Below are 55,770 nucleotides of genomic sequence, written 5' to 3'. Positions count from 1 at the left end.
CGTATCCCCAGCGGAGTCGTACGTTCGCGATGCCCAGCCGCGCTCATCCCACAGATTGCGAATCGCATCGCCGAAACCTGGAATGCTCGAGGCGTCAGAAGACGTGAGGAAGTACGTCACCCCGTAGTCCACGGACGTGTCCTTCGACAGATTGCTGTCGTTGCACGGGACGGTGCTGCCCGGGCTGAGGGTGACCTTTTGGTTCAGCTCGGAATACCGCGTCAGGTAGGCGCCCTGCGGCAGTATCGCGATCGTTTCGGTCAGGTACTCGATCACCTTGGCTTGTGCCTGCGCGCGAGTCAGATTCACGTCAGCTTCCGTCACTTTTGCGTTCTCCGTCGTCGTACACGCCGACAGCAGCACTGCCACCGCGATACCGCTCGAACCGAATGCCCTACGGCGTCGAGTTGAGTTGGTCATGGCGCTCCTAGTCCCGCGATAACGTGGCCCATACCGGCAAGAGCCGGATTGTTGATTTCCCAGTACTCACTGTGTGCGGCCGGGTTGGGGAGCTCACCCAACAGTCCGGCGTCGATCCCGGTCCCGGGTGCGGACTCGATGACAGTGGCGCCGAATCCGATCAACGGAAGATCGTTCGCGGGGTTCGCGCCGTGCGAGAGACCACCGAACACGTCTCCGATCATCGGAACCGGATCATTGGCCGCGGCTGTGGCGTATACGTGGCCGCCGACGTGTTCGGGGCTGATGCCCTCGAGCGAAAGTCCCTCGACCCGGTCCATTCCCACTCCAGGGCTTCCCACGAAGAACAGATCGTCCGCGTCGATGGACCGTCCGTCCGAGGCCGCAGCGCCGATCACGGTCGATCCGTAACTGTGCCCGATAACCGTGTTGTGCGAAGGCACACCATCGTGGGACGCGCGAAGTCCGTCTTGGAACCGGCCGAGCGATCCGGCGCCGCCGTCGGCATACCCGTCGAGCCCTGCTTGCGGGATCGTTTGCGGCGCATCGTATCCGTACCAGGTCGTTACCGAAGTCGACCCTGAAATCCCGGCCCTTTCCAACGCCTTTTGTCCCGAATCCAACATGGCCTGTGAGCGATCGATGTCGCCGCCGATGGTTCCCAGGTGGCTGCCGGTGCCAGGTACGAACGTTGCGACGTTGGTCGCGGTATCCGGATTGTTCAGTGCCACGATGGCACGACCTTTGCCGTCGACGCCGAGCAGGTACTTCTCCGAATCACCCTCCTGAGCGAGAGCGGGGTCGATCTGGTCGGCGAGGACACCGTATCCGTCGAGACGCTGCCGCAGGTCCACGCGTTGCTGCTCCCACCGCTCGTAGTCGCGGCGCGCCTGCTGGTCCGCCTCGTCCACACCGCCCGCGTCTGACGGAATGTTGCGCCCCTGGGCCCAATCGGGGTGCTCACCATCGAGATCGGAGAGTTCGGTCGACGTCGACGATTGCAGATTGCCGAGGTTGATCCGGTTGAAATGATCGCGATCTGCGGCCGGCATCCCGTCCCTGTTTCCGATTCCCGGATCGAACGCCGCGAGAGCATCTTTGTCGCTCGGGGACAGTGATTCCCAGAATTCGTTGAGCTCCCTTGCGCCGTCCGGAGGGAACGCGTTGCCGTCCAGGATCGCGGCCACCTCCGCGCTCATGGTCGGCCGGGCGCCTGGGTGCTGTGCGAGATCGGTGAGGTCTCCTGCTGCCTTCGACAAGGCCGCGGCAGCATCCTCGTCGAGGCTTCCCGCCGTGTGCAGGGCAGGAATCAGTCGCGCCTCGAACTTACGTGCCTGCTCGTCGAACGCAGCCTGCCCCAAGATGTCGAGTGCGGTGTTGCCGCTTCCGTACCGAGGTGCGCTCACCCGGCCGTCGTCGGCGACAGCCATCCCCTCCGCGATCGCACCGTCGGCGATCTCGATCACCGCCGCTCGCGCCGGCCCCAATGCGGAAGCGGCTTCACTCAGCGCGTCGGCTTCGGCAAATACTCCCGAGGTGAGATGCGTCGCGGCGATACTGTCAGCTAGCGCTCGCGCCGATGCTGCAGCCGAGGCTTCGCCTTTCCAGTGATCGAGTGCGGAGTCGACCGAGCGGTGTGCCGATTCCACAGCACGCATGAAATAGCGGTTCTTCTGCTCCAATGCCTTTGCAGCGGTAGCGAAACCAGCCGGATTCCACGCGCGGACCTGAGAGATCGTCGCCATCTACACAACCGCCTGGTAGGCGGCCAGCCGGTTCCGGAAAGCAACCTCGACAGCCTCGTAGTCATTCGCGCTGAATTGGGCGGCGTCGGCCATCGACGTCAACATCTCCGAAGTAGCGCGGTATCCGGCGGTAATCGGGTCACCGGCCCGCGCGGCGGCGGGGCCGCTTGCCGAATCCGGCATCGCTGCAGCCGCGTCAGCGAGAATTCCGGACACGTCGATGCCGGCGATCACGGCACTTTGGTCTCGCACGGCGTCGGCCAACACCCGTAGCGACTCGACATCTGCTTGCAGTACTTCGTTCCCCACCCAAGCCCCCCGGCTTCGAATCGACGTGCGAAAAAGCAGAGTAACAGCGCATCGACTGCTTTAGAACCACGCAATTTCGTTTGACAGACTCACAAACCCGAAGACACACTTTCCGTCCAACCCAAAGATCGGGAGTACGCGTGATTGCCGGCCAGACCAATCTGCTCGCAGATTGCAGCAGTTGCTTCGGCCTGTGCTGCGTCGCGCTCCCCTTTTCCAAGTCTTCCGACTTCGCGACCAACAAGAATGCCGGCGACCCCTGCACGAACCTGCAGGAGGATTTCGGTTGTGGCATTCACACTGGATTGCGAAAGAAGGGCTTCACCGGTTGCACCGTCTACGACTGTTTCGGTGCGGGACAGAAGGTTTCACAGCAGACCTACCACGGCGTCAGCTGGCGTGACGCCCCGGAGACCGGGTCGGACATGTTCGAAACCTTCCCTGTCGTACGCCAATTGCACGAACTGCTCTGGTATCTCGCCGAAGCCCGCTCGCTGAAGCAGACCCACTCGATTCGGAAGGAACTCGACGCTGCACTCGCAGAGACCGAAACCCTGACCAACGGCACACCTTCGCAGATTCAAGCCGTTGACGTCTCAGCACACCGAGCGGTAGTCAACACCCTGCTCTTGCAGACGGGTGACCTTGTGCGATCACCGATTTCAAGCAAGAAGAGTCGCAAACTCGACCACCGCGGCGCAGACCTCATCGGCGCCAAACTTCGTGGTTCCGATCTACGCGGGGCCAACTTTCGCGGGACCTATCTGATCGGGGCAGACCTCCGCGGCTGCGATCTCGATCGAGCCGACCTGATCGGTGCAGACTTACGCGGCACCGACATTCGCGGTGCAAAACTCCGCGGCAGCATCTTTCTCACTCAGTTCCAGATCAACGCGGCGATCGGCGATTCGGCTACCACGCTTCCCGATTCGTTGACCCGCCCCAGCCACTGGGCCTGAGCCAGACGACTGTTGGCGACTGTCAACTCCGTCGACGGAGCACAACCTTGTTGGCTTCCGGATCGACGGACACCCACGGCGGGTCACCGTCTGTTCCGTCCTCACGATGCATCAACGCACTCTGCCGTTGCTCGAATTCATGGTGCTTGGATCCCTGAAACAAGGCAGCAACCTCTTCGAAGCCCGCGGCCGATACCGGACGAGTCGTGCGTCCCCGAGTCCACGGCAGTGCCCGGCCGCCGGTGAGCCGGTTCCAGAGAGTCTCGGCGAATGCGAACAGGACCAGAAGCACGAGCAAGCCTGGCAGCGTCAACGCAAACAGAGTGCCCATGAGAGAAGTCTAGCGACTGACGACCCCAATTCCGCGACTTCCGATTGGCCTACTTTGCCTGGCTCCTCGGTCCATGATCTGCAACAATGCAAGCTGTTACGACTAGTAACACCTTCGGGGGGAGGATTTTCACGTGAGTTTGATACTTGCAGCTACTGATCGTGCGGAGCTTGTCCAGACGCTCGGAACCGAATTAGTATATTTCGGGCACCAGGTACAGCTCGCCCGCACCGGGCGTCGACTACTCGACGACCTGGACACCGACAGTTTCGACATCGCCGTGATCGACCTACTGTTGCCGGACATCGACGGCTACGAGATCGCACGACAGATCCGCTTGCGCAGTTCGATGCCGATCATCATGTTGGTGGACACCCTCGAGGACATCGACGAAGCACCTCATCGCGCTGTCTCGGACTTCGTGCTGAATCCGATCGATTCTCACGCGCTCGATCTTCGAGTCACCGCAATTCTTCGTGAAACCACACACCCCACTGCCGGCAAACACCTACGTCACGGTGACCTACTCCTCGATCGACGTGCGATGACGGCGACGATGGGCGGAAAGCTGCTGGTCCTCAGCCGGACCGAATGGCGAGTGCTCCTGGAACTGTCAACCGAGCCGGGGCGTGTGTACTCGCGTGATCACCTGATCCGAAACGTCTGGGGTTCCGCCCACGAAAAGACGCGTGTAGTCGACGCGACCATTCTCAGCCTGCGGTCCAAACTCGAATCCGATCCCGCGAAACCGAAATACATCAAAACGATTCGGGGGTTCGGATACCGCTTCGGCCCGGTCGACTGAACTCACCTTCGTGTCGGTGCCGCTCGATAAGCTTTTGCCATGGGTTGGTACACACCACAATCGGTCGCCCCGGATCTCTCCGACATCCTGGTGTGCGGCTGGACGGCGTGTGCAGAAGGCGAGCACCTCCTCGTGCCCGATGCGTGCATTGACGTGCTGTGGATACGTGGCGTCGGCATTCGCGTCTGCGGCCCGGAAACCGCTGCGTGGTCCTTCACTCTTCCGCCAGGAACACGCTCCGTGGGTGTTCGATTCCGCCCTGGATCTGCCTCGCCCATGCTGCGAACTTCGGCGTCCGAGCTTCGGGATTCTCGCGCCGACCTCGGCGATGTAACCGACGCACGTACAGAACGAATACTGTTGAACCGCTTGGAAAATTCCGAAGACCACAAACAGGTCTCCATCCTCGAAGATGCTGTCCGAAGTTGGGCAAGTTCGAGTTTCCGTCACGATCCGGTGATCAACCATGTTCGTACCGCACTGTCCGAACATTCGTGGAATGTCAGCTCTCTCGCCGACGCGGCGGCCCTGACGTCGCGCCAACTCCAGCGTCGTTGCAACGACGCCTTCGGATACGGCCCTGCAACGCTGCGCTCGATCCTGCGCCTCCAGCGCTTCATGGCACTCGCTCGCAGTCGACCCGCGTTGGGACTCGCTGAATCCGCTGCCCACTGCGGGTTCAGCGATCAGGCCCACTTGACGCGTGAATGCCGCCGAATCTCGTCGCTGACCCCGGCGGCTCTACTCCGAACCCAAGCCCCCGACTGGCATGGGTCGGATACCGTCGTCGCTCTGACCGAGGGCGACGCGGTCGCATAGGCGAGCTACTTGCCGATGTCCGAAATAATCAATCATGAAGCGCTGTGGCGGTGAAGGATTGTTGTCATGACTTCAACAGAGATCTCCCCCGCCCAACGCTATCGGGATCTGGCCGCCGAATTCACGGCGCGGATCGACGCCGTACCCGCCGATCGATGGGACAACGATTCCCCCTGCGAGGGCTGGACCGCCCGCGACGTGGTGAGGCACGTGCTCGACAGCGAACGAGACATGGTCAAGGTAGTCGGCCTCGAATTGGCACCCGGTCCGTCGGTTGACGACGACCCGTCCGCGGCCTGGGCGGCCGTGCGCGATTCGATGCAGGCAATTCTGGACGACCCGGCAAAGTCCACCCTCGAATACGACGGGCACTTCGGCAGGACCAACCTCGGAGCCACGGTCGAAGGGTTTTTGTGTTTCGATCTGGTCATCCACGGTTGGGACCTCGCGGCCGCAACCGGCACCGATACGGCGATGCGAGACGCGGACGTGGACTGGGTGTCGGAGATCGCCGCGGGCCTGGGCGACTCGATCCGCATGAGCGGCGTGTGCGGCCCGGAAGTACAGGTTCCGGACAACGCTGACAAAGCGACGAAACTCCTTGCCTTCCTCGGCCGGAAGGCGTGAAAAAGCACCCCTGACGTGGGCATTACTTCCATACACATGTAATGTCGCGGTATGCCAGAGCGTCGAAAATCCTCCACGAGTCCAGACCTGCTTGCGGCGGCATTGTTCGACGTCGCTGCAGAATCCGGACTGGAAAATGCCAGCGTCCGCGAGGTCGCAAAACGGGCGGGCGTCTCGATCGGCGCAGTGCAACATCATTTCTCGACCAAGGACGAGATGTTCGCATTTGCACTGCGAACACTCGTCGATCGATTGTTGACAAGACTGGCCGAGTCGTCCGCCGACGCGGACCCGCACGCCTCTCTGTTCCAGGCGCTTTCGCAACTGCTGCCCCTCGACGAACAACGCACGCGCGAAGCTCATGTGCTCGCCGCCTTTGCCGTGCGTGCCGCAACCAGTGAGTCACTCTCCGAAATCCGCCGGACAACTCTGTTCACAATCCGCACCGGCATCTCGACGGTATTGATCGGGATCGGAACTCCAGAAGCGGAAACCAGAGCGGCACTTCTGCTTTCAACCGTCAACGGATTGGCACTCGACGCACTCGGAAGTCCCGCCATGTATCCGCCGCAGTACCTCGATCACGCTTTGGAAACCGCGATCCGCCTCACCCTGCACGACGCCGAGAACCCGCTCGCTTCCGTCGGGCTCGCCAGCTGACGTGGCAGGAGCAGGGCGCTTCGCGCCGAGCCCGTCCGGCGATCTCCATCTGGGAAACCTCCGGACTGCCCTCCTGGCCTGGCTGTTCGCCCGCACCAGCGGGCGCGACTTCCTCATTCGGGTAGAGGATCTCGATCGTGTCCGACCCGGAGCGATGGAACGGCAACTCGACGATCTGCGTAGGCTCGGCCTCACCTGGGACGGCCCAGTCGTCTTACAGTCACACCGTCTTCCCTTGTACCACAAGGCTATCGAACTATTACGCGAGCGTGACCTGACCTATCCTTGCTTCTGCACACGCAAGGAAATCCTGCAGGCACCGTCCGCTCCCCATGCTCCCGACGGCGCCTACCCCGGCACGTGTCGGAACCTTTCGGAGGCCGAACGCGCCGAGAAATCGGCAAGTGGCCGATCCCCCGCGCTGAGGCTTCGGGCCGGCATCGACTCGTTCACCGTCCATGACGAACTGTTCGGCGAGGTGACGGGACAAGTCGACGACGTCGTCCTGCTCCGCGGTGACGGCGTACCTGCCTACAACCTCGCCGTTGTCGTCGACGACGGTGCGCAGAGTATCGACCAAGTGGTCCGCGGCGACGACCTCCTGACCTCGGCTCCACGCCAGGCCTACCTCGCTCGACTGCTCGACATCGAACGACCGTCGTACGCCCACGTTCCTCTCGCTTTGAACAGTGAAGGCAAACGCCTCGCGAAGCGCGACGGCGCAGTGACTCTTGCAGATCAACTCGAGGCCGGACGCAGTGCTGCACAGGTTCTGACGATGATCGCGTCGAGCATCGGCCTCGCCGAACCCGGCGAAGTTGTCACACCACCACTATTGGCGGATCGATTCGATTCTCGGAAGATCCCCCGGACCCCGTGGATTTTCCCGGCGAAGTAAGTGAAGGATCGATTGGCACCTCGTCGGGACAAAAGCTCGATTGTCCGATATACCAAAGCCGTCCGCAATAGCTATTCGTTGGCAATTCTCGAATAGTGAAGTACGGTCAAGACTGGCGAAGGCAGTTCAGGGCGAGTGATCCCTGCAAAACTACGCCCGGGATCTGAACCTGGAATCCGACCGCAGTACCCACTTGCAGCATCCACGCTGACACGCACGTGCGGCACGGGCGACTCAGGACGAAAAGGAATACGGCATGGTCCGCGAGCTTCGCGAGGCACTCGACGACCATCAATTCGAGGTGTTGTATCAACCCCAGGTCAATCTGAACTCGTCAGCAATTATCAGCTATGAAGCCCTTCTGCGGTGGCGCCATCCACTTCGAGGGTTGATCGAGCCTCAAGATTTCATGCGCTCCGCCGAGTCTTCCGGACTCATCATTCCCATCGGATTACAAGCTCTGGACATGATTTGCGCCCAGACAGCGTCGTGGCCCGAGCACATGATGGTCGCGGTCAACTTTTCGCCTCGCCAACTCGCTACCCCGCACGCCGCTCACGAAATCCTCGGAGCGCTCGACAGTTCACAAACCCCACTGAGCAGAATCATCGTGGAAGTCACCGAACTCGGCGTCGTCGGTCGGCATGCCGCCGAGACTCTTCACATTCTGCACAACGAAGGAATTCGAATTGCCCTCGATGATTTCGGGGCGGGCTTCGCGTCGTTCTCCGCGTTGTCGGAATTGCCGCTCGACATTCTCAAGATCGACCAATCGTTGACCTGGGCGGTCAGCGCAGCGGGTCGTGCTGGAGAGCGCGCCTTCATGGTCATGGAGTCCATCGCCGACATCGCTAGGAAGCTCGGGCTCGATTCGATAGCCGAGGGCGTCGAAACCGCCGAACACGCAGCCAACGTCTTGCGCGCCGGCTGCGACATGGGCCAGGGCTATTACTTCGGGAAGCCACTTCCTGCGTCGTCCACCGTCACTCCGGTGTGAGCGCGATTGCGATGGTCAGTATCGATAGGAACCGAAGATCCCAAACCCAAGTATCACCAAGAAGAACGCAAGGAAAACTGCTCCGATCGCAATACCGGCGATAGCAAGTCCGCGGCCTTCCTGACCTGTCTGCTTGATCTGATTCAGAGCGACAATTCCCAGAATAATCCCAACTATTCCGCCGATGCTCCAGGCGCAGCCACCTACCAGCGATACAACCAGCGATGCAATTGCAAGACCGTTGGTGCCGACCGGCTGCATCGGCGGTGCGTACCCACCCGCGAATTGATTCGGCTGACCGTACGGGTTCGGAGGTTGGCCATACTGAGCCTGTCCGTATTGATCTTGTCCGTATTGTCCGGGTTGCTGATATTGATTCTGCTGGTATTGATTCTGTGGTCCGAAATTCTGCGGCGGCAGGTACGGGTTGGGTTCACCAATTCCACCCGGCTGGGGGTTATCACCGGGCGGGTTGTACGACGGCGGCGGATAACCCGGGTACTGCTCGTTGGGAGTGGTATATCCGGGAACTTCAGGTGAAGACTGCGTTTCGGACGGGGACACGCCGTACCCCTCGGGAGGCAGGCTCGGAAATTCTCCGTATCCAGGTTTTGCCTGGTAATCGCTCGAAGAATCGTCGTTGTTGCCCCCGGAACTCGTCATACAACGCAGCCTAAACCACAGGTGACCTCCGAATCCAAGTGAGCAGATGTCATCCACATAGCTCTTTGATCCCAGTAGGGTCATATCCACTGTCACACTCGAGCGCGATATTTACGACTGAGGGGAACACATGACAACCGGTGGGTACGACCCCAACCAGAATCCAGAGGGCGGGAAGCAATTCCCACCCCAGGATCCATATGGCCAGCAGGGAACACCTCCTCCCGGAAGTTACCCACCTCCCGCCGGTCCTCCGCAGGGCGGCAGCTACCCGCCTCCTCCGCAGGGCGGGAACTTTCCGCCGCCTCAAGGTGGTAACTACCCGCCGCCCGGTGGATACCCGCCGCCTCCGCAGGGTGGCAACTTCCCGCCGCCGCAGTTCAACGACCAGGGTGCGTACGGGGCAGGAAACCGGCTGCCTTCTGGTGCCGAAGCCGGTGGACTTGGTATTCGATTCGGCGCTCGCGTCATCGACGCCATCATCGTCGGAATCGTCGCCATTATCTTGACGGTTCTGGTTAGTGATCTGGGAAATGTTCTTGTCAGCGGACTCTTCTCGGGAATTCTGACCTTCGCCTACTTCATCGCAATGGAAGTAACGCAGGGTCGGACTCTGGGAAAGATGATTCTGGGCCTTTCAGTACACGGTCCGGGCGGCGCACCTCGCCCCTCCGTCCAGCAGTCTGCGATTCGCAACGCCTTCACGTTGCTCTCGATCATTCCGATCATCGGCGGAATCCTCGCGTTGGTCGCCTACATCGTCATCGCGGTCACGATCAACAACAGCCCCACCAAGCAGGGCAAGCATGACGAGCTCGCTGGTGGAACTCAGGTAGTCAAGGGTTAGGTGCGCATATGACAACCGGTGGGCACGACCCCAACCAGAATCCCGAGGACGGAAAGCAATTCCCGCCCCAGGATCCCTACGGCCAGCAGGGAACGCCTCCTCCAGGGAGCTATCCCCCGCCGGCGGGGCCTCCGCAGGGCGGAAGCTACCCGCCGCCCGGTGGATACCCCCCACCTCCTCAAGGTGGCAATTACCCGCCGCCAGGTGGATATCCGCCGCCTCCGCAGGGTGGAAGCTATCCCCCTCCCGGTGGCAACTACCCACCGCCGCCCGCCAATGACTACGGCGCAGGATTCGGTGGACCGCAGCTTTCCGTGGGCGCCGCAATTACCTACGGCTGGAACAAGTTCAAAGACAACGCATTGGTTTGGATCGGAATCTCGATCATCGCGTTCTTGATCGCCGGATTGATCCAGGGCGCTTTCAACGGCTTCGACTACACCAACACAGAGTTCAGCGCACTGTCCATTGTGGGTGGATTGGTCACCGCTATCGTCGGCTATATCATCCAAGCCGCATTCCTCCGCGGAGCATTGAGCGAATTGGATGGAATCAAGCCGGCCTTCGGCACCTTCTTCCAATTCACCAACATCGGCGCAGTTGTTCTCGGCGGTTTCCTCGTAGCCGTAGCCACTTACGTCGGTTTGGCTCTCTGCATTATTCCCGGCATCATCGCGGCGTTCCTGCTCTACTACACGCTGACCTTCATCGTGGACAAGAACCAGGATGCGATTTCGGGCATCAAGTCGAGCTATGCGCTGACCTCGTCGAACGTTGGAACTTTGATCTTGCTGGCGCTCGCTCTGATCGGTATCAACATCGTCGGTGCGCTGCTGTGCGGAATCGGTCTTCTGGTGACGGCACCCGTCGCGTTGATCGCCAGCACCTACGCGTACCGCGTGCTGACCGGCGGTCACGTAGCTGCCTGATCAGTTCGTTCGCATCATTGAATGCCCTGCGGTTCCACGTGAAACCGCAGGGCCTTCGGTGTGTTCTGCGCAACTGGACGGTCGCCAACTCGCATCCGAGCGCCTTGTGGTGCTTGGATGACGGACGTGACAGCTCAGGATCAGCAAGACGAATCGACCCACGAAACCAAATTTGCGCACGTCAGCCGGGGTTATTACCCGACGATCGTCGCGCTCTTCACCGCAACGCTGCTGATCTCGAACGTGGCGGCGACCAAGGGGGTCGCCTTCTTTGCGGATTCCGACTTCTCGCTCGGTCCCTTGCAGATTCTGCCCATCATCACCGATGGTGGATTCTTCTTGTTCCCGCTCGCCTACGTCCTCGGTGACGTGCTCAGCGAGGTCTACGGCTTCAAAGCGACCCGACGCGCGATCTACCTGGGCTTCGGCGCACTGATTCTTGCCGCTGCGTGCTTCTGGATTGCCGTGCAGCTCCCGTCGGCAGAGTTCTACGAAAACCAGGCCGCCCTCGAAACCGTAGTGGGCGTCATTCCCCGGCTACTGGTCGCAGGCTTGGCCGCCTACCTCGTCGGCCAGCTCCTGAACTCCCTGGTGCTGGTCATGATGAAAAAGCGCATGCAGGAGAGGCACCTGTGGGCGCGCCTGATCGGCTCGACCGTCGTCGGCGAATTCGCCGATACCCTCATCTTCTGTTCCATCGCAGCCGGTGTCATCGGCATCAGCACGTGGGAAGACTTCATCAACTACGTGTTGGTCGGCTTCCTGTGGAAGACGCTTGTCGAGGTGCTGGTCATGCCGATCACCTACCGCGTCATCGCCTACGTGAAGAAGCGCGAACCGACCTACGCCTGAGGTGCAGGCGTCTTCGCCGCGTAAAACTTTCCGAGCATGTCCGCTTTGAAGTCGTGGAAGTACCCGCCTTCGATGCTGGCTCGGATGTCGTCGACCAACTTCACGGTGAATCGCTCGTTGTGGATGGTGCAGAGCGTCGACGCGAGCATTTCCTTCGCCTTGAAGAGGTGATGGATGTACGCGCGGGTGTAGTTGGCGCAGGTGTAGCAGTCGCACTCGTCGTCGATAGGTGTGAAGTCGCGGCGGAACCGGCTGGTGTTGATGTTGAACCGGCCGGAACGGACGTAAATCGCAGCATTGCGAGCAACACGCGACGGGTTGACGCAGTCGAAGGTGTCCGCACCGTTCTCGATTGCGACGAAGAAGTCGTCCGGTTCGCTGATCCCGAGCATGTGACGCGGCTTCTTCTCGGGTAGTTCCTCGTTGCACCAGCGCACGATCGTTCCGAGGTTCTGCTTCTCCAAGGCACCGCCGATGCCGTAACCGTCGAAGCCGTATCCGTTCTCGCCTTCGATCGACTCGAGGCCACGGCAGGCCTGACGACGCAGATCCTCGTACTGCGCGCCTTGGATCACGCCGAAGAGTGCCTGGTAGGGCTTGTCGGCGCGTTCGGCGGTGAGCTTCTCATGCTCGTTGATGCAGCGGATCGCCCACGCCTGCGTGCGCTCGACCGATCGCTCCTGGTAGCCGCGGGTGTTGAGCAGCGTAGTGAGCTCGTCGAACGCGAACATGATGTCGGCGCCGAGTTGATGCTGGATCTGCATCGACACCTCGGGGGTGAAGCGATGCTTGCTGCCGTCGAGGTGCGATTTGAAGGTCACGCCCTCGTCGTCGACCGTCGCGAGACGCTCTTTGCCCTTGGCGATGACGTCGTCGGACTGCACTCCGACGGCCTCCATCGCGAGCACCTTCTTGAACCCGACACCCAGCGACATCACCTGGAAGCCACCACTGTCGGTGAAGGTGGGTCCGTCCCAGTTCATGAACTTGCCCAGCCCGCCGGCCTCGTCGACGATGTCGGGTCCCGGCTGCAGGTAGAGGTGGTACGCATTGGCGAGCAACGACTGCGCACCGAGTTCCTTCATGGACTCGGGCAGCACGGCCTTGACCGTGGCCTTGGTTCCGACGGCCACGAACGACGGCGTCGCGATGTCACCGTGCGGTGTGTGGATGGTGCCGGTACGTCCGAGCCTGTCCTCGAGCCTGGTCCCTATCGTGAAAATCGACTCGGGGCGCTTGTCGACGGAGGGCACGGGCGGTGTCGGTACTGCGGAAGTCACGAGCTCAATCCTGTCACAGCGGCAGAAAGCGCCACGTCGTGCAGTATCGCCCCGTCACGATCCTGAGGATGCCGACGCCGCAATTGTTGCGGTGAGCGCAGCGGTGGTGGCTGCCTGCGTCGCGGCAATCGACTGCCGCACGGCCTCGCTTGCCCAGTTTCCCTGCGACAGCACCTTCGCTCGCGCTTTCGCCGCCTTGAACTGATCCGCTGGAACAATCACCTTGAGCATGTTCGCACCTGCCAGGATCGACACCAATGCACCTTCGCCGGGAGTGGGTTGGCGGACACCCAACAGAATGTCACGCAGCACGACGCGCAGTTGATCCTCGTACCGCGGGTTGGTTGCCGGCCATCTGACGCTCGGAAAGATCCCGAACACTTGATGTTCCACGGCGGTCACAATTCCGCGGGCTTGCATGCCGGCATAGAGCGCCTTGCGTGCACCCTTCGCAAGACGGTTCACCACCGCAGTCGGCCGGGCGGGTGGCTTTTCGGCCAACCTCGCCAATGCAGCATTGAGGGTGGGATCCACGAGTGGCCGATTGTCGATGATGGCTACCCTCGCCCGCCATCCGGAGCCGTCGAGGCGGACGCGGTCGGCAAGGACGAGTTCGACCAACAGCGCACCCCCGAGCGCAACGTCGACGTAGGACGACGAACGCAACAACTTTCCGCTCGCGTCGTCGGTGGCAAGCAACAGCAGATCCTCGGCAATCAGCATGCTCACCACCGTAGTTGCCCGACTAGATCTCCGCGCCCACGAATTGGCTGTTGTACAGACGGAAGTACGCGCCGCGGGATTCGAGCAGAGCTTCATGGCTCCCCTGCTCCACGATCCGGCCGTCCTCCATCACCACGATCAGGTTTGCATCACGAATTGTCGAAAGACGGTGTGCGATGACAAAACTGGTGCGGTCGTTGCGCAGAACCGCGGTGGCGCTCTGGACCAGTAGTTCGGTGCGGGTGTCCACCGAACTTGTCGCCTCGTCGAGGATCAGGATGGACGGCTGCGAGATGAAGGCGCGGGCGATGGTGATGAGCTGCTTCTCGCCGGCACTGACGTTGCTGCCCTCCTCGTCGATGACCGTGTCGTAGCCCTCGGGCAGGGAGTGCACGAACTTGTCGACGTAGCTCATCTCGGCTGCGCGACGAATTTCCTCGTCGGTGGCACCGGGCTTGCCGTACGCGATGTTCTCGCGGATGGTTCCACCGAACAGCCACGCGTCCTGCAGAACCATGCCGATGCGTGAGCGCAGATCGTCTCGCGTCATATCGGCGATGTCGACGCCGTCCAAAGTGATTCGGCCCGAATTGAGTTCGTAGAACCGCAGGATGAGGTTGACGAGGGTGGTCTTGCCTGCACCGGTAGGGCCGACAATCGCCACCATCTGACCCGGCTCGGCAGTCAGGGACAAGTCCTCGATCAACGGCTGTTCCGGCTTGTAACTGAACGTGACGTTCTCGAACTTGACGCGACCCTTGTCGACCGTCGGCGACTTCGCGCCCTTCGGGTCCTCCGACTGCTCCTCTTGGTCGAGCAGCGCAAACACCCGCTCGGCCGAAGCGACACCGGACTGCAGCAGATTGGTCATCGACGCGATCTGCGTGAGCGGCTGCGTGAACTGCCGCGAGTACTGGATGAACGCCTGCACGTCGCCCAGCGTCATCGTTCCGGATGCGACGCGCATGCCGCCCACCACGGCGATGGCTACGTAGTTGAGGTTGCCGAGGAACATCACGGCCGGCATGACCAGACCGGAGATGAACTGCGCCTTGAAGCTGGACTCGTACAGATCCTCGTTCTGCTTGCGGAAGCGCTCCTCGACCTCCTGCTGGCGGCCGAACACCTTCACCAACTCATGGCCGCTGAATGCTTCCTCGACCTGTGCGTTGATTCCGCCTGTGCTCTTCCACTGAGCCACGAAGTGCTTCTGTGAACGCTTCGCGATGAACGCCGTCACCATGATCGACAGCGGAACGGTTGCCACCGCGATCAGGGCGAGCAACGGTGAGATCCACAGCATCATCACCAGAATGCCCAGGACGGTCATCACCGACATGACCAACTGGCTGAGCGTCTGCTGCAGGCTCTGCGCGACGTTGTCGATGTCGTTGGTCACGCGCGAGAGAACATCGCCGCGGGCATGGGTATCGAAGTACCGCAGGGGAAGTCGGTGAATCTTCTGCTCGACGTCCTCACGCAACCGGCGAACGGTCCGCTGCACCACGATGTTGAGCAGATACGCCTGCAACCAACTGAACAGCGACGCACAGACGAACAGCAGCAGCACGATCATCAAGACCTTGCCGACGGCGTCGAAATCGATTCCGGTTCCGGGCACAACGGCCATGCCGGACACCATGTCCGCGAGCTGACCTTGCCCCGAGGCACGCAACCCCTCGATAGCCTGTTCCTTTGTAGTCCCCGGCTGGAGTTGCTTGCTGACGATGCCGTCGAAGATCAGGTTGGTCGCGTTTCCCAGGATCTTCGGAGCGATCGATGAGAGTACGACGCTTGCGGTCACCAAAGCGAAGATCAGGACGACGATCGGCTTGTCCGGACTCAAGCGTCCGAGAAGACGTTTGAGCGAAGGGCCGAAGTTCATGGCCTTCTTGGTGGGATCGCCACCCCCGGGCGGGCCGATGGGAGGCGAGGAAGTCGGTCGATTACTCATGATGCGTCCTGTACGGCTAGCTGAGAGGCGACGATTTCGCCGTAGGTGGGACAACTGACCACGAGCTCGTCGTGCGTGCCGATCCCCACGATGGCGCCGTCGTCGAGCACGATGATCTGATCGGCTTCCACGATGGTGGAAATACGCTGCGCGACAACGACGATGCAGGCGTCTTGCGTGACCGGCCGGAGCGCCGCACGCAGCCTCGCATCGGTAGTGAGGTCGAGTGCCGAGAAGGAATCGTCGAACAGATAGATCTGCGGCTTACGCACCAATGCTCTGGCGATGGCGAGTCGCTGACGCTGACCGCCCGATACCGTCGTACCGCCTTGTGCCACCGGTGTGTCCAGGCCTTCGGGCATGGCACGGACGAAGTCGGCAGCTTGGGCGATCTCGAGGCACTCCCACAGCCATTCGTCGGTAGCTTCGGGGTTTCCGTAGCGGAGATTGGTGGCGACAGTGCCGGAGAACAGATACGGCTTCTGCGGGACCAGACCGATCACCGAGCAGAGCAACTCGGTGTCGATGTCGCGGACGTCGACGCCGCCCACCGATACCGATCCGGAGGTGGAGTCGATCAATCGCGGAATCAGGTTGAGCAGAGTCGTCTTTCCCGATCCCGTACCGCCGATGATCGCTGTCGTCTTACCGGGCTCGGCGCGGAAGGTGATGTCACGCAGTACGGGTTCTTCGGCTCCGGGGAACTGGAACTGAGCGCCACGAAGTTCGACGACTCCCGGGTCTTTCAGTTCTCGGACCGGATTCTCGGGCGGGATCACCGACGAATCCGTGTCGAGCACCTCGGAGATACGTTCGGCGCACACCGATGCACGCGGCAGCATCACCGCCATGAAGGTGGCCATCATGACGGCCATCAGGATCTGCATGATGTAGCTGAGCATCGCCGTGAGCGAGCCGATCTGCATCGAGCCCTCGTTGATCTGATGACCACCGAACCAGATCACCGCGACGCTGGTGACGTTGCTGATCAGCATCACGAGCGGGAACATCAGCGCCATGAGGCGGCCGACGCCGAGTGCAATCTCCGTCAGCTCACGGTTGGCGTCACCGAAACGCTCTACCTCGTACGGTTCCCGTACAAACGCTCGGACGACGCGGATACCGGTGATCTGTTCGCGAAGAACGCGGTTGACGGCGTCGAGGCGGCCCTGCATGACCCGGAATCCGGGAACCATCCGGGCGATCAGGAAACCCATCGAGACAACGAGGAGCGGAACGCTGATCCCGAGGATCCAGGACAGATTCAGGTCCTGACGCAGAGCCATGATGATGCCGCCGACGCACATGATCGGCGCCATGACGAGGATGGTGCAACTCATCACGACCATCATCTGCACTTGCTGGACGTCATTGGTGTTGCGAGTGATCAGCGAAGGCGCACCGAAGTGGCCGACCTCCCTGGCCGAGAACGTCCCGACCTGATGCAGCACCGAAGCCCGGAGATCGCGCCCGACGCCCATGGCGACTCGCGCTCCGAAGAAGACGGCACCCACCGAGCACAGGATCTGCGTCAACGTGACCATGAGCATCATCCCCCCGGTGGAGAGGATGTAGCCAGTGTCGCCTTTGGTCACGCCGTTGTCGATGATGTCGGCGTTGAGACTCGGAAGGTAAAGGGCCGCCATAGTCGAAATGAACTGCAGGACGACAACGCCCGTGAGTTCACCCCGGTACGGCGTCAGATAAGTGCGCAGCAGCCTGATCAGCATAGTGAGCGAAGGTTACCAATCCCGGCCGACATGTGCCGCTGGATATTTCGATACCGGGAAAACAGCTGTGCGCCTTTATTAACCGCGAGGGGTTAACAAAGGCGCACAGCAGAGATCAAGCAGATGCGGACTGCAGTTCCGCTTCCTTCTCGTCACGGAGGGCCTTGCTGAGCTTCTCACCCTCGATGTCGACGTTCGGCAGAATCTTGTCCAGCCACTTCGGCAACCACCACGCCTTGTCACCGAGCAGTGCCATGACGGACGGGATGATCACCATGCGCACGATGAAGGCGTCGAAGAACACTGCCGCGGCGAGCGCGAAGCCGATCGACTTGATGAACGAGTTCGGTTCTGCGATGAAGGCACCGAACACGGAGATCATGATGACCGCAGCCGCACTGACCACACGGGCACCGTGGTTGAAGCCGATGGTCACGGCCTCCTTCGCGGTTGCACCGTGGACGTACTCCTCACGCATACGCGTCACGAGGAACACCTGATAGTCCATCGCCAGTCCGAACACCACGCCGATCAGGAAGATCGGCATGAAACTCACGAGCGGTTGCGGGTTCGAGATGATGCCCAACCAGCCGTGCTGGAAGATCGCCACCGTCGCACCGAATGTCGCGAGCACACTGAGGAGGAAGCCGAGCGTCGCAGTCAGTGGAACCAGGATCGAACGGAACACCAAGAGCAACAAGATGAATGCGAGGCCGACCACTACGGCAAGGTAGGGCACCAGTGCATCCTTCAGCGTGTCCGAGACGTCGCCTTCGAGTGCGGTCTGACCGGTGATGCCGTAGCTGACGCCGATCGAATCGTTGAGTCCCGCTTCCGCTCCGCGGAGACTGCCCACCAGATCCATCGTGGCCGGATCGGTCGGTCCACTCTTCGGAGTGATCAGCACCTGTGCGGTGTCGCCGGCGTCGTTGACTCCGACGACCTGCGCGTTCTGAACGTCATCGAAGCTCGAGATGGTCGAGACGACCTCCGCGAACGCCTCCCCGGCGGGGACGCTGGCATCCTTGGCGTCGACGACGGCGATCAGCGGTCCGTTTCGGCCGTCACCGAAGCCCTCGTCGATCAGGTCGTATGCCTGACGCGCACTGGTCGCCGGGTCACCGGTGGCCTCCGACGGCAATGCCAGACTCAATCCCGTTGCGGGTAGGGCCAATGCGCCCAGTAGGACTACACCACCGATCAGCGGAACGAGCGGACGGCGGACGACGGCGTTGATGAAGCGCAGCGCCAACTTCGGCTTGCCCGAATCTTCGTCTTCAGACTCCTCCGCACGCTTGCTGAGGAAGGGAATCTTGCCGGCAAAAGCCTTGCGCCCGAACATGCCCAGGATCGCGGGCAGCAAGGTCAGAGCGATCAGGACCGCGATCAGCACGGTGAAGGCTGCTGCCGCACCCATGTCCGAGAGGAACGGGATGCCGACGACGCGCAACGCGACCAGCGCGATGATGACCGTCAAACCGGCGAATACCACTGCGGAACCGGCAGTTCCGACAGCGCGGCCCGCTGCTTCGGCACGGTTGTCGGTGAGCGTGAGCTCATGCCTGAACCTGGACATGATGAACAGCGAGTAGTCGATCGCCACCGCCAGGCCGATCATGATCGCCAGCGTCGGAGTCATGGAGCTGAGATCCATGAATCCGGTGGCGACAGTGATTCCGAGGCTGCCGATAGCGATACCGATGATCGCGGTGAGCAGCGGAAGTCCTGCGGCCACAAGCGAACCGAAGGTGATGGCCAGAACGACTGCGGCAACGGCGATGCCGATCAGCTCGGTGACGCCACCGGGCATCTCTGCTTCCTGAGCGGCCGAACCACTGACCTGGACGTTGAGTCCCTCAGCTCGCCCGACATCGGCTGCGGAGTTGATCGAATCGCGCAACGCCTGGTCGAGATCGGCGAAGTCACCGGCAAACGGAACCTCGACGTATCCGACTGTGCCGTCGGCACTGAGCGGCGACAACGCACGCGCGTCGTCCACGGCCTGTGCCTCGGAAGTTCCAGCCGCAGCTGCCTTTTCCTTGAACATCGCAACCATGGAGTCGTTGCCGGTAACCGGATTGACCAGCGCCTTCGCGGCCTGTTCCGGAGTGGCAGTTGCCGGGTCCACCTTGGCAGAATCGGCGACCTTGTCGATGCCGCGGATACTCGCGAGCATGTCGTCCATTGCCTTGACGTTCGCCGGATCAGCCAGCGTTGTGCCTGCCGGAGCCTGGACGACGTATCGGGCGCTCAGCGAATCCATCGGATTGGGAGCATCGGGGAATCGCTCAGCCATCAAGTCCTGCGCTTGCTGCGCCGGGGTCCCCGGGATGGAGAACGAATCCTTGGTGGGGCCGGACAGGGTGGCTGCCCCGACGCCCATCAGGACCAGGATTATCAGCCAAACACTGAGGACCGCACCTTTTCGCCGGTAGGCGAACTTGCCGATCCGATAGAGATAGGTGGCCACGACGGGCTCCTTGCTGTTTCGGTGCGTGTACGTGGACAGGTATTACGTGTAGGTCTCAGAGACGCGGTGCCGGTGCCGGCATTCCCGCTCGAATTTGACGAAAAGCGTCATGGACCAGTTCTTCTGGACCGGAAGCCTCCGACTTTCCTCCGGTCCAGATGTCGATCACCGATTTGCAGGCCCCGGCCACAACCCCGAGAAGGAGGGTCGGATACAGGTCCCGTTCGGCGTCCGTGCCGGTGCGTTCGGCCAATGCCCGAGTGACTGCACGGTTGATCCGCTGGTGCATGTCTGCCGCATCCCGATAGAGAGCAGGACTCGAGTCCGACAACATCCAGATGTTTACTTTTTCTTCCACACCCGGGCCTGAATCGCTCACGATTTCGACCACAAGGTTCTCGAGCACGTCGAGAATGGGTTCGTCCGCGGGTCGGGCCGCAAGCGCCTCGATCCACGAGGCGATCGACTCCTCGAAGCTGGCGAGGACTGCCTCCTCCTTGCTGGAGAAGTAATTGTGGAAGGTCCTCGTCGACACTCCCGCCTCGGATGCGATCGCGTCAGCGGTGACGCATTCGATCCCGAGAGCGCGAGCCAGTCGTGCCGCCGCATCACTGAGTGCGTTACGGGTTGCTGCCTTCTTGCGGTCGCGAAGGCTTGGCTCGGTCATCACTCCACCACCGTACCGAACTTGCAGACCTCTGCAAGTTTGCAGAGGTCTGCAAACTTGTGCGATCCAACACACAGCCGGGAAACTCGAGGCGTGGCTCACACCCGTGCACGTGAAATGCCTGAACAAGGGCAACAGAAAGGGGCCGCGCGCATCACCTCCGGTGATATCCCCGGCCAAGTTGACGCGTAAATCAACATGGGCTGACATACTTTGCTATTGATTAACCACAAGTAGTTCAGCAAAGGAATCTGATGGACCCGCTCCTGCACACCTGGCCGGTTTCATCCACGGTCATGCTGTGGGGATCGAAGGCCGGACGAGGTTCGGTCTTGCGTCTCGTCTACCTGACCATCGGGTTCTGCTCGCTCAATTTCTCGCTTGTGGCTTACCTGTTTCTCCTCAGTACCGAAGGCCCCGACGGACCATTTGCGCGCGCTTGGCTCGTCGGCATTGCGACGGTGAACCTGATCCCCACGACTCTCTGGTTTGTCGGCCGCATCAAAGGTGCGCGCACGCTCAAGCTCTACGGACTGTGGGCAGACCTCGCCACGGCATCGATTCTCATCACATTCACCAGCCACAACGCCGCCCTGTTCGGGGCGGTCCTCTTCGTCGCCACCGGTGCCTACTTCACCTATTTTCTCGACCGCCGCTGGCTGGCATTCCACCTCGCTTTTGCCACGACGTTTGTCATCGCGCTGACCGTGCTGGGCCTGACGAACAGTGATTACTCGGTAACCAGCGTGATCGCCCGAACTGACGTCGTGCTGTGTGCGGTAATCTTCATTCCAGCCACGATTCAGTTCACGTGGCGGCAATTGCTCGCTCGCGCAACAGGATCCAAGATGGATGCGCTCACCGGTCTGTTGAACCGACGAGGGTTGTGGGACATGTCGGAGCGCATCTGGTCGGTCGCGTCGTCGAATCGTGCCGACATCGCTGTTGCCGTCGTCGACATCGACAAGTTCAAAGCGGTGAACGACACCTACGGCCATGAAGTCGGTGATGCCGTCATCATCCGAACCGGAACGCGTCTGCAAGAGCATGTGAACGGTTTCGGTTACGCCGCGCGCACCGGCGGTGAGGAGTTCACCGTCGTGATGATCGGCACCCCGTACGGACTGCGCAAGCGAATCGCAACCCTGCCCAAGGCAGTGGCCAGCGCGTCCGACAGTCCTCTGTCGACGGTCAGCGTCGGAGCAGTGACACTACCTTTCATCCCGCACCAGGAGGAGTTCGACTACAACGAGTTCTCCCGCGCGACCATTGCGGCCGATCATCTGATGTACGACGCAAAATCCGCGGGCGGCAACGCCGCGAACACTGCGCCTATGACTGTTCCGCGTCCCCGACGGACAGTGTGAACTCGCGCTGCATCAGCGCCGGCTCCACGCCTCGGGATCTGCCGTCAGTTCGTGAACGAACTCGGGCAATTCACCACCTGCGACATCGGTGAGCGTGACGTTCTCGAGCACGGCGCGAAGGTTGACGCGCACTGCAATCCACACTTCTTTGAGCGGTGTTGCCGGTCCTCCGTAGTCGACGTCTTCCGGTCGCTGTCCCCGAATCGACGCCAGCGGTCCTTCGACGGCGCGGATGACGTCGGCGATCGTGATCTCGTCCGCGGACCGAGCGAGCCAGTACCCGCCGTCCGGACCCCGGCGACTGTTGACGAGGCCACCGCGCCGCAAGTCAGAGAGCACCGCTTCCAGGAACTTGTGGGGTATGACCTGGGATTTGGCGAGAAACTCGGCCTTGGCCGGGTCCGGACCGACTGCCGCAAGCTCGACCAGAGTCCGCACGGCGTAGTCCACCTTCGCGGTGATATGCACCGGCAATTCCTACCATTGTTCTATGAAAAGTCGCAACAAAGCCGCAGGTTTCTTGTCACAAATGATTCCGCGACGTTACATATTAGTGCATGATGTAACGATCATAGTGAGAGAATAGGACTAATCGCGTGTGGGAAACCCTTCTCGAGTCATGGCGGTCACTGCTCGAACCACTCCATGACCCCGTCGCACTCGCGATCCCCGCGTTTGTCATCTTCCTCGGCATCGAGTGGTTCGCCGCCCGAGCTCTTGAAGATCATCCGAACGACGCAGACGGACGCGCACGGCCGGCGCAGGGTGGATACCGGCGCATCGACGCTCGGACCAGCATCCTCCTCGGACTGGTGTCGATCGCTACGAGCACGTTCTGGAAAGTGCTGGCACTGATCGGTTATTCGGCAATCTGGGTGTACCTCGCGCCGTGGCATCTGTCGCCGACAGCCTGGTACACCTGGGTGATCCTGCTGCTCGGAATCGACGTCCTCTACTACGCGTATCACCGCATCGCGCACCGAGTTCGAGTCATCTGGGCCACACACCAGGCTCACCACTCGAGCGAGTACTTCAATTTCAGCACCGCACTGCGGCAGAAGTGGAACAACAGCGGTGAGATCATCATGTGGTTGCCGTTGCCGTTCCTCGGGATCCCGCCGTGGATGGTGTTCGTCGGCTTCTCCGTCAGCCTCGTCTACCAGTTCTTCGTCCACACCGAACGTGTCGGAAAACTCTGGCGGCCCATCGAATTCATCTTCAACACGCCGTCACACCATCGCGTCCACCACGGCTCCGACGCGGAGTACCTCGACCGCAACTACGCTGGAATCCTCATCATCTGGGACCGGATGTTCGGAACCTTCGCAGCCGAAACCCACCGGCCCACCTACGGACTCACGACACCGGTGGGTACGTACAACATCTGGAAGCTTCAAACGCGCGAATACGCTGCCATCGCTCGCGATTGGAAGGCGTCGACCTCGTGGCGGCAGCGAGCCGGCTACGTGTTCGGCCCACCTGGCTGGGCACCGAAAGCTGAGGTCACTTCAACAGAATCCACAGCCCCGTCGCACTGAGCAGTAACAGACTCAGTGCGAGAACTGCTCCCATGCCCAAAGCAGGCATTGCCTTTTCAGCTGAGAACTGGGCCAATCGTCTGGGCCGCGACCGACGTTCGTAGACCGTCACCGCGACGACAAGGATCGCCGCGAGGGACGGGCCGATCAGTGCCACCGGACCGAACGGCGGCAACCATCGCAGGCAGGCAGCAGACAGGCCGAGGATCGACAGACTCGTCCGTACGAACGAGAGCGATGTGCGCTCGGACTGTAGACCCCTATCCGGCGTGACACCTTCCGAAGGTTCGAGCGCGGTCAATTCAGTTCACAACCTCGACCACCAGGACGGTCGCGCAGATCACCAGCACGATACCGACCACCGGCGCCATCAGCGGCACCGGCAACGAACGCTCAGCACGCAGCGCTCGCTCGGCGCTGATCCAGTGGACAAAAGAAGTGATGGCGATCAGAGCGCCGCCGACGAGCAGCAACGCGGCCAGGCCGGCGCGAACCGTTGGGTTGAGAATGTCGCCGCCGAAAGCCTCGAGCCCGACGCCCGACGCGACGAAGGCCGTCGCGGTGCGGATCCAGGCCAGATACGTCCGCTCATTGGCGAGAGTGAACCGTGGGTCGGGATCTTCACCCGTTCGGAACGGTCTCCACTGGGGCATCACCCGTTCATTCCGTCCGGGCAGAAATCGCACACTGCCTTCGGAACGGACAACGAGAAAGGAAGGTCATGTCCTTAATCTTCCCTGCCTGCCCCGAAGCAGTGCGAATCGGGTGGACGTAATTCAGTTCGCGGCTAGCGAGACCAGGAAGTCCACCGAACCGCTGCCGTCGACGGTGACAAAGCCGAGCGACGGAGGTTCGACGCCGAAATCGTTCCAGGTGACCGGAATCGAGCCCGAAGCAATCAGCGAATCACCCGAATGCAGAACAGTCATGTCGACCGATACCGGCTTGGACTGACCCTTGAGCGTCAGCGTTCCTGACACCGTGACCGTCGCCGTTGTTCCGTCCGTCGGTACAGCAGACAAGTCCACCGGCGAGTCGATCGTGAACGTCGCCGTCGGATACGTGCTGGTATCCATCACATTGCCCGTAAACTGGCCGTCGCGCCGATCCGAGTCGGTCTTGATGCTTGCCACCTGCACCGTTACTTCGCCAGAAGTGAGCTTTTCACCCTCGACGGTGGCGTTTCCGCTCACCTCGCCGGTGGTTCCGACGACGGTCACACTCGATCCGTTGAGAATCTCGTGCACGGTGTATCCGGCTGCCGTCTGATTGTCTCCCTGACCGGCGACGACGGTCCACTGTCCGTCGATCGATCCGGACGCCGCCTCTGCGCCCTGAGTAGACACCACGGCCGCCGGTGCATCGTCCTCGGCGATGAACTTCCCGTACGCCCATGGCCCTACGAGCAGGGCAAGTACGACCACAACTACTGCTCCGCCGATCCACCAGATCTTTTTCATGGGTTCGACGATAGTTGCAGCTTCAACGGTTGTCAGGACTTAGCGCCTGGGAGAACGCTGTGAAAGCGCTCCGCAGCAACCGAAGGCGAGGATGCAATCCGCAACCATTGGTAATCCTTTGGTAAAGTAGATTTTGCATTCCGGCCCCCAGCCTGGAGTGCACTGGCCGTGCGCATCGAATCATGCATCGATCCCGATGCGCACGGTCTGCCGAAACACGAATCACACCGGACGAGGGGGCTCGCGATGCCGGACCTCAGCCTCCTGAGCGACGACGAGTTGCGTGAGCGTCGAATCGCCCTCAGTCAATCACTGACTGCCGCAGCTGATTTGATCCCCACGCCGTCACCGTCGTTCTTCGAGAAGTTGAAGCAAGACATCGACGCGGCCACTGCCGAGTGGATTGCACGACGCTCGTGAGCGTCGTCAAGTCCGAGCATATTTCAGCGGCCAGTCCTGAAAGCCTACTCGCAGAGCCGATTTGAAACTCGGTACACATAGGTAACCCAAGCCTTCGGCCCCGACTTCGAAAGAAGTCGGGGCCGAAGTCCTGTCATGGCGACTTGTTCAGAGAACGTGCAATCAGCTCACGCCGCCTGGAGGGTTTTCTCAGTTATCGCTTACCGATTGACCGTTCAGGTCAGCAGTGTCCGCCGAAAGCAAGAGTTTCGCGGCCAGGCGGAGGCGCCGTTTAGCCTCGTCGACTGATGTGTGCCCATTCAGCCACCCGACAACACTGGCGCCCCACAAGGTCTCGAGCATGCCCATCGTGCGCGATTGCATTGGGGTGCAATGATGATCGGGACCCCACGCCTGAGTGGCCGCAATGTTGCCGAAAAGGGTGAACCAGGGTGCTGACTCATCGTTTTCTGCGGGGCGCTCGGCGCGGTCGGGGTCGTATTCACGCAACGTATTGTGGACGGCCATTGCAGCGTGGGCGAACCCTGGATCCCGGACCATCCCTTGGAACGCGCGGACGAACACTTCGCCCGCCCGCCCCGTCGCTGTCTTCTGTCGCGGCGGACGGCGAAGCACGTCCGCTGCTAGAGAGCCCAATTCCGATGTGACAGCTGCAATGATGAGGTCGTCTTTGGACGTGTAGTACTTGTACAGGGTTGAAAGGGCAGTCTGAGCAAGGCGAGCAACCTCCCGCATCTGCACGGCTTCGTAGCCACCAGCGGTTGCCAGCTCACGGGTCGCTTTCACGACTCGCTCGACACGGAAGGCCTTGGCCTCAGCTGTGCGGCCATTCACCTTTACTGCAGCGGCCATCCAGTCATTCCCCAATCATGTACCAGAAGCTGACACTGTCACGTCCCTTACCACGATATAGTCCCATCCCGACGCCAGCGCACGCCCTTAGGGCAGTGGCTTCCCTTTCATCCGGCATTCACCGGTCAGGAAGGGACCTGGGCCATGAAGATGGACGGGTGCAGACCGTCAGCCAACGGACGGAAGTCCTGCTCTACCTTTGCTGCCAGGTCTTCGAGGCTCCACGGCCCGTCGGACGTGACCGTGGAGACGACCTCAGGGCTGTTCCACAGTTTCACGTCGTAGCCCATGGCACCGATCGTGCGGCCAGACAGCCAATCGGAACTCGTTCCGGCAAGGTACGCGACGATGGGCGCGATGTTGTCCGGCGAGGCGGTGTCTTCGAAGCCACCGCCCATACTCTTCTCCTCGGGGACGGTTTGCGTCAGACGGGTAACCGCTCCCGGAGCGATAGCGTTGACCGTAACGCCGTATCGCCCTAGAGCGTTAGCCGTGGACGCGGTCAAGCCGACAATGCCCATCTTGGCTGCGGCATAGTTCGGCTGACCCGGCGACCCCTGCAACGCGGAATCGGAGGTGAAGTTGATGATGCGGTACTGGCCCTCCGGGTTTCGCTGCGCTCGCCAATAGGCTGCCGCCGGCTTGATCGTGCTGAAGTGGCCACGCAGATGAACTCGAATGACTGCATCCCAGTCTTCTTCCGGGAGGTTGAAGATCATCTTGTCACGCAGAATTCCTGCGACGTTGACGACGATGTCCAGCTTGCCGTAGTGCTCCAGAGCGAGATCGACCAGGCGTTGACCGGTCGCAACATCGGCGATGTCGCCGCCGTCCGAAACGGCTTCACCACCGCCGGCAACGATTTCGGCAGCGATGTCACGCGCCGGCCCTTGGTCTCCGCCCTGGCCATCCGTGGTCGAGCCGAGGTCGTTGATGACAAGCTTGGCGCCTTCGGCGGCGAATAATCTGCTGATCGACGCGCCGATACCTCGGCCGCCGCCGGTCACGATCGCTACGCGACCTTCGAGTGAACCCATGAATCTTTCCTTTGTTAATGCCGCGACAAACATCGCGACGAGTCTGTAACGGGGATGGGGTGTCTGTGGATTACGGCGGTGCCGTCAGCGGATTGTGGCGGTGCCGTGGTCGATGACCACGTCACCGATGTCGTCCACCGTCCGGAACCTCACACCGGTGCCGTCAACCCAGATCGAGGTAGTGATTGTCTGTCCGGGCAACAGAGGCTTGGTGAACCGCCCCGACATCGCAGTGAAGCGTGTGGGATCCGAATCGGCCACAGCATGCAGAAGAGCCCGGCCGACGTAGCCGTAGGTGCACATTCCGTGCAGGATCGGCGTGGAAAATCCACCGCGGGCGCTGAACGTGGGATCCGAATGCAAGGGATTCCGGTCCCCACTCAGTCGGTAGAGCAGCGCTTGATCCGGCCGAGTCGTATATGTGACAACGTGATCCGGCTTGTACCCCGGGAGTTCCCATGAGGTTGACGGCCCACGCTCACCGCCGAACCCTCCATAACCCCGGAAGAACGACGCCGACTCGATGGTTCCCACCAGCTGTCCGACAGAGTCGCGGGCGACGGTTTCCATCGTGAGCAAGGCACCGGATCCCTTGTCGTACACGCCGGTGATCTTGGTGGCGGTTTCAACGCGACCGTCAGTCGGGAGCGGGCCCGTCAGGCTGAACGATTGCGACGCATGCAAGAGCTTGCTGTAGTCGACGTCGTCGGGTAGCGAGGGCCCGTCTCCGGCGGTAGAGAATGCGACATTGGCGAACGTCGGGAGAACCTTCTGCGCAATGCCGTCGCTGTTTTCCGTGGTGAACTCCAACTCGTCGAGCGGGTCCGCCTGACCGGCGCCGACGCCCAGGGCGTACAGCAGAGCGTCTTTCGACGACCACGTCTTCCAGACAGACTTGCCGGCAAGTCCGACGAGTGAGCTGTCGATCGGCATGAAGGACCTCAATTCCATCCAACTAGATGTTTACGGGAGCGAAGCGGGGTTACCGGACGGTATCTGTCAGTTCAATCAGCTTGAACTCCGAAAGCGTTGTCCGACAAGTTACTACACTTAAAGAGAACACGTTACGTATGTGGTTGGCAAGCCCGCACCCAAAGTCGCCAATCTGATTTCTCGAACTTCCCAGCCAAACCTTGACATCCGGCATGAACTGGATCACTCTGATCGTGACAGAACGCGTTCCGTTTATCGAAGCGACACAAAGTTCGCCCAGCCCAAAGAAACGTAACAGATGGTATTTCGCCGAAACGAGTGCAGCGGAACGCGTTCTACTTAGAAGACAGTGCGGAACGTATTCCGTTGAATGTCTTGATGACCCATCGTAGAGCCACGCGACGAAAGGACTGTCCCTTGACAGGGCCTGTACCGGTTCCGACCCCAGCCACCGCTCCCTATTGGGAAGGTGCACAGCGGGAGGAATTCACCATTCAACAATGTAAGTCGTGCGAACAGCACTACTTCTATCCGCGCCCCTTCTGCCCGTTTTGCAACTCCGACGACGTGGCGTGGACCCCAGTCAGTGGCCGAGGCCGACTGGTGTCCTACGTGATCAACTATCGACCGACTCCACCATTCGACCCGGCGACTCCCATCGTCGTCGCCCTGGTCGAACTCGAGGAGGGACCCCGTCTGATGAGCAACGTGATCGGGGTGGATCCCGAGCCTGAAAACCTTCCGCTCGACCTAAAGCTCGAGGTCACGTTCGTCGAACGTGGAGACCTGAAGCTCCCTATGTTCACGCCGTTGCAGGAGTCGGTCCGATGACATCAATGCACAACGGAAACATTGCGATCGTCGGCGCGTCGGAGACCACCGAAATCGGCGTACTGCCGGACATGTCTGTCCTCGATCTACATGCCAACGCCGCCCGCAACGCAATGGCCGACGCCGGCCTCACACCCGCGGACATCGACGGCGTCGCGACCACCGGACTAGGACCCTTCGAGGTCACTCACCATCTCGGTATAACCCCTCGCTGGCTGGATGGAACAGGCGTCGGCGGCTGCAGTTTCATGCTTCACGTACGCCACGCCGCAGCCGCCATTGCTTCTGGTGCCGCTGACGTTATTCTCGTGACACACGGAGAGTCCGGCAGATCCCGCATTGGCGTGCCACCATGGCCGCTGGCTTTGAACTCCATGACCGGTCAGTTCGAGACTGTCTACGGCGCAACCATGCCGTATTCGACCTTTACTCTTCCTGCGCTGGGCTTTCTGCACGAGCGTGGAATGACCATCGAACACCTGGCCGAACTGGTCGTTTCCCAGCGCAACTGGGCGCTCGACAATCCGCGGGCTTTCCGCCGCAAGCCGACGTCAGTCGACCAAGTGCTGGCTGGTCCGCGCGTGGCGTACCCGTTCACCCGCGACATGTGTTGTGTGCTCACCGACGGCGGCGGCGCCTTGATCTTGACCAGTGCAGAACGAGCAGCCGACATGCCGGGGTCCGATCGGCATCTCTATCTTCTCGGATCCGGTGAATCCGCCGAAGCTCCTTTGGTTTCACAGTTGCAGGACCCCGGATCATTCGGCGGATTCCGTCGCGCGGGCAGCGAGGCCTTCGCTACCGCGGGAATCACTCATGCCGACGTCGACCATCTGATGGCGTACGACGCCTTCGCCCACGTGCCGCTCTACATGCTCGAGGATCTCGGGTTTGTCGGCTTCGGCGAATCGGGAGACTTTGTCGCCGAAGGACATACGTCCAAGGGCGGTCGACTTCCGATGAACACCAACGGCGGTGGAATGTCGTACACCCACAGCGGCATGTACGGGATGTTCGCCATCCAGGAGGCTGTGCGACAACTACGCGGGGAGGCGTGCGAGCAGGTTCCCGACGTCGAAATCAGCTTCGTCCAAGGAGTCGGGCTCTACTTCGGTGCCGCCGGCAGTTTGGTTCTCTCGAACCGACGTCCGTAAAGCGATCTTCGGCTAGCCGACTGCTACACCCCGACGAGTAGGAACTTCGTCGACTGAACACCCCCCGCTGGAGCCACAGAAAGGCACCTGGATGACCACTTCAATTCCATCCACCGAGCACCCGCTGACGGCGCCGGACATCGATATCACCAGCGTCGAGTTCTGGAATCGGCCATTTGCCGAGCGGGACAAGACATTCGAATGGCTGCGCAAGAATGCTTCGGTGAGCTGGCACAAGCCGATGGACCGCCCACACTTCAAACCCGACCACGGCGAGACCGGCTTCTGGGCAGTCGTCAAGAGTGCAGATATCGCGTTCATCAGTCAGAACCACGAAATTTTCAGCTCCGATCAGGTCAAGTGGCGGGGGGTGGGGTTCGCTCCGAACGACCCAGAAGTGGCCGGGGGCCCGAGCTTCGTGATGATGGATCCGCCTGATCACACTCGATTCCGCCAGATCATCAGCTCCGGGTTCACGCCGAAAGCCGTCAAGCGCCTGCGCGACAAGATCGAAGAACGCGCCGAACAAATCGTCGATCGAGTAGTCGGCGCGGGTGAATTCGACTTTGTCACCGAAGTCGCGTCGAAGCTACCGATGCTCACGATCGCCGATCTCGTCGGTGTCCCCGAGAGCCTGGTCCAAGACTTCGCGAAGGCCGGCGACAACCTTGTCAGTGCCGCCGACCCCGAGGTGTGCCCGGAGGGGATGTCACCGGTCGAGTTCACCATGCAGCAGGTCGCGGCCTTGGCGCAGATGGGCAACGATCTAGTCAAATTCCGTCGCAAGAACCCGGCCGACGACATCGCTACGGCCCTGGCCAACACCGAATTCGACGGGAAACCGCTCTCCGAGCTCGAGGTCACTTCCATGATGCTGTTGCTCAGTGTCGCCGGCAATGACACCACCAAACAGACCACCAGCCACACCGCCATGTCGCTGGCCAGGAATCCGGACCAGAAGCGATGGCTGACGGAAGACTTCGACGGCCGCATCGCACAGTCGATCGAGGAGTTCATTCGCCACGCCTCGCCCGTCCAGGAATTTGCACGCACAGCCACCGCGGACGTCGAACTGGGTGGACGACAGATCAACAGGGGCGACAAGCTCGTCATGTTCTACTGCTCGGGCAACCGTGATGAGGACACCTTCGACGATCCTCATCGATTCGACCTGCAGCGCAGCCCCAACAACAACCATGTTGCCTTCGGCGGTGGCGGGGTCCACTACTGCCTTGGCCACATGGTCGCCAAAGCCCAACTGCGAGCGCTGTACTCACAGATTCTCACCAAACTTCCCACCATGGAGGTTGGCGAGCCGGTGTACCTCTTCAGCGAATTCATCAACGGGATCAAGCACCTCCCGGTACGCGTGTAACAACCCCAGTAAAGAACAGGAACGGCGCTATGAAAATCATTGTCGATCGCGGACGGTGCACCGGAATCGGGATCTGCGAATCCGTAACCGAAGACTACTTCGAGGTAGCCGACGACGGATCGCTGATTCTTCACAAGGAATTGGTCGATGCCGGCGACGAAGCTCTCGTCCGGGAGGCAGTTCGTGCGTGCCCGGCCAAAGCGCTGACCCTCGACGAGACGTAACCGTGAGCACAACAGATATCGATCACGGCGCGGGACTCGTTGTCGTCGGAGCGTCACTGGCCGGCCTGCGGGCCGCGGAGTCCGCCCGCCTGGCAGGGTACGAGGGACCGATCACTCTGGTCGGCGACGAACTCCATCTTCCCTACGACCGGCCTCCCCTGAGCAAGCAGTTCCTGAAAGACGGCGCCGAGGTCGACTATCACACCACCGCGGAGGAACTCGCCTCCCTGGATGTGAAGCTTCTCCTCGGGGCACCGGCGACCGGGCTGGACTCCGAGGCACACCGCGTGCGGGTCGGAGACAACGACTGGATTCCCTACCAGAAGTTGATCATTGCGACAGGTGCGTCACCACGCTCGTTGCCCCACGCCCCGGATTTGGACGGCGTTATCGCGCTTCGCACGATCGATGACGCACTCGCCCTCCGCGAAAGACTGCGCCCCGGAACAAAGCTCGTGATAGTCGGCGCCGGATTCATCGGGTCCGAGCTCGCGTCGTCCGCCCGAGACCGAGGCGCAGACGTGACGATCGTCGAGGCTGCGCCCATTCCACTCGTCCGCGCAGTCGGTGAGACCGTCGGCCAGACACTCGCAAAGCTGCACGAACGCAACGGAATTCCACTCTTGTGCGACGTCCAGGTCGAAGAGCTGATCGGCACCACCCACGTCGAGGCCGTCCGGCTCAGTACCGGCACTTCGCTGCCCGCTGAGCTCGTCGTCGTCGGCGTGGGAGCGGCTCCCGCAACCGGGTGGCTGGCAGATTCGGGCATCGAACTACATCCGGTAGACGGCGGGGTGATCGCAAACGAGTTCCTTCAAACCTCGCTCGAAGACGTCTATGCGGCAGGCGATGTGGTCCACTGGCCCAACCCCGCGTTCGACGGACTCTCAGTGCGACTCGAGAACTGGACGAATGCTGCTGATCAGGCGAACCAGGCAGCTGTCAATGCCGTCGCACCCGAGGATGCCAAGCCTTACGAGACAGTCCCTTACTTCTGGAGCGACTGGTATAAGAGCCGAATCCAGTTCGTAGGCACCGCAGTCGCCGACGAAGTTGTCTTCGCTTCCGGCGATCCGGAGGCTGACAAATTCGTGGCGCTGTACCGCTCGGGTGATCGCCTGGTCGGCGCCGCCACCTTGAACGAACAACGCAAGATCATGAAGTTGCGCCGCATTATTGCCAAAAAAGGCACCTGGGCAGATGCGCTCGAGCTCCTCAACCCCACGGAGAAGAAATCATGACCACTACCGCAACGGCCGCCGTACTGCGTAACGGCGACGGCAAGTTCGAACTCGAGGAGATCGAGCTCGGGCCGCTTGCACCGGACGAACTTCTCGTGAAGGTAATCGGCGCAGGGATGTGTCACACCGACCTCCACATACTCGATCCCGATTTGGTCGAGCAGATGGGGCCGATCATCCTCGGCCACGAAGGCTCCGGCATCGTCGAAGAGGTTGGTAGCGGGGTCCGAGGCATCGAGGTCGGTGACCACGTGCTGATCAGTTTCGATGCCTGCGGTCACTGCCGCAACTGCCGATCCGGAATCCCTTCCTACTGTGACGAATTCTTTTCTCGCAATGTTACGGGGCGTCGCACGGACCTCAGCACGAGCGCGGTCGATCAGAACGGCCTCCCGCTGGCGAACCGATGGTTCGGGCAGTCCTCCTTCGCCACGCACGCCATCGCAACCGAGCGCAATCTGGTCGTGGTGGACAAATCGCTCCCACTCGAGCTACTCGGTCCTCTCGGCTGCGGCTTGCAGACCGGAGCCGGTTCAGTTCTCAACGAGATGAAACTGGCTGCCGGACAGAGCATTGCAGTATTCGGGGCGGGCGGCGTCGGCCTTGCTGCTGTGATGGCCGCCAAGGCTGCAGGTGCCCGTGACATCGTCGTCGTCGACCTGGTCGACGCCAGGCTCGAAACAGCGACGGAGGTCGGCGCAACCCGAACCGTCCGCGGCGACACGCCTGACCTCGTCGAAGCGATCAAGAACGGCGGACGCGGACTCGACTTCTCCTTCGAGACAACCGGTGTGTCCTCGGTTATCACGACCGCTATCAGCGTCCTCGACATGCCGGGTAAAGCGGTGTTGGTAGGCGGAAGCCAGGCGAAAATCGAAATCGAACCGATGTTGTTGACCGGCAGGACCGTGACCTATGCCCTGGAAGGGAGTTCGATCCCCCAGCTCTTCCTTCCCCAGCTCGTAGATCTGTGGCAGCGCGGGTGGTTCCCCTTCGACAAGCTCGTCCGGACCTACCCGCTCGAACAGATCAACCAGGCCGTGGAGGATTCGCTCTCCGGTAAGACCATCAAGCCGGTGCTGACGCCGGCACAACACTGACCACGAAATGGGATCGAGAATGACCTCAACGGATTCGCTAGCGTTATCGGCGGCAGCAACCTCGAATGGACGCGATCTCCTCACCACTGGCACCTTCGGTGTGATCAACCCCGCGACAGGCGAGGTATTCGCACAGGCTCCGTCCGTCACACCGGATCAGCTCGACGAGGTGTTCGCCGCAGCTCAGAATGCGTACACATCCTGGCGGATCGACGAGGAATTCCGTCGTAGCGCATTGCGCCAAGCAGCAGACGTCATCGAAAGCCGGATCAGCGAACTCGCCCCGATCCTGACCTTCGAACAGGGCAAGTCGCTCGCCGACTCCACGATGGAATTCCATATTGCGGCGACGTGGCTGCGCTACTTTGCAGATCTCGAGATCCCGCGGGAAATCATCCGAAACGACGCAGAGGCGTTCGAGGAGGTCACCCGTCGACCGTTGGGCGTCGTCAGTGCCATAACCCCGTGGAATTTTCCGATCACGCTCGCGATGTGGAAGATTGCGCCGGCACTACGGGCAGGCAACACGATCGTCGTCAAACCGTCGCCCTACACACCGCTGGCAACACTTGCGCTCGCCCGAATTCTCCGTGGCACCTTCCCCGACGGTGTGCTGAACGTGGTCACCGGGCCTGATCCTCTTGGCGCAACGATGGTTTCGCACCCCGTTCCGCGGAAAGTCAGCTTTACCGGGTCAACCGCGGTCGGGCGAAAGGTCGCACTCGGGGCTGCCGACGACCTCAAGCGCATCACTCTGGAACTCGGCGGAAACGATCCCGCGGTCATCCTCGGCGACGTGGACGTGGAGAAGATCGCACCCAGCCTCTTCCGAAGCGCATTCACCAACAACGGACAGATCTGCCTCGCGATCAAGCGCGTGTACGCACACGAAAGTATCCAACCCCAGCTGGTCGAGGCACTCAGTGCAATCGCCAGATCCGTCAAGGTCGACGAGGGGACCGTCGAGGGAACAGAACTCGGGCCTATCAACAACAAGCCGCAGTTCGAACGGGTCAAGGAATTGATTGCGGACGCGGTGGGCAACGGCGCGCGGGCCACCGCCGGCGGCAAACCAATTGACCGGGACGGCTACTTTCATCAGCCGACCATCCTCGACCAGGTCAACGACGGAATGCGCATCGTCGACGAAGAGCAATTCGGCCCGGTGCTTCCCATCATCTCGTTCCGCGACGAAGCCGACGCCATCGTCCGCGCCAACCGAAGTGAGTACGGTCTCACCGCATCTGTGTGGTCGGGGGATGCCGACCACGCCGCCCGGCTCGCACCGCAATTCGACGCCGGGCAGGTCTCGATCAACGCGCACGGTGCAGGTGTACTCCCCCACCTCCCCTTCGGTGGTCACAAGCACAGCGGCGTCGGAGTGGAAAACGGCCCTTGGGGTCTGCACAGCTTCACCGAACTACAGGTGATCGCAGGTCCCTCGCGCCAGTAACGACAGGCCTTTCATTCTGATCGTCACCCGGATTACCGCTCGACAAAGATGCGGCTGACGGCCACGCCGCGTCGACGCAAAAGGTGCGGTCTGCCCTTGGCAACCAACGTCCGGAGAGTTGGACGTTGGTTGCCATCGGGTTTCCAGTGGTGACGGTGATCAGTACGCGTTTGCGATCCCGACGACACACCCCCGAAAACTAAGAACACTTCGCAATAGTCACCGAAATCCCTCCAGAAAGAGGACACTCATGTCTACCGTGGTCAACAGCGAGCGCGAGGATCACCAACAACCGTCTGATCCTTCAGAGGGCGGAGCCTGGCTGCTTGGCCAAACTGACCCCACTCGGCCCGCAATCGTAATCGACGGCAAGACAAAAACTTTCGGCGAGCTCATCAGTAAGGTCAACCAGCTCAGCAACAAGTTCACCGCTGCGGGTCTGCACAGGGGCGACGTCGTCGCGGGTCTGCTGTCGAACGGTGCCGAGTACTACGAAATTGCCCTGGCATGCACGCAGAGTGGTTTGTATTTCGTTCCGATCAATACTCATCTGGCTGCGCCCGAAGTTGAATACATCGTGCGTGATTCCAGTGCGTCAGTACTCATCACGCACGCAGAACTCGCCGACAAGGTCGTCGGCCGTGTCGAAGACGCAGTGCCGCACCGAGTGGTTATCGGTAGCGCGCCGGCCGACTGGTCCAGCTACGAATCCTTCACCGATGTCTCGGACGAGACTCCTGCCACACGGACCCTCGGCTCGCTGATGATGTACACGTCCGGAACCACGGGACGGCCGAAGGGCGTACGCCGACCGCTACCCGATGCAACGCCCGAGAGTTCTCTCGAAGCGGGTGCTCAGCATTTGGCGACGGTGGGGATACCGCCGGGAACACCTGGACGTCATTTGGTTTGCTCGCCCGTGTATCACGCTGCGCCCGGCGGCAATTCACTGATGATTCTGCATGCCGGCCACACGCTGTACATCTTGCCGGGCTTCAACGCCGAAGATGTTCTTCGGTCGATCAGCGACAACGCAATCACTACCTCCCACATGGTTCCGACGCACTTTCAACGACTCCTCGATTTGCCGGCCGGCGTTCGAGTCGGTGCCGATGTTTCGAGCATCCAGTCCCTGCTTCACGCCGGTGCCCCGTGCCCCACGGCGACCAAGCGCGCGATGATCGATTGGTTCGGCCCGGTGCTGTGGGAGTACCTCGGCTCCACGGAGGGCCACGCGGCCACGTGCTCCACGCAAGAGTGGCTCGAACATCCGGGCACTGTTGGGCGACCGGCACCGGGTGCCGTAGTACTCCGGGGGCTGGACGGAGAACAAGCTGCTCCGGGCGAAGAGGGCACTATCTACTTCAAGTCTCACCCGTTCGAATACCTGGGTGACCCCGAGAAGACCGCTGCGGCACGCTGGGGCGACTTCGCCACGTCAGGAGACGTCGGACGCTTCGACGACGACGGCTACCTGTACGTACTGGACCGGCGTGCGGATCTGATTCTCACCGGCGGCGTGAACGTGTACCCAGCGGAGGTCGAGGGCGCACTGCTCGAACATCCCGGCGTCGACGATGTCGGAGTTATCGGTGTGGCCGACCCTGAGTGGGGCCAGAAAGTGGTGGCGGTCGTTCAGCTTGCATCCGGATTCAACGGCGACGACGGCCTTCGTGCGGCGCTGGACCTGCACGTACGTGAGCAGATCGCCGGATTCAAACGACCGCGCGAATACATCTTCGTGGAGGACTTTCCGCGGTCGGCCGCCGGCAAAGTGTCTCGCGCAAAACTGAGGGAACTCGCCAACGGTCAGTAGTGCTTGTCCGGCACAGCTTTTCAGTCTCACGAGCTTTCAATCCGTCACGGCAGAGGGGTTGGGCCGCCCGGCAGAAACAGGTCCCCAGAGGAACGACAACAGCCCGACCTTCGAAGTAACGAACGGCTTTGTCGTTGAACGGGTTTTACACCGCGACTGGGGCGGGCCTCCCCTATTAGATGGAGAGTGGCTCCTGATCTCCCCCGAGGTCGGGAGCCGCTCTCGTCCCAACGACGGATTTCTGCCCAATCCGAATATTTGTTCCTTGACTAAGGATTACGTTTCGGAGCGACGGATCCGCCCCGGCTTTAGGGACACGGGCTTCGACCTGGCCGGTCGCCCGATACTACGGCCGGAGCGTGTCCGTCCCCGGCAGTCGGCAGCATTCGGGACCCCACAAAAAGCTCCCCACCTGAGTGAACAGGTGGGGAGCTTTGGCGGTGGCGGAGGGATTTGAACCCCGAGATAACGCTGAATCACCCGGTTTCAAGGTGAAGTGTGGTTAAGTGTGGCCACGAAAACGCGCCCACGGTTGACCATTCCCCGGAGCCGGGAAGCTATTTGCGATCCAGATCGGTAACTCACCGCAACCGTGTCTCAATTCCAGGAAAAGAGACACCCTCCAGTTTCGAAAGAGAGCGTCGGCTGTGGAGTTTAGCGGTAGATGGCGGTGGTCTACGGCCTATTCGTGGCGTTAGTCGCCGATGACGAGGATGCTCGCGGCGGCCTCGACCAACTATTTGGGACCCCGTCAGGCAGAGCTCAAACTGTCATCCACATGCGGTCGGCCGATCTTCTCTACAAGTCGGGGGCGGTTAGTGGCCCTGCGCCTTCTAATGAGAAGGGGATCGTGGAACCGTTCGCCATCGCCACGATCACGTTGACGATAGCAAAGAGGACGTTATTCATTTCTAATTCACCTCCTCTCTTCGTTTAGAGCCCGGCAGCATTCGTTGCTGCATACAGGGCAGAGGTGCCGGTTTTCAAAGATCTTCGGGGAGGTTGCACGACGCTAATGTGAAAGTCCTCGAAACTGGGGTATTTCTTCGAGCTTTATCCGGCTCTCCGGGATCCGGAGCGCATGAGTTGATCCACAGATGATCCGAGCAGGCACAAGATGTAAGTTGGTGCGGGTTTTCAATGTGCCGGCCGTTGGTCGTGCAGTGGGACTTGCGATTAGAACTGTCCGGCACTGAGGAAGAATACGTACTTGATTCTTTTTGAAGGTGATTTTTGACGGATCTGGATCTTTTCACAGTTGTGATTGTGAGAAGACCTGCACACTTGCGTGAGTTGTGGTCCTCGGCGTCCAGGTGCGCTACGGCAGATCGTTTGTGCCGTATTCAACTAATAAACTGTGCGGAGCCCGAGCGCAGACAGTTTCCAAACCCATTGGTTGGTAGTCGCGCTCGGATCACTGATGGAAGGCAAACGAACCGAGGTACCGGCGACCATCGGCTTCGAGGTCGACGGCGCTCTCCTGAACCTCACTCACCTGAAATTCTCAGCCGACGACGTTGCACGTCTGGCTCACGAGTCAGGACAACATCGGGTTCAGGTGCTCACTCTCGCCTACACAGAACTGCACTGGGGCGAACTGGTGGCACTGAGGGTAAAAGATGTGGAGTTCTTGCACCGCCGGATTACCGTCCACGACAATGCCGTGCAGCTCGGAGTCCATCACGCGGAGGGCCTGACCAAGATTCTCCGGACCCGATCGGTGCCCGTCCCTCAGTTCATCCTCGACGAGCTGTCTCGCCGGTGCGTCGGCAAGGCGTTGACGGATCTGGTCTTTCCTGGCCCGTGAGTGTGGCCGAAAAGTGGCCACAAGTGGCTGAAGATTCGCACGAATTGACACAAAAAAGCTCCCCACCTGTGTGAACAGGTGGGGAGCTTTGGCGGTGGCGGAGGGATTTGAACCCTCGGACGGGGGTTACCCGTCACACGCTTTCGAGGCGTGCTCCTTAGGCCGCTCGGACACGCCACCGCTGGTGACTTTACCGGATGGAGTGCCCCTGACCGAAATCGCCAGGTGGAGCGGTATTACGTGAGCTTGTCCTTGATGCTGGACGCGGCGTCTTTGACCTTCTCGCCTGCATCCTTGACGGCCGATTTCACCTGGTCGCCCTTGCCTTCGTTTTCGAGGTCCCGGTCACCGGTAGCGCTGCCAGCAGCTTCCTTGGCCTTGCCCCCGAGGTCTTCGGCCTTGTTCTGAGCCTTGTCTGCGATTCCCATGAGTTCTCCTCCGTGAACGCGAACGAATCGCCTTCCGACGATCCGCCGATACCCTGACGGCATCTGCCTCCACCATGCCCTCGTTTACCGGTTCCGGCTACCCGAGTGTGCGATCACTCTCGATGGGGAATAGCGATTTCAGGCTCGCTGCTCGCGGAAGAAATCTTCCAAAAGCCCAGCGCATTCGTCCTCGAGGACGCCTCCGCGCACTTGCGGTCGATAGGTCAATCTTTTATCTCGAACTACGTCCCATAATGATCCGACGGCACCGGTTTTCGGCTCCCACGCCCCGAAAACGACTCGGGAGACCCGGGCGAGGACCAGAGCGCCGGCGCACATCGTGCAGGGCTCGAGCGTGACCGCCAGCGTCGCACCTTCCAGACGCCAGCCGTCGCCGTAGATTTTCGCGGCAGCACGCAATGCGACGATCTCGGCGTGCGCAGTCGGATCGGACGACGCTTCCCTGGCATTGGCAGCGCGAGCAACCTCGGCGCCGTCTGCGTCGAACACCACGGCGCCGACCGGTACGTCGGCGTCGGAAGCGGAGCGTGCAGCCACGATGGCCGCACGGATCATGCGCTGATCGTCAGCGAGAGTCATCTAGCGCGGGAGCTTGTCGAGCGCTGCGCCGAACTCGGATGCGAACCCGAGTCGCTGCGCGATCATCCCCAACTGCTCGTCCGGATACAGATCGGTCTCGGCCGCGATGACGGCGAGTACGGGTTCCGGCAGGCCCAGATCGGCCAGGACGGACAGATCTCCCTCTTCCCAGGGCTCGACATCATCGAGGTCGTCCGGGTCGATGTCGGGGATCTCGATGTGCAAGGCGTCGAGGACGTCGGCTGCGATGTCGTAGTCGATGGCGGCGGTCGCGTCAGAAATCAGCAACTGCGTGCCGGACGGGGCCGGACGCAACACGATGAAGAACTCGTCGTCGACGTCGAGAAGGCCGAAGACGGCACCCGAACTTCGCAACTCACGCAGCTGCGTTTCGGCGGCCGAGAGCGAGGTCAACGCGTCGGGCGTCAGTGCTTTGACCGTCCAACGCCCCTCTTCACGGACCACCGCGACACCGAAGCCTTCAAGCTCCTCCGACTGGTTCGAAGAGGCGCTCTTGTTACCCGCGCGCTGTGCACCCATGGCGCAACGGTAGCCCGCCTGGTGCCAGTGAGTGAAGTCCGAGCATAGATGTGCCAACCTGAACTCGTGTCTGCGATCGATTCCGCCCCACCAGTCTGCGTTCTCGGCCTCGGATTGATCGGTGGTTCGCTACTTCGTGCCGCCGTCCGATCCGGCCGTCGAGCATGGGGTTACAACCGTTCCGTCGAGTCCGCCGACGCCGCCCGAGCCGACGGTTTCGACGCCGACACCGACCTTGTTGCCACACTGCGCAGGGCAAACGAGAGCGGTGCCGTCATCGTGATCGCCGTGCCCATGCCTGCCGTCGACGCCACCTTGGAAGCAATCGCCGCGCATGCGCCGAACAATCCGATCACCGACGTCGTCAGCGTCAAGGGTGAAGTGAAAGCCGCTGTCGAACGGGCCGGTCTGAGCGCCAAGTTCGTGGGCGGACATCCGATGGCAGGGACCTCGGCGTCAGGTTGGGCGGTCGGGGATGCCGATCTGTTCGTCGACGCCGTGTGGGTAGTGGCAACCGACGAGGGCGTCGACGCAGACGTGTGGAAGCGGGTTGCCGATCTCGCACTCGACTGCGGCTCGGTGGTCGTGCCGGCCGAATCTCTGGAGCACGATCGAGCAGTCGCGCGTATCTCGCACTTGCCTCACCTGCTGGCGGAAACACTTGCGATCACGGGAGCGGCCGGCGGCGAACTGGCACTCGGGCTGGCTGCCGGATCATTTCGCGACGGCACTCGCGTGGCCGGAAGCGCACCCGGCCTGGTGCGGGCGATGTGCGAGGGCAACCGCGACGCCCTGCTGGTCGCGCTGGACGAAGCGCTCGACCTCCTGCAGGGTGCACGTACCGATCTGCTCGACAACGGCTCGACAGCACGATTGGTGGACGCAGGGTTCGCTGCGCGCGGCGAATACCAGTCGCACGAGCGTTGGGACATCGAAGATATTCACGTCGGAGAACCCGACTGGATCGACCGGATGCGAGACGCCGGTCGACGCGGTGGCGTCATCCGGCGATCCGCAACCTAGAGATACGAAACCTGGAACTACGAAACCTAGATACGAGTTGCCAGACCCGGGTAGTCGAGGACAAAACCTTCGGTGTCGACGGACAGCGTCGAGCTGGACACCGGGGACAACACACTGATTCCGTCGGTGCCGCTGCTGTACGTGATGGTCGCGCCCTCGACGCGCAGGTCGAGAAGGTTGACGTAGACGACCGGAACCTCGGCGTCTTCGATGTCGTTCTGCAGGCCGACGCGGCGGATGGGCAGCGTGTTGAAGAACGGGCTGAGGATCACGTCGACGTCGAGTGCACCGTCGAACGCCGAGCGCTGATGGCTCGCGCCGTTCTCGACCATCCAGGTGCCTTCTTCGTCCCGGCTGATCGACATCTGACGCTCACCGGCAGCCAAGGCAGTCCGAACGGAGAGCCTGCGGGTGATGCCGGCCTCGTCGGTAACCAGGTCGTATGACGCGCTGAATGCCGGGTGATCGCTGCAGGCTCCACCGATGATCCGGCCGGAAGCCTTGATGCGATTTCCGTTCAGCTGCACACGAACAGACTCCATACGAGGAGCGTTGTGGGCCTGCCAGGTCAATACCGCGGGCCAGGACGCGTCATCGGAAGGTTGGATGCTCACCCGACCACGGTAATGGACGAACGGGCGGGGAGCACCGCTGGTTCGGGTTATTGCTTCGATCAGGGACCTTTTAGGGACTTCGATCGGTCCCGAAGATCTCGATGTAAGGCGTTTCACAACGGATCCTCCGTAAGGATCACGCCGCGGACCGATTAGTTGGCAAACGGTGTCGGAGTTCTCGAGTACCGTGCTTCTAGGTCAGTTCGTGAGGAAGGGTGCTGTGACGTCGTCGCGGAGCATGGTGGGTTTGTTTGCCGGTATCGGTGGGCTGGAGTTGGGGCTCTCGGAACATGGGTGGAACACCGAATTGCTGTGTGAAATCGATCCCGGCGCCCAGGCAGTTCTCCGTTCGCGTTTCGCAGACGTGCCGTTGCACGGTGACGTCACCAAACTGCGCGCGCTGCCCAGTGACATCGAATTGGTGGCCGCCGGTTTCCCCTGCCAGGACCTCTCTCAGGCCGGCAAGACCGCAGGCATCACCGGCGCACGCTCAGGCCTGGTGGACGAGGTGTTCCGTCTGGTCAAGCGCAAGAAAGGCCCGCGCTGGCTGTTGATCGAGAACGTCCCCTTCATGCTGCAGCTCGGCAAGGGCGCAGCCATGCGGCACATCACCGACGCCCTCGAAGACCTCGGATACACCTGGGCATACCGGGTGGTCGACGCCCGCGCCTTCGGACTCCCCCAGCGTCGCCAGCGGGTCATCATGCTCGCCTCGCGCACAGACGATCCTCGCGAAATCCTGTTCGGCCAGGACGCCGGCGAGCGCCTGGGCGGCGATCCCGCGGACTACCCGTGCGGCTTCTACTGGACCGAAGGCACCCGCGGACTCGGATGGGCCGTCAATGCCGTGCCGACGCTCAAGGGCGGCTCGTCCGTCGGTATCCCCAGCCAACCGGCAGTCCGGTTGCCGTCCGGCGAGATCGTCACCCCCGGTCTCGTCGACGCCGAACGCTTGCAGGGTTTCGATCCCGACTGGACGCTGCCGTCCGTCGAGGTCCCCGGCCTTCGCCACAGCCACCGATGGAAGCTCGTCGGCAATGCCGTGAGCGTGCGGATGGCGTCGTGGGTCGGCGGCCGGTTGAGCGATCCCATCGAATACGACGCCGCCGGCGAGACGCCCCTCGAGCCGGGCGACGCGTGGCCGAGCGCGGCGTGGGGCCGTAACCGTCAGGCCTTCCGCGTACACACGTCGACGTGGCCGGTGCAGTACGACTACGAAGATCTGAGCGGCTTCCTCGAAGACACGCGGTTGCTGTCGGCGCGGGCGACGGCCGGCTTCCTCAAGCGCGCACGCATGGGCAATCTTCGGTTCATCCCCGGTTTCATCGAGGACGTCGAAAGCCATCTCGAGCGGATGGGCGGATATCCCGAGGCCGCGGCATGACGGACTCGCTGTTTCCTGAACCGGAGCCCCTGTTCCCGGAGACACTGTTTTCCGAACCTGAACACGAACCACTCTGGAGCGCACTGCAACTCGCAGGCGACAAGCCTCCGGCCGATGCCGATCGCGGCGAGAAGAAGAACTACGCCCAGCGACTGTCCAATCAACTGGCACAGACTGTGGCCGATGCTCTGCGTCCGCTGTATCCCAACATCACTCCGACGGCGTCCGGCGAAGGCCAGGAGGCAACGGTCGATGTCGCCAAGGGCCGAAAGCGCTTGGACGTCAAGGCACTCGACCCCACTCTCGGTCTGATCCTCTGCGTCTCCATCAAGACCTACAACTTCCAGGACTACAGTCCGCGCAGCGGCAAGCTGGGACGGTGGACCAAGAACATCGTCCGCAACGACCACGAATTGCGCGGCGAGGCAATGGTTCTGCATCAGCGCCAGCCCTACAGCGTGTTGGTGGCCGTCATGTTCGAGCCGTACGCCACCTGCGACGACGGGGACCCGACCAAGACCAGCGATACCGGCAAATCCTCTTTTGCACACCACGTCACGACGCTCTCGAAGCGCTCGGGCCGGGGCAAGCGCGCGGTAGTCGGCGTTCCGGGAAAGGCCTGGGTGGATCTCGGCGCCGAAGACACGCGCTACGACCTCTTCGAGAAGGTCTACATCGGACTCTACGAACCCGATGGTGCGGTTCGGTTCTTCGACGTCGACGAACCGCCGCCACGCAACGGCCGCCCCACCGACGCTCAGACGCTTTCGTTCACCGACTTCGTGACCGTCGTGCACGGTGAAGTGGAGCGTCGCAACAGGTTTGCGCCTACCTGGTCCGATCCCGAAGACAGCGACGATTCCGACGGCTGAGAGAACCACGGTGCCTGCGACTGATCCTGCCACCAGCGCTCGGATGAGCGCTCAGCGTCGGCGCGACACCAAACCCGAAATCGCACTTCGACGCGAGCTTCATCGGCGCGGGCTGCGATACTTCGTGGACCGGGCGCCGGTCAAAGGTGTTCGCCGACGCGCTGATCTGGTATTTCCACGCCGAAAAGTCGCGGTATTCGTGGACGGATGCTTCTGGCACAGCTGCCCGCAGCATGCGACGTTTCCCAAGAACAACGCGCAGTGGTGGACGGACAAGTTGGCCGCCAACGTGGTTCGAGACCGCGACACCGATGCACGTCTGGCAGAGCAGGGTTGGACCGTCATCCGCATCTGGGAGCACGAAGATCCGCTGGTAGCAGCCGAACGCGTCCAGAAAGCCCTGCTCGGTCCGTAAGCTCGAATTCGTGAAGGAACGCAACGTTGCGCGGTGGGGTTTGGTGGCTGCGCTGGCTCTGGGCGGAATTGTCTACTCGTCGTGGATTCTCGAATTCTTCCTCGACACCGGCCTCGACCCGGTCACATCGTTCCTCAGCGAACTCGATGCCGAGAACCAGAAATACCGTGATGTCTTCGGCAATGCCGACGTTCTGTCCGCGATCTTGATGTTGATCTCGGGAGCGCTTGGTCTGCTGATCACGCCCAGGCGCAGGCTCTACGTCACCGGCTGGATTGCACTTGCAGTGTTCGGCATCGCCACAATCGCCGACGCGTCGTTCCCCCTCGAATGCTCGGGCGAGGGCTGCCCGTCGAGCGCACCCGACGGCCTGCTTCCGCAGCTTCACCATGTTCACGCATTGACAAGCAGCGTGGCGGTGTTCGCGATCTTCACCGCCATGATCGCATTCACCGTGGGAGCGTTCAGATATCGCGAACACCGGTCGTTGCGCACGACCGGCCTGACCATTTTGATCCTGACTTCCCTTGCGACGGTGTGGATGTTGACGACCAACAGCATTGAGGTCTCCGGCGGCGGTAATCTCGGACTGGGTATCGCTCAACGTGCGCAGGTGCTGGGAATGTCGTTGTGGTTGTGCACCCTGGCATTTGCGATGTCGAGGCCGCCGTCCACCGGGCTCCCGGCGTCGCCGCGCTGACAGGTTTTCCGGCAAGCGATTCGGGCGATCCTGGAACTACAACTGAAAATGGCTGCCCCGAACTAGCGAAGGTGTGCCCATGTCTCTCGCGTCGTCGTTCTTCGCCCATCCGCACCAGGCGTTCACGGCTGGTTTCTATCGCAACGAATCCTTCGACTTCGAGCTACGAGTCGTTCTGGGACTGGCCACCTACGGCGCGGCAGATGCCGGCGAGGTGCTCTCGGCCATCGCTCATGTCGGAGAGAAGGACCTCGAGGGCTGGTACGAGGCCTGGTTCGACCTCGGAACACGGGTATTCGGGCAGGCCGATAAGTCAGCCGAGGCCGGGCATTCGCGGAGCGCGTCCAACGCGTATCTGCGGGCGGCGTCGTACTTCGGTGTGGCGATCAACGCCGTCGACGGCCTCAGTGACGACTCCGTTCTCGTCCCCACCTTCAAACGTCACCGCGAAGCGTGGGACCGCTTTGTCGACACCACTTCCCAACCCGTCGAACGCGTCCGGATCCCGTACGAGGACACCTACCTGCCCGGGTACTTCTTCCGCCCACCCGGCGACGTGCGGCGGCCGACGCTGATCATGGTGAACGGCAGCGACGGCCCGATCAGCGGGTTGTGGGGCAGCGGCGGCGCCGGGGCCCTCGAGCGGGGCTACAACGTGTTGATGTTCGACGGTCCCGGCCAGCAGTCGATGCTCTTCGAGCGCAACATCCCGTTCCGTCACGACTGGGAAGCCGTCATCACGCCCGTCGTCGACTATCTCGTGGACCGGCCGGACGTCGATGCGTCGAAGCTGGCGATGTACGGGATCAGTCAGGGCGGGTACTGGGTGCCCCAGTCGTTGGCGTTCGAGCATCGGATCGCGGCAGCTATCGCCGATCCTGGAGTCGTGGACGTGGCCGCGTCGTGGCTCGCCCACATCCCCAAGAACATGCAGAAGCTGCTCGACGAGGAGAAGTCGGAGGCCTTCGACCGCGACATGGCGATAGGGCTGGGGATGAAATTCTCCAAGGACAGCGCCCGGATCTGGCGTTTCCGAGCGCGTCCGTACCTCGCCGACGGCTATTACAACACTCTCACCGCAGTTCGGAAGTACCACCTCGAACACGTCGCCGGCTCGATCTCCACTCCCCTGTTGATCACTGATCCGGAGGGTGAGCAGTTCTGGCCGGGTCAATCCAAGCGCCTTGCCGCCCTCTCCGGCGGACCGACAACAGTGGTTCCCTTCACCGCTGCGGAAGGTGCGAACTTTCACTGTCAGCCCATGGCGAGGCGACTGACTGATCAGCGAATGTTCGACTGGCTCGACGAGCAGTTGGATCTCTGAATCAGGACACTTTCTCTTTTTTCGTCAACAGAGTGGCGAGCATCGGCAGCAGTAGAACGGTGATCGCACCGGCAGCGACAAGAATTGACGCGTTGTCCGAAGACATCTGATGCGCGTCGACGGCGGCGCCAGTGACAGCCACGATCATCGGTAGACCGGTAGCTCCGTACAGCGCGACTTGCGCACTTTCACGCGTGGTGAAGGGTGGCTCGACCTTCTCGAATTTCGTCACGAAAAACACCGGCACACCGCGGACCACAACGATCAGGATCAGAAACGCAATCAGTATGCCGGGACTCGCGGCGACTGCCGAGACGTCGATCGCCATGCCGGAGGTGATGAAGAAAATCGGGATGAGGAACCCGAAGGCGATTCCGTCGAGCTTGATCTCGAGGCGCTCGTCGCCCTCTGGCATCAGCCGCCGCAGAATGAAGCCGGCGGCGAACGCACCCAGGATGACGTCGAGCGAAAACACTGCCGACAGCACTCCGAGGCTGACCAACAACAGAACGGTGAGGCGGACTGTCGTCTGCGCAGTGGTGTCCGCTCCTGCCCGCACCAGCCGATGTGTCCACGAGCCTTCATGAATCAGCTTGCCAGGCAGCACCGCCACGATGACGGCGATCAAGGCGAAAACGGCAAGCACGACCAGTGACAGGACAGCACCACGGGCGCTCAGCAGAACCGCCATCGCAACGACCGGCCCGAGCTCGCCGACAGCCCCGTGGTTGAGGACGGTCTTGCCCAAGCGCGTGTCGAGGAGTTTGTTGTCTTTGAGGATCGGCAGCAGCGTGCCCAGAGCCGTCGACGTCATTGCGATGGCAACAGCGGCTTCGGCGGAGATCACGTTCCTCACGCCCAGCAGCGCGACCACCGCAAATGCCAGGGCGAGGCAGAACAGCCACGTGTAGAGCGCTCGGCGTCCGCCGCGCCCACTGAGTTCCTGTCGGTCGATCTCGTAGCCGGCGAGGAGGAACAGCATGCCGAGTCCGAGTTCGCGCAGGATACCGATTGCTTCACTGTCAGCGGCGATGTTGAGGGCGAACGGTCCGACTACTGCGCCCGCGACCAGCAGCAACACAACTTCGGGAACCAACCGACGCGGGATCAGGCCCGCGACTATCGGCGCGACGGCCGCGATCAGCGCGATCCAGAACAGCGAGGAGGCAATTGAAGGCACGGATCATTATCGGACATAGGTGACAAATCTGCGTTCAGTACAGGTGCTTGCGGTACGCCTCTTGTCTGGCGGGTTCGAGATCATCGACGCGCAGGCTGTGCTGCTCGGCCATCATGTCGCGCAGACTCGGTACGTCATCGGAATTGGGCCACGTCGACGGATCCCACAACTTCGCCCGCAGGATCGCTCTCGCGCAGTGCAGATATGCCTCGTCGATCCGCACGATCACCGCAAGCTGCGCCGGCTTGCCGTTCATCGCCATCGACTTCAGCAGATCAGGATCGGTCGTCAGCGTCGCCACGCCATTGATGCGCACGATCTCGTCGTGGCCAGGCGCGAGAAAGAGAATCCCGACGTGAGGATTCTCGATCATGTTTCGGTACGAGTCGGCACGCCGATTACCCGGGCGATCCGGGAGCACGAGGGTCTTCTCGTCGGGGAAGAGCACCTGACTGATCAAGTCCCCACGCGGCGAGCAATCACAATTGCCGGCCGCATCGGACGTCGCGAGCACAAAAAACCTTGCCTGCTCGATGAATTCACGAATCAACGGCGTTGTGTAGTCGGTGTGCTTCTCCATGATCGACGGATGCGGCTGTCCGAGAATCGCATTGAGTTGTTCCACGGATTCGATCCGCCCGGCCGGGGCGTTCGACGCCGTCACGTCAACACGTCGTCGAGGACGTGGTGGCGCCCGAGCGGCAACACCAACGGCTTACCCGAGATGGGGTCGGGGATGATTCGGCTGTCCAGGCCGAACACGGTACGGACGTTGTCGCTGGTGAGCACCTCGCCTGGATCACCCGCCACGTAGACCCGGCGATCAGCCATGGCAACGAGGTAGTCGGCATAGCGGGCAGCAAGGTTGAGATCGTGCAGAACCATGACAATCGTTGTACCCCGAGTCCGGTTCAGGTCGGTCAGCAGGTCCAGCACCTCCACTTGATGGCTCACGTCCAGGAAGGTGGTCGGCTCGTCGAGAAGAAGCAGATCGGTTTGTTGGGCGAGCGCCATCGCAATCCACACACGTTGGCGCTGACCACCGGAAAGCTCGTCCACCGATCGTTCGGCCAATTCGGTTGTGTCCGTTGCCGCAAGCGCCTCGGCGACAGCTGCATCGTCCTCGCGGCTCCACCTCGAGAGCACCCGCTGATGTGGATGACGACCACGGCCGACGAGATCGGCGACAACTATCCCTTCCGGCGCGATCGGTGACTGCGGCAGCAGACCGAGCGTGCGGGCCAGCTTCTTCGCCGGCAGACGATGAACATCCTTGCCGTCCAACAGAACGTGGCCACTACGCGGCGCGAGCAGACGCGACATCGACCGGAGCAGGGTCGACTTGCCGCAGGCGTTTGCCCCGACGATGGTCGTGATCTTTCCCGGTGGCACGCCGAGGTCGAGCGATTCGACGACGGTCCGTCCTCCGTAACCGAGTTCGAGGTTTTCGACAGTCAGAGTATGGGATTCGGTCACAGCGAACCTCCCGTGCGGTTGGAACGAATGATGAGGTAGACGAGATACGGCGCTCCCAGCGCGCCGGTCACCACGCCGACGGGGTAGCGGGTGCCGAAGGCATACTGTCCGCAGAAATCGGCGACAAGTACCAGTAGCGCTCCGACCAGCGCCGACGGTATGAGCAGTGAAGTTCCCGGACCGACGATGCGGGCGGCGATTGGGCCGGAGAGAAACGCCACGAAGGCGATGGGGCCCGCAGCGGCAGTGGCAAAGGCGATGAGTCCGACGGCCGCAATGATCGACAGAATGCGCGTTCGCTCCACTCTGACGCCGAGTGCTTGCGCTGCGTCGTCACCGAGCTGGATGGTCGAAAGGTTGCGCGATTGGCTCAGCAGCACCGGCCCGAGCACGACCAGCGCCAGGAGCACGGGAACCGTCGAGCCCCAGTTGGCACCGTTGAGACTGCCGGTGAGCCAACGCATCGTCTCCTGCAGATCCCACGCGGCGGCGGTACTGAGCAGGTAGGCAGTGACACTGTCGAGCATCGCGGCGATGCCGATACCGATCAGAATCAGCCGAGTGCCCGCCACACCGTCCCGGAAAGACAGAACGTAGATCAAGACTGCGATGCCCAGACCGACAGCGATGGCGAAGATCGAGACCTGCGAGCCGCCGAGCGAAAGCGAGATGATCGCGAAAGCTGCTGCAGCGCTTGCACCGGAGCTGATTCCGATGATGTCGGGACTCGCGAGCGGATTGCGCAGCATCGTCTGGAACGTGATGCCGCCCAAGCCGAAACAGATTCCGGCGACCACAGCGAGGACAGCGCGAGGCAGCCGGAGGCGGCCGACGGTGAACGAGGCACCAGGTACGTTCTCCCCCAACACGACACGAAGCACATCCGACGGCGGGTAGAAGGTTTTTCCTACCATCAACGTGACCGCGAACGAGGCGACGACGAGGGCCGCTAGCACGGCAATCACGATGCGGCGTCGCCTACCTCGTCGGATACGGCTTGCTCCGACTGCATCGACCTCGACTTCGGGAGTAACGAATGTAGTGGTCACAGCTCACGTATCTTCTGACGGCGGACGATGTAGATGAAGAAGGGCGCTCCGATGAGCGCCGTGATGATGCCGACGTCGATTTCGCTCGGCCGCGCGACAATTCGTCCGAGAATGTCGGCGGCGACCAGAAGGGCGGCACCTGTCAGCGCAGAAAACGGTAGTAGCCAACGGTTGTCGATACCGATCAGCAACCGGCACAGATGCGGGACAACCAAACCGACGAAGCCGATCGGTCCCGCGATGGCAGTGGCTGCACCGCAGAGCAGCACTGCACCGAGCGCTGCCACTGCACGAACCACCGCGACGCGTTCGCCGAGACCTGACGCAACCTCGTCGCCGAGCGCAAGAGAGTTGAGACTACGCGCTGACAGCAGACAGATCACGAAGCCGACAATGAGGAAAGGCAGACCCTGTCGGATCACCTCGAAGCTCGCACCTCCGACGCCGCCGATCTGCCACGAACGAATGTTGCCAGCAATATCATTACGCGGCAGCATGATCGCGGTGATGAACGAGGCAAACGCAGCCGATGTTGCGGCCCCGGCGAGAGCCAACTTGAGTGGCGTGGCTCCACCTCGCCCGAGTGACCCGACTACGTAGACGAACAACGCCGCCCCGGCTGCACCGAGTATGGCCACCCAAATCATGCTGGTCTGGGTCCACAGACCGAACCACGCCATTCCGATCACCACTGCGAGCGAAGCTCCCATGTTGACGCCCAAGATTCCGGGATCCGCCAAAGGGTTTCGGGTAATCCCCTGCATCACTGCGCCGGAAAGACCGAGCGCAGCACCCACGATGATCGCGAGCACCGTCCGCGGAATGCGCTTGGCAATCGCACCCTGACCGATGTTGTCCGTTGAACCGCCTAGTGCGGCAACGATATCGGACCAGTCGACCTCACGAGAGCCGATGACGATCGAAGCGCACATGAGCACCGCGAGGACAACGAGAAGGGCGATCAGCCACAGCGAATTGCCGAACGTCGGACGCCGCGTATCGCGAGCGCCCGACGTCGAATCCTGCGAGGTTACAGTCACTCCGACTTTCCAGCAGCCCCGGCGAGCAGATCGACGTAGTCGCCGAGTACCCACGAAATTGCGAGTGGAGTCGGGTTGGCCGCCGTTCCCATCGGCCCGGTCCCATTGAGGAACACGATCGAGTTGTTGGCGACGGCAGGCATCTGCGAGAGCAGCGGGTCAGCCTTGAGTGCGTCGACAAGTGCCTGGTCACCGTAGGTGACGATCAGTTCGACGTCGTCGAAGACGTCCACACGCTCCGCACTGACCTTCTTCGAGAACTCACCACCCGTCGAGGCGTCGGCAACGCTCTTCGGCGTCGAAAGTCCGAGGTCCTCGAAGAACGCGGCGCGCGTGTCGTTCGCCGTGTAGAAGCTGACCTGGCTCAGATCAGCGGTGTCGACGTGCGTCAGGAACATGGTTGCCTTGCCGGCAAGCTGCGGATGCGAGGCAACCTCGTCGGCGATCTCCTTTTCGATGGTGGAGATCAGTTCCTGCCCTTCGGATTCCATACCCAAGCCCATGCTGTTGAACTTGATGACGTCGCGCCACGACGTCGCCCACGGCCCCTCGGGGTATGCCACGACCGGAGCAATCTCGCTGAGGGTGTCGTAATCCTCCTGCGTCAACCCGGAGTACGCGGCAAGAATGACGTCGGGGTTCGTATCGGAGACGGCTTCGAAGTCGATGCCGTCGGTCTCGTCGAAGAGCACCGGCGGCTTCGCGCCGAGTTCGTCGAGCTTTTCCTCGACCCACGGCAGCATTCCGTTGCCGTTGTCGTCACCGAAAGTCGCCGCTGCCATTCCGACGGGAACCACGCCGAGAGCAAGGGGCACTTCGTGATTGGCCCAGGCAACGGTGGCAACTCGCTCCGGCTTGGCGTCGATCGTCGTAGTTCCGAAAGCGTGCTCGATCGTGACAGGGAAGGAGCTGGATCCGCTTCCGGCGCTGCCGCCGTCGGCGGTCTCCGAGGAGTCGGAACTGCAAGCTGTCATGCCGAGGGCGACTGCGACCGCTGCTGCGGCCACCGCCAAGAAGCGTTTTGAACGCATGAAAACAGAACTCTCTCGAGAAGGGGTACGGCCCTCAACCCGGCTCAATCAGGCACTTAGGTGAGGTTTGCCTAAACCGTATACGGGAGGGCAATGTGGCGCAATCGCGTGTTTGGGACACCCCGTGTAGCGATCGAGACAAGGTGTGATGGCCGATCAGCTAGCCCGGAACATCCCTGGTGTAGCGCCTGTAGTGCGCCGGAATGCCGCCCCGAATGCGCTGGTCGAGTGGTAGCCCACACGCTCGGCAACCTCTTGTAGATCCAAGCCGTGGGCAAGAAGGGTCACCGCTCGTTGGGCGCGCACAGCCGAGACCCACTGCCCGAAACTCATCCCGGTCTCCGACCGAAATACCCGGGTGATGGTTCGCGGGCTGACACCGAGGAGCCTTGCCCAGTCGGACAGCGTTCGCATGTCACTCGGATCGTCACCGATCGCATCGACGATGGGTTGCAGAAGTGGCGAGTCCGGCACCAGCACCAGCAACTCGTTCGGCGACGGTGCCAGCACGTCGATCACCATCTGCTCCGTGAGCGAGCGCGAAGGAGCTCCGAGTGACTCGTCTGCCAGTCGCTCGAGGAGGTTCCGCAGCAGCGGAGTGACCTCGATCGCCACCGGCACGTCGGACAGAGAAGGAACCGATGCGATGTCGAGCTGAGCGGCCCGATACCAGGTGCCGGCCGGCGCGATCGCCGAGTGCAGGACGCCGGCGGGCATCCACAGACCTACGGTCGGCGTAATGGTCCACGTGCGCGATCCCACCGTGGCGGTCGACGCTCCCCGCTCGTTCCACAACAACTCGTGGGTCGGATGCGAGTGCGCTTCCCACCGGGTCTCGCGGGAAACGAGTTCGTCCATGCCCGCGATGACGAAGGGCACCTCGACCGCCCCGGCCGAGTAAACGGGGAGCGTCCGACTGTCGACGGTCTCCAACGGTTCTCCTCGGTTCGCGCGGTTGCTCCGGAGAAAGCATAGGTCGCGGGGATCGAAATCCGCCGGGGTGACGTCACGCACATTCCAAGATTACGAACGCGCCAAAACAAAAAGAAGGCCACGGACTGTGAGTCCGTGGCCTTCTTTCTTGTGCGCCCGAAGGGATTCGAACCCCTAACCTCTTGATCCGTAGTCAAGTGCTCTATCCGTTGAGCTACGGGCGCATGTTCTATTGTCTTGCTGATCTTGCGTGTCTTGCCGTCGTACTTTCTATCATTTCTAACCCGCCGGTCAAAATCACCGGCTTGGCGGAGGCGAGAGGATTTGAACCTCCGGTCCCTCGTAAAAGGGACAACTCATTAGCAGTGAGTCCCATTCGGCCGCTCTGGCACGCCTCCCTGGGGGTTCCGATCCTTTCGGACCGCCGGATCGAAAGATTACACACCCTTCGCCACCAAAGGCAAAACGTGTGGTCAGCGGACTGTTTTGTGGACTTACCGCAGGTGGCTGTCGAACCAGTCGAAGATCCGGGTCTGAGCTTCGATGATCGACGCCGAACCCGGGTCGTCGACGTCGGCGTCCTCGGACAGGTGCGGCGGCTCGTCCGCCCGGTGAGCCAGTCCGGCGTAACTGACCACCAGTGTCGCGACGTCGGCCTTCGCGGTCGCTTCCCGGAGCAGCGTCACGTGTTCGCGAGGCGTGCTGGGATCGTCCTCCCCGTACAGAGCCAGCCATGGCGCCTGCAGGAACGTGGCCGCGTCGACAAGGGCCTGAGCGTCCACCGACAAGGCTTCGACGATTCCCCGCGCGGCGACACTCACCGCGGCGCCGACGGGACGGCTGGTGGCTACGAGCATCGCGGCGGTCCCGGCGTCGTCGAACCCGAGCACCCCGATGGTGTCGGCGAGAACTTCGCGCGCGACGAGCCAGTCGAGGGTCGCGTCGAAGTCGGCGAAGAGGTTGTCACCGAACACCTCGCCCTGCATGTGCTCGGGTTCGCGATGGAACAGGTGGGGTGCGACGCTCACCCACCCTTCGCCGGCGAGTGCGCACATCAGATTCAGCAGAGCCGGGCTGAACTGCCGGGCTTCGTGCAGCACGACGATTGCGCCTCGTGTCGGGCCGTCCGGCTCCACCACCGTCAGTGGAACAGCCGTGGCGACCTCCCCTTCGGCTCCGCGCAGATATGCGGTGGCCCGGAAGATTTCCGACATCTTCCAACTGTGACACGCAGACGGCCGCAACGCACCAAATCAGTGCGCGCATAATCGACTCGTGACCGCACACATTCGCCCTGACCTCGCCTCCATCCCCGCCTACGTTCCCGGACGCAATTTTCCGGGTGCGATCAAGCTGGCGAGCAACGAAACGACAGTAGGGCCGTTGCCCGGTGTGCGTGACGCCGTCGCCGACGCGGTCGCCAATGCCAACCGCTACCCGGACAACGCTGCGGTCGCCCTCATCGAGGCGCTGGCCAGCTTCCTGAAAGTCGAGCCTGCCAACGTCGCCGCTGGTTGTGGCTCCGTGACGTTGTGCCAGGAACTCGTGCAGATCACGTGCGATCAGGGTGACGAAGTCATCTACGCGTGGCGTTCGTTCGAGGCGTACCCCGTGGTCACCCAGGTCGGCCACGCCGTCTCGGTCAAGGTTCCGCTCACCGAGGACTTCGGCCACGACCTCGACGCGATGCTGGCCGCGATCACCGACCGCACGCGGTTGATCTTCGTGTGCAACCCCAACAACCCGACCGGCAATGCACTGTCGAAGGCAGAGCTCGAGAGCTTCCTCGACGCTGTCCCGACGCACGTCGTCGTCGCACTCGACGAGGCGTACTTCGAGTACTCACGCTCGGACGCCGACGGCATCGA

The 55,770-nt window shown here is 61.7% G+C and carries 59 protein-coding genes and 3 tRNA genes (2 of these 62 only partly in view); 29 read left to right on the top strand and 33 right to left on the bottom strand.

Annotated elements, in window-relative coordinates; genetic code table 11:
• The 3 genes in view from ACFQ6H_RS01600 to ACFQ6H_RS01590 are tightly spaced (each overlapping or abutting the next) and all read right to left on the bottom strand, a layout consistent with a single transcriptional unit that may run on beyond the window.
• Window positions 1-420: the 5' portion of a hypothetical protein gene (locus ACFQ6H_RS01600; protein WP_378540583.1), read on the bottom strand. 150 nt of this gene lie to the left of the window's left edge; the window shows 420 of its 570 coding nt (coding positions 1-420); it begins with the start codon at window positions 418-420; the stop codon falls past the left edge of the window.
• Window positions 417-2,165 (bottom strand): alpha/beta hydrolase, encoded by a 1,749-nt coding sequence (locus ACFQ6H_RS01595; protein ID WP_378643102.1) that lies wholly within the window; start codon window positions 2,163-2,165, stop codon window positions 417-419. Before ACFQ6H_RS01595 ends, ACFQ6H_RS01600 begins: the two co-directional genes overlap by 4 nt.
• Window positions 2,166-2,474, bottom strand: a complete 309-nt coding sequence (locus tag ACFQ6H_RS01590) for a hypothetical protein (protein ID WP_378643099.1) — start codon at window positions 2,472-2,474, stop codon at window positions 2,166-2,168. It abuts the gene before it with no gap.
• A gap of 140 nt (window positions 2,475-2,614) precedes the next feature.
• On the opposite strand from ACFQ6H_RS01590, the gene ACFQ6H_RS01585 reads away from it, so the two are divergent.
• Window positions 2,615-3,433 (top strand): pentapeptide repeat-containing protein, encoded by an 819-nt coding sequence (locus ACFQ6H_RS01585; RefSeq protein WP_378643096.1) that lies wholly within the window; start codon window positions 2,615-2,617, stop codon window positions 3,431-3,433.
• 22 nt (window positions 3,434-3,455) lie between these two features.
• Here ACFQ6H_RS01585 and ACFQ6H_RS01580 read toward each other — a convergent pair whose 3' ends face one another.
• Entirely contained in the window at window positions 3,456-3,764 is a 309-nt protein-coding gene (locus tag ACFQ6H_RS01580; protein WP_007731580.1) for a DUF6191 domain-containing protein, read from the bottom strand.
• 133 nt (window positions 3,765-3,897) lie between these two features.
• Between ACFQ6H_RS01580 and ACFQ6H_RS01575 the strand changes: the two genes are divergently transcribed.
• The 6 genes from ACFQ6H_RS01575 (at window position 3,898) to ACFQ6H_RS01550 (ending at window position 8,570) form a co-directional block, all read left to right on the top strand.
• Entirely contained in the window at window positions 3,898-4,569 is a 672-nt protein-coding gene (locus tag ACFQ6H_RS01575; protein ID WP_378536857.1) for a response regulator transcription factor, read from the top strand.
• Between the two features lie 39 nt (window positions 4,570-4,608).
• Window positions 4,609-5,388, top strand: a complete 780-nt coding sequence (locus ACFQ6H_RS01570) for a helix-turn-helix domain-containing protein (RefSeq protein ID WP_378643091.1) — start codon at window positions 4,609-4,611, stop codon at window positions 5,386-5,388.
• Between the two features lie 66 nt (window positions 5,389-5,454).
• A complete protein-coding gene (locus tag ACFQ6H_RS01565) occupies window positions 5,455-6,015 on the top strand; it encodes a TIGR03086 family metal-binding protein (RefSeq protein WP_378643088.1) in 561 nt (186 codons plus the stop codon).
• A 51-nt stretch (window positions 6,016-6,066) separates the two neighbouring features.
• Window positions 6,067-6,675, top strand: a complete 609-nt coding sequence (locus tag ACFQ6H_RS01560; RefSeq protein WP_378445644.1) for a TetR/AcrR family transcriptional regulator — start codon at window positions 6,067-6,069, stop codon at window positions 6,673-6,675.
• Between the two features lies 1 nt (window position 6,676).
• Window positions 6,677-7,573 (top strand): tRNA glutamyl-Q(34) synthetase GluQRS, encoded by an 897-nt coding sequence (gene gluQRS, locus ACFQ6H_RS01555; protein WP_378643083.1) that lies wholly within the window; start codon window positions 6,677-6,679, stop codon window positions 7,571-7,573.
• A 256-nt stretch (window positions 7,574-7,829) separates the two neighbouring features.
• Window positions 7,830-8,570, top strand: coding sequence for an EAL domain-containing protein (locus ACFQ6H_RS01550; protein ID WP_378643078.1), 741 nt, complete (start codon window positions 7,830-7,832; stop codon window positions 8,568-8,570).
• Between the two features lie 15 nt (window positions 8,571-8,585).
• Here the strand turns inward: ACFQ6H_RS01550 and ACFQ6H_RS01545 are convergent, their stop codons facing one another.
• Window positions 8,586-9,233, bottom strand: coding sequence for a DUF4190 domain-containing protein (locus ACFQ6H_RS01545; RefSeq protein WP_378643400.1), 648 nt, complete (start codon window positions 9,231-9,233; stop codon window positions 8,586-8,588).
• Window positions 9,234-9,363: 130 nt separating this feature from the next.
• Here ACFQ6H_RS01545 and ACFQ6H_RS01540 point away from each other — a divergent pair, with 130 nt between their 5' ends.
• From ACFQ6H_RS01540 to ACFQ6H_RS01530, 3 genes are all read left to right on the top strand, one after another.
• Window positions 9,364-10,080, top strand: coding sequence for an RDD family protein (locus ACFQ6H_RS01540; protein WP_378536844.1), 717 nt, complete (start codon window positions 9,364-9,366; stop codon window positions 10,078-10,080).
• Window positions 10,081-10,088: 8 nt separating this feature from the next.
• Entirely contained in the window at window positions 10,089-11,009 is a 921-nt protein-coding gene (locus tag ACFQ6H_RS01535) for a hypothetical protein (RefSeq protein WP_378643073.1), read from the top strand.
• A 117-nt stretch (window positions 11,010-11,126) separates the two neighbouring features.
• Entirely contained in the window at window positions 11,127-11,861 is a 735-nt protein-coding gene (locus ACFQ6H_RS01530; protein WP_378536837.1) for a queuosine precursor transporter, read from the top strand.
• On the opposite strand, the gene tgt is transcribed toward ACFQ6H_RS01530, so the two are convergent.
• From tgt to ACFQ6H_RS01500, 6 genes are all read right to left on the bottom strand, one after another.
• Complete coding sequence (gene tgt / locus ACFQ6H_RS01525; RefSeq protein WP_378643069.1) at window positions 11,852-13,141, bottom strand: tRNA guanosine(34) transglycosylase Tgt; 1,290 nt, start codon at window positions 13,139-13,141, stop codon at window positions 11,852-11,854. The genes ACFQ6H_RS01530 and tgt overlap by 10 nt on opposite strands.
• Before the next feature lie 54 nt (window positions 13,142-13,195).
• Window positions 13,196-13,864 (bottom strand): GPP34 family phosphoprotein, encoded by a 669-nt coding sequence (locus ACFQ6H_RS01520; RefSeq protein ID WP_378540615.1) that lies wholly within the window; start codon window positions 13,862-13,864, stop codon window positions 13,196-13,198.
• A gap of 22 nt (window positions 13,865-13,886) precedes the next feature.
• Complete coding sequence (locus tag ACFQ6H_RS01515; protein WP_378643064.1) at window positions 13,887-15,818, bottom strand: ABC transporter ATP-binding protein; 1,932 nt, start codon at window positions 15,816-15,818, stop codon at window positions 13,887-13,889.
• Complete coding sequence (locus tag ACFQ6H_RS01510; RefSeq protein WP_378643059.1) at window positions 15,815-17,548, bottom strand: ABC transporter ATP-binding protein; 1,734 nt, start codon at window positions 17,546-17,548, stop codon at window positions 15,815-15,817. Before ACFQ6H_RS01510 ends, ACFQ6H_RS01515 begins: the two co-directional genes overlap by 4 nt.
• Before the next feature lie 115 nt (window positions 17,549-17,663).
• Window positions 17,664-20,018, bottom strand: coding sequence for an MMPL family transporter (locus ACFQ6H_RS01505; RefSeq protein WP_378643055.1), 2,355 nt, complete (start codon window positions 20,016-20,018; stop codon window positions 17,664-17,666).
• A 55-nt stretch (window positions 20,019-20,073) separates the two neighbouring features.
• On the bottom strand, window positions 20,074-20,685 hold the full coding sequence (locus ACFQ6H_RS01500; protein ID WP_378536771.1) for a TetR/AcrR family transcriptional regulator: 612 nt from the start codon (window positions 20,683-20,685) through the stop codon (window positions 20,074-20,076).
• A 254-nt stretch (window positions 20,686-20,939) separates the two neighbouring features.
• Between ACFQ6H_RS01500 and ACFQ6H_RS01495 the strand changes: the two genes are divergently transcribed.
• Window positions 20,940-22,052 (top strand): GGDEF domain-containing protein, encoded by a 1,113-nt coding sequence (locus ACFQ6H_RS01495; RefSeq protein WP_378536768.1) that lies wholly within the window; start codon window positions 20,940-20,942, stop codon window positions 22,050-22,052.
• Window positions 22,053-22,064: 12 nt separating this feature from the next.
• Here the strand turns inward: ACFQ6H_RS01495 and ACFQ6H_RS01490 are convergent, their stop codons facing one another.
• Complete coding sequence (locus ACFQ6H_RS01490; protein WP_378536765.1) at window positions 22,065-22,520, bottom strand: RrF2 family transcriptional regulator; 456 nt, start codon at window positions 22,518-22,520, stop codon at window positions 22,065-22,067.
• A gap of 128 nt (window positions 22,521-22,648) precedes the next feature.
• Here ACFQ6H_RS01490 and ACFQ6H_RS01485 point away from each other — a divergent pair, with 128 nt between their 5' ends.
• Window positions 22,649-23,590: a sterol desaturase family protein gene (locus tag ACFQ6H_RS01485; protein WP_378643050.1), complete on the top strand. Its 942-nt coding sequence runs from the start codon at window positions 22,649-22,651 to the stop codon at window positions 23,588-23,590.
• On the opposite strand, the gene ACFQ6H_RS01480 is transcribed toward ACFQ6H_RS01485, so the two are convergent.
• The 3 genes from ACFQ6H_RS01480 to ACFQ6H_RS01470 all read right to left on the bottom strand — a co-directional run bounded on the left by ACFQ6H_RS01480 (window position 23,556) and on the right by ACFQ6H_RS01470 (window position 25,050).
• Entirely contained in the window at window positions 23,556-23,891 is a 336-nt protein-coding gene (locus ACFQ6H_RS01480; protein ID WP_378643047.1) for a DUF202 domain-containing protein, read from the bottom strand. The two genes, ACFQ6H_RS01485 and ACFQ6H_RS01480, sit on opposite strands and share 35 nt — an antisense overlap.
• Window position 23,892: 1 nt before the next feature.
• Entirely contained in the window at window positions 23,893-24,243 is a 351-nt protein-coding gene (locus ACFQ6H_RS01475) for a YidH family protein (protein ID WP_378536757.1), read from the bottom strand.
• A 123-nt stretch (window positions 24,244-24,366) separates the two neighbouring features.
• Window positions 24,367-25,050 (bottom strand): YceI family protein, encoded by a 684-nt coding sequence (locus ACFQ6H_RS01470; RefSeq protein ID WP_378536754.1) that lies wholly within the window; start codon window positions 25,048-25,050, stop codon window positions 24,367-24,369.
• Between the two features lie 246 nt (window positions 25,051-25,296).
• Between ACFQ6H_RS01470 and ACFQ6H_RS01465 the strand changes: the two genes are divergently transcribed.
• Window positions 25,297-25,470, top strand: coding sequence for a hypothetical protein (locus tag ACFQ6H_RS01465; RefSeq protein WP_378643003.1), 174 nt, complete (start codon window positions 25,297-25,299; stop codon window positions 25,468-25,470).
• Window positions 25,471-25,659: 189 nt separating this feature from the next.
• On the opposite strand, the gene ACFQ6H_RS01460 is transcribed toward ACFQ6H_RS01465, so the two are convergent.
• The 3 genes from ACFQ6H_RS01460 to ACFQ6H_RS01450 all read right to left on the bottom strand — a co-directional run bounded on the left by ACFQ6H_RS01460 (window position 25,660) and on the right by ACFQ6H_RS01450 (window position 28,310).
• Complete coding sequence (locus tag ACFQ6H_RS01460) at window positions 25,660-26,322, bottom strand: TetR/AcrR family transcriptional regulator (protein ID WP_378536749.1); 663 nt, start codon at window positions 26,320-26,322, stop codon at window positions 25,660-25,662.
• A 125-nt stretch (window positions 26,323-26,447) separates the two neighbouring features.
• Window positions 26,448-27,359 (bottom strand): SDR family NAD(P)-dependent oxidoreductase, encoded by a 912-nt coding sequence (locus tag ACFQ6H_RS01455; protein WP_378536746.1) that lies wholly within the window; start codon window positions 27,357-27,359, stop codon window positions 26,448-26,450.
• 84 nt (window positions 27,360-27,443) lie between these two features.
• Entirely contained in the window at window positions 27,444-28,310 is an 867-nt protein-coding gene (locus ACFQ6H_RS01450; RefSeq protein WP_378642999.1) for a MaoC/PaaZ C-terminal domain-containing protein, read from the bottom strand.
• 399 nt (window positions 28,311-28,709) lie between these two features.
• On the opposite strand from ACFQ6H_RS01450, the gene ACFQ6H_RS01445 reads away from it, so the two are divergent.
• The 9 genes from ACFQ6H_RS01445 to ACFQ6H_RS01405 all read left to right on the top strand — a co-directional run bounded on the left by ACFQ6H_RS01445 (window position 28,710) and on the right by ACFQ6H_RS01405 (window position 39,293).
• Window positions 28,710-29,123 (top strand): Zn-ribbon domain-containing OB-fold protein, encoded by a 414-nt coding sequence (locus ACFQ6H_RS01445; protein ID WP_378536740.1) that lies wholly within the window; start codon window positions 28,710-28,712, stop codon window positions 29,121-29,123.
• Entirely contained in the window at window positions 29,120-30,277 is a 1,158-nt protein-coding gene (locus ACFQ6H_RS01440) for a thiolase (protein ID WP_378642996.1), read from the top strand. The genes ACFQ6H_RS01445 and ACFQ6H_RS01440 overlap by 4 nt, the downstream gene beginning before the upstream one ends.
• A 91-nt stretch (window positions 30,278-30,368) precedes the next feature.
• On the top strand, window positions 30,369-31,652 hold the full coding sequence (locus ACFQ6H_RS01435) for a cytochrome P450 (RefSeq protein ID WP_378642994.1): 1,284 nt from the start codon (window positions 30,369-30,371) through the stop codon (window positions 31,650-31,652).
• Window positions 31,653-31,681: 29 nt separating this feature from the next.
• Complete coding sequence (locus ACFQ6H_RS01430; protein WP_378536731.1) at window positions 31,682-31,876, top strand: ferredoxin; 195 nt, start codon at window positions 31,682-31,684, stop codon at window positions 31,874-31,876.
• Window positions 31,877-31,878: 2 nt separating this feature from the next.
• A complete protein-coding gene (locus tag ACFQ6H_RS01425; RefSeq protein ID WP_378642991.1) occupies window positions 31,879-33,117 on the top strand; it encodes an NAD(P)/FAD-dependent oxidoreductase in 1,239 nt (412 codons plus the stop codon).
• The gene (locus tag ACFQ6H_RS01420) at window positions 33,114-34,217 is read left to right on the top strand and encodes an NAD(P)-dependent alcohol dehydrogenase (RefSeq protein WP_378642988.1); all 1,104 of its coding nucleotides are present in this window, start codon (window positions 33,114-33,116) and stop codon (window positions 34,215-34,217) included. The genes ACFQ6H_RS01425 and ACFQ6H_RS01420 overlap by 4 nt, the downstream gene beginning before the upstream one ends.
• Before the next feature lie 19 nt (window positions 34,218-34,236).
• Complete coding sequence (locus ACFQ6H_RS01415) at window positions 34,237-35,670, top strand: aldehyde dehydrogenase family protein (protein ID WP_378536722.1); 1,434 nt, start codon at window positions 34,237-34,239, stop codon at window positions 35,668-35,670.
• 250 nt (window positions 35,671-35,920) lie between these two features.
• Window positions 35,921-37,486 carry an AMP-binding protein gene (locus tag ACFQ6H_RS01410; RefSeq protein WP_378642986.1) on the top strand — a complete coding sequence of 522 codons (1,566 nt, stop codon included), beginning with the start codon at window positions 35,921-35,923 and terminating at the stop codon, window positions 37,484-37,486.
• 1,420 nt (window positions 37,487-38,906) lie between these two features.
• On the top strand, window positions 38,907-39,293 hold the full coding sequence (locus ACFQ6H_RS01405) for a hypothetical protein (protein ID WP_378642984.1): 387 nt from the start codon (window positions 38,907-38,909) through the stop codon (window positions 39,291-39,293).
• Window positions 39,294-39,382: 89 nt separating this feature from the next.
• On the opposite strand, the gene ACFQ6H_RS01400 is transcribed toward ACFQ6H_RS01405, so the two are convergent.
• From ACFQ6H_RS01400 to ACFQ6H_RS01385, 4 genes are all read right to left on the bottom strand, one after another.
• Window positions 39,383-39,473: transfer RNA gene (locus ACFQ6H_RS01400), tRNA-Ser, on the bottom strand.
• Window positions 39,474-39,529: 56 nt separating this feature from the next.
• Complete coding sequence (locus tag ACFQ6H_RS01395) at window positions 39,530-39,721, bottom strand: CsbD family protein (RefSeq protein ID WP_003943869.1); 192 nt, start codon at window positions 39,719-39,721, stop codon at window positions 39,530-39,532.
• A gap of 138 nt (window positions 39,722-39,859) precedes the next feature.
• Window positions 39,860-40,321: a nucleoside deaminase gene (locus ACFQ6H_RS01390; protein ID WP_378536714.1), complete on the bottom strand. Its 462-nt coding sequence runs from the start codon at window positions 40,319-40,321 to the stop codon at window positions 39,860-39,862.
• The gene (locus ACFQ6H_RS01385; RefSeq protein WP_003943823.1) at window positions 40,322-40,861 is read right to left on the bottom strand and encodes a tRNA adenosine deaminase-associated protein; all 540 of its coding nucleotides are present in this window, start codon (window positions 40,859-40,861) and stop codon (window positions 40,322-40,324) included. It abuts the gene before it with no gap.
• 48 nt (window positions 40,862-40,909) lie between these two features.
• Here ACFQ6H_RS01385 and ACFQ6H_RS01380 point away from each other — a divergent pair, with 48 nt between their 5' ends.
• The gene (locus ACFQ6H_RS01380; protein WP_378642981.1) at window positions 40,910-41,884 is read left to right on the top strand and encodes a prephenate dehydrogenase; all 975 of its coding nucleotides are present in this window, start codon (window positions 40,910-40,912) and stop codon (window positions 41,882-41,884) included.
• 26 nt (window positions 41,885-41,910) lie between these two features.
• On the opposite strand, the gene ACFQ6H_RS01375 is transcribed toward ACFQ6H_RS01380, so the two are convergent.
• Window positions 41,911-42,498, bottom strand: coding sequence for a putative glycolipid-binding domain-containing protein (locus ACFQ6H_RS01375; RefSeq protein ID WP_378536711.1), 588 nt, complete (start codon window positions 42,496-42,498; stop codon window positions 41,911-41,913).
• Window positions 42,499-42,736: 238 nt separating this feature from the next.
• Between ACFQ6H_RS01375 and ACFQ6H_RS01370 the strand changes: the two genes are divergently transcribed.
• The 5 genes from ACFQ6H_RS01370 (at window position 42,737) to ACFQ6H_RS01350 (ending at window position 47,193) form a co-directional block, all read left to right on the top strand.
• A complete protein-coding gene (locus ACFQ6H_RS01370) occupies window positions 42,737-43,882 on the top strand; it encodes a DNA cytosine methyltransferase (RefSeq protein WP_030535749.1) in 1,146 nt (381 codons plus the stop codon).
• Window positions 43,879-44,754, top strand: a complete 876-nt coding sequence (locus tag ACFQ6H_RS01365) for a hypothetical protein (RefSeq protein ID WP_378536708.1) — start codon at window positions 43,879-43,881, stop codon at window positions 44,752-44,754. The genes ACFQ6H_RS01370 and ACFQ6H_RS01365 overlap by 4 nt, the downstream gene beginning before the upstream one ends.
• 10 nt (window positions 44,755-44,764) lie before the next feature.
• Window positions 44,765-45,169 carry a very short patch repair endonuclease gene (locus ACFQ6H_RS01360; RefSeq protein WP_019746481.1) on the top strand — a complete coding sequence of 135 codons (405 nt, stop codon included), beginning with the start codon at window positions 44,765-44,767 and terminating at the stop codon, window positions 45,167-45,169.
• Window positions 45,170-45,179: 10 nt separating this feature from the next.
• Window positions 45,180-45,869: a DUF998 domain-containing protein gene (locus ACFQ6H_RS01355; RefSeq protein WP_029254264.1), complete on the top strand. Its 690-nt coding sequence runs from the start codon at window positions 45,180-45,182 to the stop codon at window positions 45,867-45,869.
• 79 nt (window positions 45,870-45,948) lie between these two features.
• Window positions 45,949-47,193, top strand: a complete 1,245-nt coding sequence (locus tag ACFQ6H_RS01350; protein WP_378536705.1) for an alpha/beta hydrolase family protein — start codon at window positions 45,949-45,951, stop codon at window positions 47,191-47,193.
• Between the two features lies 1 nt (window position 47,194).
• Here ACFQ6H_RS01350 and ACFQ6H_RS01345 read toward each other — a convergent pair whose 3' ends face one another.
• The 10 genes from ACFQ6H_RS01345 to ACFQ6H_RS01300 form a co-directional block, all read right to left on the bottom strand.
• Complete coding sequence (locus tag ACFQ6H_RS01345) at window positions 47,195-48,373, bottom strand: cation:proton antiporter (protein ID WP_378642976.1); 1,179 nt, start codon at window positions 48,371-48,373, stop codon at window positions 47,195-47,197.
• A gap of 34 nt (window positions 48,374-48,407) precedes the next feature.
• The gene (locus ACFQ6H_RS01340) at window positions 48,408-49,037 is read right to left on the bottom strand and encodes a pyridoxamine 5'-phosphate oxidase family protein (RefSeq protein ID WP_378642972.1); all 630 of its coding nucleotides are present in this window, start codon (window positions 49,035-49,037) and stop codon (window positions 48,408-48,410) included.
• Window positions 49,034-49,849, bottom strand: coding sequence for an ABC transporter ATP-binding protein (locus ACFQ6H_RS01335; RefSeq protein WP_378642968.1), 816 nt, complete (start codon window positions 49,847-49,849; stop codon window positions 49,034-49,036). Before ACFQ6H_RS01335 ends, ACFQ6H_RS01340 begins: the two co-directional genes overlap by 4 nt.
• A complete protein-coding gene (locus ACFQ6H_RS01330; protein WP_378642964.1) occupies window positions 49,846-50,898 on the bottom strand; it encodes a FecCD family ABC transporter permease in 1,053 nt (350 codons plus the stop codon). Before ACFQ6H_RS01330 ends, ACFQ6H_RS01335 begins: the two co-directional genes overlap by 4 nt.
• Entirely contained in the window at window positions 50,895-51,938 is a 1,044-nt protein-coding gene (locus ACFQ6H_RS01325; RefSeq protein ID WP_378642959.1) for a FecCD family ABC transporter permease, read from the bottom strand. The genes ACFQ6H_RS01330 and ACFQ6H_RS01325 overlap by 4 nt, the downstream gene beginning before the upstream one ends.
• Complete coding sequence (locus tag ACFQ6H_RS01320) at window positions 51,935-52,969, bottom strand: iron-siderophore ABC transporter substrate-binding protein (protein WP_020905853.1); 1,035 nt, start codon at window positions 52,967-52,969, stop codon at window positions 51,935-51,937. The genes ACFQ6H_RS01325 and ACFQ6H_RS01320 overlap by 4 nt, the downstream gene beginning before the upstream one ends.
• Before the next feature lie 156 nt (window positions 52,970-53,125).
• Window positions 53,126-53,902 carry a helix-turn-helix domain-containing protein gene (locus ACFQ6H_RS01315; protein ID WP_378642953.1) on the bottom strand — a complete coding sequence of 259 codons (777 nt, stop codon included), beginning with the start codon at window positions 53,900-53,902 and terminating at the stop codon, window positions 53,126-53,128.
• A 151-nt stretch (window positions 53,903-54,053) separates the two neighbouring features.
• Window positions 54,054-54,126: transfer RNA gene (locus tag ACFQ6H_RS01310), tRNA-Arg, on the bottom strand.
• Window positions 54,127-54,208: 82 nt separating this feature from the next.
• Window positions 54,209-54,300 (bottom strand) — tRNA-Ser (locus tag ACFQ6H_RS01305).
• A gap of 96 nt (window positions 54,301-54,396) precedes the next feature.
• Window positions 54,397-55,116 carry a dienelactone hydrolase family protein gene (locus ACFQ6H_RS01300; RefSeq protein ID WP_378540676.1) on the bottom strand — a complete coding sequence of 240 codons (720 nt, stop codon included), beginning with the start codon at window positions 55,114-55,116 and terminating at the stop codon, window positions 54,397-54,399.
• 61 nt (window positions 55,117-55,177) lie between these two features.
• On the opposite strand from ACFQ6H_RS01300, the gene hisC reads away from it, so the two are divergent.
• A protein-coding gene (gene hisC, locus ACFQ6H_RS01295) for a histidinol-phosphate transaminase (protein WP_378642948.1) crosses the window boundary here: on the top strand, window positions 55,178-55,770 show its 5' portion. The gene runs 484 nt beyond the window's last position; only the first 593 of its 1,077 coding nucleotides appear in the window; it begins with the start codon at window positions 55,178-55,180; its stop codon lies beyond the right edge, outside the window.

It is taken from the genome of Rhodococcus sp. NPDC056506, assembly GCF_042794945.1.
Classification (GTDB): Bacteria; Actinomycetota; Actinomycetes; order Mycobacteriales; family Mycobacteriaceae; genus Rhodococcus_F.
This window is presented reverse-complemented; position numbering and strand designations above follow the sequence as displayed.

What these genes read in the sequence shown, in the direction of transcription:
- ACFQ6H_RS01560 (WP_378445644.1), top strand. Translation starts at nt 6,067, where the DNA reads ATGCCAGAGCGTCGAAAATCCTCCACGAGTCCAGACCTGCTTGCGGCG.
- ACFQ6H_RS01475 (WP_378536757.1), bottom strand. Translation starts at nt 24,243, where the DNA reads ATGCCCCAGTGGAGACCGTTCCGAACGGGTGAAGATCCCGACCCACGG.
- ACFQ6H_RS01370 (WP_030535749.1), top strand. Translation starts at nt 42,737, where the DNA reads ATGGTGGGTTTGTTTGCCGGTATCGGTGGGCTGGAGTTGGGGCTCTCG.
- ACFQ6H_RS01350 (WP_378536705.1), top strand. Translation starts at nt 45,949, where the DNA reads ATGTCTCTCGCGTCGTCGTTCTTCGCCCATCCGCACCAGGCGTTCACG.
- ACFQ6H_RS01440 (WP_378642996.1), top strand. Translation starts at nt 29,120, where the DNA reads ATGACATCAATGCACAACGGAAACATTGCGATCGTCGGCGCGTCGGAG.
- ACFQ6H_RS01435 (WP_378642994.1), top strand. Translation starts at nt 30,369, where the DNA reads ATGACCACTTCAATTCCATCCACCGAGCACCCGCTGACGGCGCCGGAC.
- ACFQ6H_RS01535 (WP_378643073.1), top strand. Translation starts at nt 10,089, where the DNA reads ATGACAACCGGTGGGCACGACCCCAACCAGAATCCCGAGGACGGAAAG.
- ACFQ6H_RS01320 (WP_020905853.1), bottom strand. Translation starts at nt 52,969, where the DNA reads ATGCGTTCAAAACGCTTCTTGGCGGTGGCCGCAGCAGCGGTCGCAGTC.
- ACFQ6H_RS01390 (WP_378536714.1), bottom strand. Translation starts at nt 40,321, where the DNA reads ATGACTCTCGCTGACGATCAGCGCATGATCCGTGCGGCCATCGTGGCT.
- ACFQ6H_RS01570 (WP_378643091.1), top strand. Translation starts at nt 4,609, where the DNA reads ATGGGTTGGTACACACCACAATCGGTCGCCCCGGATCTCTCCGACATC.
- ACFQ6H_RS01450 (WP_378642999.1), bottom strand. Translation starts at nt 28,310, where the DNA reads ATGGAATTGAGGTCCTTCATGCCGATCGACAGCTCACTCGTCGGACTT.
- ACFQ6H_RS01365 (WP_378536708.1), top strand. Translation starts at nt 43,879, where the DNA reads ATGACGGACTCGCTGTTTCCTGAACCGGAGCCCCTGTTCCCGGAGACA.
- ACFQ6H_RS01530 (WP_378536837.1), top strand. Translation starts at nt 11,127, where the DNA reads ATGACGGACGTGACAGCTCAGGATCAGCAAGACGAATCGACCCACGAA.
- ACFQ6H_RS01415 (WP_378536722.1), top strand. Translation starts at nt 34,237, where the DNA reads ATGACCTCAACGGATTCGCTAGCGTTATCGGCGGCAGCAACCTCGAAT.
- ACFQ6H_RS01515 (WP_378643064.1), bottom strand. Translation starts at nt 15,818, where the DNA reads ATGAGTAATCGACCGACTTCCTCGCCTCCCATCGGCCCGCCCGGGGGT.
- ACFQ6H_RS01550 (WP_378643078.1), top strand. Translation starts at nt 7,830, where the DNA reads ATGGTCCGCGAGCTTCGCGAGGCACTCGACGACCATCAATTCGAGGTG.
- ACFQ6H_RS01385 (WP_003943823.1), bottom strand. Translation starts at nt 40,861, where the DNA reads ATGGGTGCACAGCGCGCGGGTAACAAGAGCGCCTCTTCGAACCAGTCG.
- ACFQ6H_RS01430 (WP_378536731.1), top strand. Translation starts at nt 31,682, where the DNA reads ATGAAAATCATTGTCGATCGCGGACGGTGCACCGGAATCGGGATCTGC.
- ACFQ6H_RS01460 (WP_378536749.1), bottom strand. Translation starts at nt 26,322, where the DNA reads ATGGCCGCTGCAGTAAAGGTGAATGGCCGCACAGCTGAGGCCAAGGCC.
- ACFQ6H_RS01595 (WP_378643102.1), bottom strand. Translation starts at nt 2,165, where the DNA reads ATGGCGACGATCTCTCAGGTCCGCGCGTGGAATCCGGCTGGTTTCGCT.
- ACFQ6H_RS01465 (WP_378643003.1), top strand. Translation starts at nt 25,297, where the DNA reads ATGCCGGACCTCAGCCTCCTGAGCGACGACGAGTTGCGTGAGCGTCGA.
- ACFQ6H_RS01420 (WP_378642988.1), top strand. Translation starts at nt 33,114, where the DNA reads ATGACCACTACCGCAACGGCCGCCGTACTGCGTAACGGCGACGGCAAG.
- ACFQ6H_RS01500 (WP_378536771.1), bottom strand. Translation starts at nt 20,685, where the DNA reads ATGACCGAGCCAAGCCTTCGCGACCGCAAGAAGGCAGCAACCCGTAAC.
- ACFQ6H_RS01540 (WP_378536844.1), top strand. Translation starts at nt 9,364, where the DNA reads ATGACAACCGGTGGGTACGACCCCAACCAGAATCCAGAGGGCGGGAAG.
- ACFQ6H_RS01510 (WP_378643059.1), bottom strand. Translation starts at nt 17,548, where the DNA reads ATGCTGATCAGGCTGCTGCGCACTTATCTGACGCCGTACCGGGGTGAA.
- ACFQ6H_RS01495 (WP_378536768.1), top strand. Translation starts at nt 20,940, where the DNA reads ATGGACCCGCTCCTGCACACCTGGCCGGTTTCATCCACGGTCATGCTG.
- ACFQ6H_RS01470 (WP_378536754.1), bottom strand. Translation starts at nt 25,050, where the DNA reads ATGAAAAAGATCTGGTGGATCGGCGGAGCAGTAGTTGTGGTCGTACTT.
- ACFQ6H_RS01395 (WP_003943869.1), bottom strand. Translation starts at nt 39,721, where the DNA reads ATGGGAATCGCAGACAAGGCTCAGAACAAGGCCGAAGACCTCGGGGGC.
- ACFQ6H_RS01455 (WP_378536746.1), bottom strand. Translation starts at nt 27,359, where the DNA reads ATGGGTTCACTCGAAGGTCGCGTAGCGATCGTGACCGGCGGCGGCCGA.
- ACFQ6H_RS01520 (WP_378540615.1), bottom strand. Translation starts at nt 13,864, where the DNA reads ATGCTGATTGCCGAGGATCTGCTGTTGCTTGCCACCGACGACGCGAGC.
- ACFQ6H_RS01580 (WP_007731580.1), bottom strand. Translation starts at nt 3,764, where the DNA reads ATGGGCACTCTGTTTGCGTTGACGCTGCCAGGCTTGCTCGTGCTTCTG.
- ACFQ6H_RS01380 (WP_378642981.1), top strand. Translation starts at nt 40,910, where the DNA reads ATGTGCCAACCTGAACTCGTGTCTGCGATCGATTCCGCCCCACCAGTC.
- ACFQ6H_RS01545 (WP_378643400.1), bottom strand. Translation starts at nt 9,233, where the DNA reads ATGACGAGTTCCGGGGGCAACAACGACGATTCTTCGAGCGATTACCAG.
- ACFQ6H_RS01410 (WP_378642986.1), top strand. Translation starts at nt 35,921, where the DNA reads ATGTCTACCGTGGTCAACAGCGAGCGCGAGGATCACCAACAACCGTCT.
- ACFQ6H_RS01565 (WP_378643088.1), top strand. Translation starts at nt 5,455, where the DNA reads ATGACTTCAACAGAGATCTCCCCCGCCCAACGCTATCGGGATCTGGCC.
- ACFQ6H_RS01405 (WP_378642984.1), top strand. Translation starts at nt 38,907, where the DNA reads ATGGAAGGCAAACGAACCGAGGTACCGGCGACCATCGGCTTCGAGGTC.
- ACFQ6H_RS01300 (WP_378540676.1), bottom strand. Translation starts at nt 55,116, where the DNA reads ATGTCGGAAATCTTCCGGGCCACCGCATATCTGCGCGGAGCCGAAGGG.